Raw genomic sequence first — 57,671 nt, 5'->3', positions numbered from 1 at the left:
GGCCACGGCAAAGCGTTCAATTCCAGCTAAATCAGCGTGAATTTGAATTTTACAATAGCTACCTTGATTTTGCAAAAGTTCTCGCACTGCATCCGCCTGTCCTCCCATCATCTCAATCAACCACACTCCACCCGATCGCAAATAACTGGGAGAAATTTCTATCAAATGGCGAATGCAATCTAAGCCATCAGCGCCACCATCCAGAGCTAGATGTGGTTCATGGTTAACTACTTCTGGTTGCAAGGTAGGTAAGATGCTGGTGGGTATATAAGGGGGGTTCGATACCATACCACTGAACTGACCTTTGAGAAATGCCAGTGGCTCCCACCAAGAACCTTGATAAAATTTAACCCGGTCAGCAAAACCCAAATTATCGGCGTTGGCTTGAGCGATCGCCAGAGCTTCTAAACTGTAATCAACTCCATGAATTGTTGCTTTTGGCAAGACATCTGCTAATCCCACTGCGATCGCTCCACTCCCAGTCCCCAAATCCGCCCAGTGCCCTGAAGTATTGCTAGTATCTGCGGCTAAATCAATTAAGCTCTCTGTCTCTGGTCTGGGAATTAAAACCGCACTCGATACCGCGATTTTAAACTGACGCCAAGGTGTAACTCCCGCAATATACTGCACTGGTAAGCGGTCATTTAATCGCCTCTGCCATAACTGGTCTAATTCTTCCAGAGGCAATTGCATCTGAATTTGCGGCCAGTTTTTAAAAGACTCTAAACGCAGTGCCAAGCGGTCTAACCCAGCAACTTCTAGGAGTAGCCAATCTACCTCTCTTGGTGGAACATCAGTGGCGATCGCTGCTTGGTGAGCTGCATTTCGCCACTGCCAAAGTTGTAAACCAGAAACTATCAGATGTTTCTCTCCCATGCCTCAACCTTGGAGTGCATATCGGTTATTTTTTCGGAGCGGCCACAGGAGCGGACGCAGCAGCTGGTGATTGATTCGGCGCAAGCGATCGAATAAAATTGATCGACTCCCGCGATGGATACAGAATAATTTTATTTATACCAGGATCGCTGCTACTATTGAGAGCCTCCAGAACACCGTACAAATCCACAACCTGAATCTCAGTGTTGTCTGCTTCCTTTGGCACGGCTTTTTTGAATTGGTCTAACAGAGCCACCGCTTGTTCTTTTTCAAAAAAGAATGGGATTAATCGTTCGTTGCCTTTTGGAACCGGAATGGTCAAATAACTATTATCTTTCTTAAATTTGGGTACAAATAAGGGAATACCATTGAATTGCTTTCCTTTTTGACCATTCTGATTCAGCATACTTGTTGCCGAAGCTACCTGTTGTTGCGTAGGCACTAAAGTATAAATTACAGAGTCTGATTTCTTTTTGCTGTCTTGGACTATTTTATAATAGTCTGCCAAGGACAAAGGTCTTACCTGTAGCGTGCTTGCCAACTGGGGATTTTCTTTTTTGAGCCGATTATCAAGGAATTTTTGAGCATCTTGCTTGCTAATAAAAAATCCTACTTGTGAGATAGTCTTGGATTCGTTTTTCCTCGAAAGAACTACGAATTCGCCTTTAGGATTGGTCAGCGTGAATACGGGTACTTCTTGAAGCTTTTTCACTACCTGATCTTGTGGCAAGGCGATCGCCTCTAGATTCCCTATTCCTGGTAGATTGCCTATTCCTGAAAGTCCGGCTAAAAATATACTGCCAGCTATACCCAATGTTGCGCCCAAGCGGATAAATGATTTCATGACTGCTCCTCGCATCAATAATCCAATTAAATTAAACAAATGGTTGGATTTGCACAGCACCAACTAGCTTTAGTTATATAGCAATATATTTCAGTTGTGAAAAATTCATTGCGCGCGTTGAGGTTGAGTGTTAACCGTCAACGGTCAAAATCCAATATTCCGCAACTATTTTGGATTGCTATAGTATCGTTTTCACAAATTGACTGTGCTAACGTTGTGTTTTTCTCGCTTTCACTTCGCTATCCACCGGGAAATACCGTAGATGCCTATTATCTGTCTTCTCAAACAGTGAAAAATCTCTCCATCTCTGGAACCTTGGAGATGATAAACGCCATTTTATCGGCTTTTTCTAATATCGGGTGACGCTATTAGTTAATCAATCGTTCCATCTGCGCTTGCTTTAATATCTTTTTAAATCTATATAAAGCTCAGTGTCACTTAAGTACGAAATTCGCCTGTTAGCCTTCAACAGCCAACCCAACAGCAGAATAGCCTAATTGTTCTTCTCCGTAAAGGTATGCAATTAAGTTGCACATCTTAGCAAAAAAACTCTAGTCAATCTGCTCTAACTGTTAAGTATATTGATTAAATCGGGATGACAGGATTTGAACCTGCGGCATCCTGCTCCCAAAGCAGGCGCGCTACCAAGCTGCGCTACATCCCGGTGAGATTTATCTACTTTTTTGGTTTGGTTTTAACTTACCATCAAAGCGATCGCGCTTTCGCAAAAGCATTAATTCAATTATATCAGATAACACGGCTTCTGGCTAATCTTTTTCATTTTTTGCAAAAACAATATAGATTACAATCTTACACTGATAAAGGTTTTTTGCCGACTTAGTTTTACAAGAGATTATGCTTGTTCGTTCGTCGGCTGAACCTTGTAAAACCACATCAAAATAAGAGATTTTTGCTATTATACCTGATTTTCTTGTGCGAATCGGGTTTTATTTTGATTGAGCGCTAGTGAGGATACCAGAACATGCCTTTGATGCCTTCTGGATCAGCCATAAACCCCATAGTTCGGTAGAAATCTACAACATGGGGGTCGGCAAAGAGAGTGACATTACTAATTTCTTCACTCCTAAGTTTTTTGAGAACATATTTCATCAGTGCCTTGCCCAGTCCTTGACTTTGAAAGTCTGGGTGAACCACCACATCCCAAATAGTGGCATTAAACGCGTGATCTGAGGTAGCGCGGGCAAAACCAATGAGCCGCTTTTGGTTTCCTCTCACCTGCCACATTGAGGCGACAAGAAAACTATGCTCAATAGCTTTTTTCACTTTTCTTAGAGGACGACGCGACCAGCCAACTGCATCACAGAGTTCTTCTAGCTCATATAGGTCAATGTCTCGCTCCGTGCTGAAGACGATGCGAGCCTCCTTTGAAGAAGCTTCGCTAATGCTGCTGGGGTTGGAGTTGCCCGCAGTTTGCGCTGTATGCTCTTCAAACGGGTTTGTCCTAGTTGTCCCTACAGATTCAGGAGTACTAAACCAAGTTTTCCAAAAACCCATGCCAACGTGGTTCGGGTAGTATAACTGAATTGGTTTCCACTCTCAGGAGCGTTGATTCACGTTTAACATAGCTATCTCCATTTACTACCCCTGACACTCAAATTTTTTCGGTTGCTTTCGGGATTTGCAATGGCAACAGCCAGTTAGAGCGTGTTTCACACCAATCATTTTCAACTTTAGCATTTTGTTGTAAAGGCTAGGAGAAATTCACCAAAAGGGTAAGGATATAAGCAATTCAAAATTCCAAATGGAAAAACCTAATCCTGGCAATTACTCGTATAGAGCTTAAATGCACGTTAGCTTAGGAGTAAATTGTATACAAGGGATTATTTGGGAAAATTCTTCCCCAATCCCCAGTCCCCAGTCCCCAACACCCAGCCCCCAGGTGACGAAAGCAAGCGAGTCTTACCCTTAACAATGGCTTCTGGTTTAAAATCTTCAACACTGGAACTCCTAAAGCGCTTTAACCGAGCGTTTCCCCAGTTTTATGAGCAATTCGTCAGCAGTGAGATTCAGCTGCAAAATTTACGGCTAGCCTACCGTCTCTATAAAACTAGACGCGCTGTTATTGAACTGAAACCGGAAGGTAGCAAAAGCGCCTTGCATTTTGCTTACCGCAACCAGTCTTTTCTCCTCAGCGATATTTTTGGTGTACTAGCAGCTTATGGGTTGACCGTCCACGGTCTGAGTCTATACGGTCAAATCCGTCCGCCGATGTTAGTTTTTATCAAGCTGTTGGTGTCTCGTGGTAGTAAAGCCTTGACCGATAAAACCGCAGAAAATGTCTGTCGCGCCATTCGTGAGGCTTTAGGAGGTCGGTTTGAGGTAGAAGAGATGCTGGCAGTAGAATTCAATCTTGACACTGGCTTAGAGCAGGTACAAACTGAGTTCTATGTCGATCCGGTCTTTCATCTCCCTGCCCTAGTGATTGAAGCTGATAATCAACCAGGATTATTCTACAAAGTGATGTACGCCATCTGGCAGGAAGACCTGCTAGTAGTCAATGCCAATTTACTGGTTTGGCGCGGACGTACACGGCTAATTCTTTACTTGTTGGGGCCAAATGAAAGCCTTATTCCTGAATATCTCGGTCACAAAATTGCTGAAGGAGTGGGGCAGAGGTTGCTGGGTAAATGATAAAAGTGAGGGGTTAATCAGTTAGGAATAAGAATTAAATAACATACAATTTATGTCCCTGGCTTACCTCACCCTCAATCCCTCTCATTTTAAAGGAGAGGGAAGCTAGAGATAGGATAAAGTTTTGCATTTTATTTAATCCACGTTCCTCAGGAGTTAGGAATTATGAGTTAAAAATTCACAACTCCTCACTCTTGACTTCTAATTCTTCTTGTTCGGTATTTAGTCGCACCCGCCCTTCGGGGTACGATATAAGTATGGCAACTATCGAAATCTTGGGCGTTCCACACGCATACGAGCTAACGGCTCCCACTTCCTGCCCCGATGCTTTAGTATTTATCCACGGTTGGCTCAATAGCCGTGGATATTGGCAACCTGTGATTTCCCGCCTATCAGATGATTTGCAGTGTCTTTCCTATGATTTGCGGGGTTTTGGTGAATCCCAGTCCCAGGTAAAAACCGATTTTAGTCTGGCACAAATGTCTCTGAGTCTTACGCCCATCTCCAGTAGTGCGTTTGGCTCACCAATCGATTCTCTTTATACTCCTGCTGCCTATGCTCAGGATTTAGCAATTCTCCTGAAACAGCTGAATATTACCAGTGCTTGGCTAATTGGTCACTCTTTGGGTGGGACGATCGCTCTTTGGGGAGCAGATCAAATGCCTGAGTGTGTTAAAGGAGTTATTTGTATCAACGCTGGCGGTGGTATTTACCTCAAAGAAGCCTTTGAGCAGTTTCGCTCGGCGGGTCAGAAATTTTTGCAAGTCCGCCCGCGTTGGCTGTCCCAAGTGCCTTTGATTGATTTGCTGTTTACTAGAGCCAGTGTGGTACGTCCTTTGGAGCGCTATTGGGCACGTCAACGGCTGATTGATTTCGTTGTGGCTGACCCGGAAGCGGCTCTGGGAACTCTGTTAGACTCCACAACTGAGGAAGAAATCAATCGTTTGCCTGAGCTAGTATCCCAATTGAAGCAGCCAGTTTATTTTTTGGCTGGTGCCGAAGATAAGGTTATGGAACCCAAGTATGTACGCCATTTAGCTAGCTTTCACAGACTGTTCCAGTATTGTGGTGACAATGTTTTGGAAATTCCTGATTGCGGACACCTGGCGATGTTGGAACAGCCGGATGCTGTAGCTGATCATATTCGGGCGATAGTTAAAAGTCATTAGTCATTAGTTATTGGGCATTAGTTATTGGGCATTAGTTATTGGGCATTAGTTATTGGGCATTAGTTATTGGGCATTAGTTATTGGGCATTAGTTATTGGGCATTGGGCAAAACAGTTCCTCTTTTCCGAGTAAAGAAGTGAGATTGCCCACTCAGCACTCAGCACTCAAAACTCACCACTGATGAGGGGGATTGCTGGTTACAAATGACAAAGGACAAATGACTACTGAACAGGTTCATACAACTTCATCACCTGGGTAAGCCCTAACCTAGACTCAACGCCCAGTGTGATGGGGGATGTATGACCACGGGATAGATGGTCAGAGGCGGCACAGCCGATCATGGCGGCGTTATCGGTACAGAATTTCAGAGGGGGGAATAGGACGCGTAGTTTATGTTCAATGGCGGCGGCTTGGAGGTTTTTTCTCAATCCGCTATTAGCTGCTACACCACCACCAATCGCAATTGTGTCTAAACCATAGTCTAGGGCACAGGCGATCGCTCTTTTGGTTAGCGATCGCGCTACGGTTTCCTGAAAGCTAGCCGCTACATCTGCCACTGGTACTTGTCCACCATCTTTCTCTAACTGCTGCACTAAACGTAATACAGCCGTTTTTAACCCACTAAAACTCGTATCATAACGATGAAACCCCCCACCAGGTAAAGAAACTTTTCCTTCTGGTAAAGCAAAGGCTTGGGGATTGCCCTGTTGTGCCAACTTGTCAATCATTGGCCCACCCGGATAACCCAGCTTTAACAATCGCGCCACTTTATCAAAGGCTTCACCCGCAGCATCATCACGGGTTTGTCCCAAGGTTTCGTAACTACCACAATCTTTGACATAAATCAAGCTTGTATGTCCGCCTGAAACCAGTAAGCTAAGGAAAGGGGGATTTAAAGTTGATTCGCTCAAGTAAGTTGCGTAAATGTGACCTTCGAGGTGATGAACTCCCAAAAATGGCTTGTTGTGTACCATCGCTAGGGTTTTGGCGGCAGTTAGCCCCACCAACAGCGCTCCTACAAGTCCAGGGGCACAAGTGGCGGCAATTGCGTCAATTTTTCGCCAGTCTAGTTGGGCTTGTTCTAAGGCTTGAGCGATCGCAACATTTATCGTTTCTAAGTGCTGGCGAGACGCTACTTCTGGGACTACCCCACCATACTGCTGATGGACTGGAATTTGCGAGGCTACGATACTGCTGTAAACGTTACGATTGTTAACAATTGCGACGGCAGTTTCATCACAGCTTGTTTCTATTGCTAAAACGGTTGCCATTTCTTGAGTGCTGAGTCTGGAGTCCTGAGTCTGAAGCCCTGAGTAATAGAGACGAAATCTTGCTTCTTTACTACCCTACTACAACAATTCTAGGACTTACGCATTCACAGAACTAAATGAATATGCGTATGGATTTTCAGGCATTCAATCTTGATTATTTGACTATTAAACTGCGATGCCTACGGTGGTAAAAGAGCTTTGTCATTCGCGCAGCGTCTCGTAGAGAAGTGTAGGCGTAGCCCACACTACTGGGCTAAAGGTAGTCGCCAACAGCCTGAAACGACCGAATTTATGTATCACATGAAAGTCGTCTTGTACAGCGTGTAAGTCCTAAATTATTATACTCAGCACTCGTTACTCACCACCCAGCACTAATTTTGGTTGAGAAGCTTTAACTTTTATTGACTTAAACTTTACTCGGTTCCCAGCCAAGAGTATGATGACTTCCTAGTTATGCAAATAAACAACTGTACAAGCCGCTTCGTTTTGTACAAAGAACTTTTTGTTTTGTAATAAAAGGAAACAACTCTATGCGACGATTGTTTGCTTTGATGTTAGCGATTTGTCTTTGGTTCAACTTTGCCCCCCCAGCACAAGCTTTAGGGGCTAATTTGACACCGTGCAAGGACAATCCCGCTTTCCAAGAGCTAGCAGCTAATGCCCGTAATACCACCTCTGACCCCGAATCCGGGAGAAAGCGGTTTGAGCGTTATTCTCAGGCGCTGTGTGGTCCTGAGGGTTATCCCCACTTGATTGTTGATAGTCGTCTAGATCATGCTGGTGACTTTTTGATCCCTAGCATTCTGTTTTTATATATTGCTGGTTGGATTGGTTGGGTAGGTCGTGCCTATCTGCAAGCGATCAAAAAGGAATCTGACACTGAACTAAAAGAAGTCCAAATCGATCTAGGTTTGGCACTACCGCTCATGGCGTCAGGCTTTGCTTGGCCAGCAGCAGCAGTCCAAGAACTTCTCTCTGGAAAATTAGCAGCCAAGGATTCAGAAATCCCTATTTCCCCACGCTAAATCAGCTTAACTAATTCATTTGTTTTGGAGACTAAATTCATGGCAGACAAAGGCGACCAATCAGCTTATTTGATTAAATTTCTTTCCACAGCGCCCGTGGCAGCTACCATCTGGCTGTCCATCACAGCAGTTATCTTGATTGAATTCAACCTGTTTTTCCCCGATCTGCTTTTCCACCCACTGCCATAAGTGTCAAACAATTTTGGATTTTAGATTTGCGATTTTGGATTAACACTACCCACAAGGGATGGGGCATGAAGCAAAAAATTCTTTTAATCCAAAATCCAAGTTGGGCGGAAGCGCACCAAATCTAGAATTGCTGGTCAAATGGGATTTAGCACAGTTGAATATCTTGCTTTTTGCCTAATATTGTGTAGTTGATCTATTCAGCTTAGTTAGGCAAAATTATCACCAGAATAGGCAGCAAAAATAGTTTTTTGAAACTCGTGATTCTGTTTACAGATCGCGAGTTTCACCTCTGAAAACTAGCTAAATTAATTTTTCTAAACTTCCTAGCCAAAAGACATCTTTAGCCACAATTATTATTAATATAAAAATGCCACCATTTTAATTTAGAGGCGAACGTAAAATATGGCACAAGCAGTAGATGCATCAAAGAATCTTCCCAGCGATCCAAGAAATCGGGAAGTTGTTTTTCCCGCATTCGGTGATCCGCAGATTGGCAACCTAGAAACCCCGATTAATGCTTCTCCTTTGAGCAAGTGGTTCATTAATAACTTACCTGCCTATCGCCCAGGTCTGGCTCCTGCTAGACGCGGTTTAGAAGTTGGCATGGCTCATGGTTACTTTCTATTTGGTCCCTTTGCCAAATTGGGTCCACTACGGGACACAGATAACGCTAACTTAGCTGGGTTACTTGGAGCTATCGGTCTGGTTGTAGTTTTCACCGCCGGACTATCGTTGTATGCCAATAGCAATCCGCCCAAAGCACTTCCTAGTGTTACCGTACCCAAGCCTCCGGCAGATGCTTTCAATTCTAAAGAAAGCTGGAACAACTTCGCCAGTTCTTTCTTGATTGGTGGTATTGGTGGTGCAGTAGTTGCTTACTTTTTGACTAGTAATTTGGCACTCATTCAAGGTCTATTTGGTTAACTAGTAGGAGACGCGATTAACAGCGTCTGTACAGGAGTTAGGAGTAGAGACGCGATTAATCGCGTCTGTTAGGAGTTAAAATTCATAACTTCTAATTCTTAACTCTTATAATGGTTCTCACTTCGGTGCAGTACAGTCCTAGCCTCACCCCGTATTTGAGTAAAGCAAAGACTCCCCTCTCCTTAGCAAGGAGAGGGGTTGGGGGTGAGGTTTAAAAATGTACTTCATCCAAAGGAGAACCGCTATAACTTATTTAAACAAAACCGTTTCAATGTCATTTAAAGCAGTTTCAAAATCGTCATTAACGATTTGAATATCAAATTCGTCTGCGGCTTGAATTTCTTCTTGGGCGCGGAGTAGACGACGGGCGATCGCTTCTTCAGAGTCTTGGGCACGAGAGCGTATCCGTTTCTCTAATTCATCAAAGGAAGGCGGTAGAATAAAAATTCTGAGGGCACTGGGGAAGGAAGCACGAATTTGTCTTGCCCCTTCTAGTTCAATTTCCAGCACCACCAACTTACCGGAATTAATTTGGTTAAGCACAGCTTCACGCGGAGTGCCGTAATAGTTACCAGCAAATTCTGCCCATTCCAAAAATTCACCTTCAGCAACTAATTGTTCAAACTTACTACGGCTAATAAAGTAATAATTTTTGCCATCGATTTCACCTCGACGAGGAGAACGAGTCGTCACGGATACGGAATAATATAGTTCCGAATGACGTTGGAGGAGCGATCGCATTAAAGTGCCTTTACCGACCCCACTGGGGCCAGTTAAAACTATTAACCTGCCTAAATGTAAGCATTCTTCGGTAGTAGCACTACTCTGAATAGGTAAAACTGGCATCATCCCTTGAACCTGTGAATCAATCAATAGTTATTATTCATTAGTCTTGTACTCCTGGCCAAGTCCACTAGTGACTAAATAATTTCTAGCAAGTGTGAGAGAAAACTTGTCTAATTCGCATAGTACTGTCGATATGGTGTAAATAGAAGTGGGATTGTTAATCGACTCCTATAGCAGTCCTAAATGATTTATGAACATTTCTGAACATTTCTGTTTCTTTTCTTGGCGCTTTTCTCCAGGAGATGCTTCTCTACGAGACGCTGCACGAACGCCAACGTGATTGCGGCTTTTCTAGGAGACACCGGTTCGATAATTTTCATAACTCAAATAGGATTGCTATAGTCAATTATCTACAGTTTGATGATCGCGGGAAATAACAAAGCGATTCGCTACTGTTTCCGGTTGAATCGCTGACAGAATTACGTGGCTGGAATCGGTGATAATTACAGCTCTAGTCCGACGACCGTAAGTTGCATCAATCAGTTGACCTCTGTCCCGTGCATCGGTAATAATCCGCTTAATCGGGGCAGACTCTGGACTGACAATGGCAACTACTCGGTTGGCAGACACGATGTTACCAAAACCGATGTTGATTAACTGAATGTCCATAAAAAAAACTGATGCCAAACGCGGTTTGAAAAGCTTAAAATAAACTTATCATTATGTTATCGCCAAAAAACGGGAGTTACAACGCTTAAATTCAAGCCAGCATTCGTTTTTAAATAATGTCTGCTTTTTTTAGCTGTTTATCAGCTATTTTTCCTGAAAATCTTCCCAAAGACATAGGCTAAATCATACTGATACAGACTAGTTAGGTAATGTATCTTTTTGAAAAAGAATTCAGAAGTCAGAATTCAGGAGTCAGAATCAATTCATTTGGGGATTCAGACCCGCGACTGATTGAAGGCCACCAAATTTTCTTGTTTTGTGGGGGTGCAAAAACGCCGCTTATTCATCCGCCACTCGGAAAGAATTCATTGCTGAATTCTGACTCCTGACTCCTGAATTCTGTTTGATAAAGCGTTTGAGCTTCTTCATCAAAACTTTTGTTACTTTTTTTCTTACTTGTGCGCCTTATCAATAAATAAATGGTGGTAAATAATCCACATCTAAAATTTGCTCAATGCTATAAGCACAAGTTTGCGGAAAACAATTCAATCCACTTTTCTTTTTTGCTTGTCGTAGGGCATCAATGTAGACTTCTTCAAGCACCGTGAGCAGATAGTTGTAGAGGTTTTTAGATTTGGTTAATTTCCTGAGTTCCACCCGAAAATTATCAATTTCCACTTCCCAATGATTTTTACATTCAGGAAGACTCCAATGTTGATACAAAAGCAGATGTTTGAGAAGTTGCAGTAGATAACTTTCGAGCTTGTGTTTCTGTTCATTACCCAATCTTTCAATCTCCTCAATCAAATGTTCCCAATCAAGATGCTCTAAATCTCGTTCTTGCAGTTGTTTCAACGTAGTTTCTAACCACAAGTGATAATCCTGTTCATAGAGAATTTGAGTGAGTATTTTAGACATTCTTTAATATTTTCCTAATTTACGAAGATTTGGAATTATAGCGGTTCTCGGTTGAGTCAGGTACAAGAACCCCACCCCCAACCCCCTCCCCGCTCTTCGAGAGGGGGCTATGATGTACCTACCTTATATGATTAGGAAACGCTATAGGTTTTATTGACGTATACTTCCCGCTTGACAATCGCGTAACCAAGCGTTAACTCCTTGGGCAACAGTACCGTTACTACTATCGCGTGGCGGGGATAGTGGCTGCTGTGCTGAATGGGAACCAATTTGAGAAAACATCATCACTAAACGCCAACCAGTTGTGGTTTTAGTCAACAACAGCCAGTGGAATTGCTGCAATTCTATCGCTTTCTTTCCTATGTACTGCCGCTCTAAGGTAGTAAAAAAAACTTGCTCGACTCCTGATGCAGAACTTTTAGCCGCATCTGCACTATATTCTTCAAGGTTAAGGGGCAAAGGAGTAAACTCAGGTCTTCCTGCCACTAGCATATAACTGTAAATATCACTACTCCTACTGAGGCGACGGGCGCGTTGAGTGGCGCGATTGGTATAACTAGGCAAATCTTGGAGTAGCTGTATAGTTAATGTTTCTAAATTTTGCTCAGAACACAAAGACTTTGCCCCACTGTTGACATTTTCCCTTTCTGCGATCGCAAAGGGTTTAGGGGTGAGATTTATCGAGAACGCTGGTAAAGCTTGGCTATTTGATCCTAAAACCCAGAAGCCACAAGCTAAAAGCCAACTATAATTTTTCTTGTTGAGCGAAGAGGCAAGATTTTTCTCCCCGACACCCTGCACCTTGTCTCCCAGTTTCTCACTGACTCTTAGCTTCATGCCACTGTGGTTAACTCCTCAGAAATTCTCTTCCAGGCTAACTCCGGCTCAGTAGCAGTAGTAATGGGACGCCCAATAACTAGATAATCTGCACCAGCAATGATTGCTTGGGCAGGGGTCAGCGATCGCTTTTGATCACCAATATCAGCCCAAGTTGGTCTAACCCCCGGACAAACAAGCAAAAAGTCATCTCCACAAGTTTGCCGTAGCTGTGCCACTTCTTGGGGCGAACAAACTGCCCCATCTAATCCCGCCTCTTGAGCCAGCAGTGCCATTTCTAGAGCGTATTCTGGTAATTCTAGGGGAATCTTTAAATCAAACGCCAGTTGTCTAGCAGAAATGCTCGTTAACAAAGTAATAGCAATTAACTTAGGCGGTTTTACACCCGCTTGGGCTGCCGCTTCTTGTGCTGCTTCCGTTGCAGCTTTGAGAGCGTCCGTACCAGATGCAGCATGAATTGTCAATAAATCCACCCCGTAAGTAGCTGCACTACGACAAGCACCGGCGACTGTGTTGGGGATATCGTGAAATTTTAAATCTAGGAAAATGCGCTTTTGTCGGCACTTTAACACTTCCAGAATTTTCGGGCCAGTGCTGGTAAACAACTCTAAGCCGACTTTCCACCAAACCACTTGCGGAAGTTGATCTATAAGAGCGATCGCACTTTCTTCATCTGGCACATCCAAAGGCACTATAACTCGTTGTTCTACGTTCATTTGCGATTCCCCATTCCCCATTCCCTACTCCCCACTCCCCACTCCCCATTTAAACTAAACGCACAAACTTATTTTTCCCAACTTGTAAAACCTTACCTTGTAACTCACAGAGATCAACAAAAGTCGTATCAACATCGGTAATGCGATCGCCATCTAAGCGCACTCCACCTTCTTGAATTTTCCGCTTTCCTTCCCCCGTACTTTTGCACAAGCCAGTGGCATTGAGAATATATGCTAACTTAGCGGGGAACTGCGATACCTCAGCTAGAGAAAATTCTGGAACTGCACCCTCCTTTCCACCGCTTTGCGCTGCAACTTTTGCCTCTTGGGCTGCGGTTTCGCCGTGGTATTGTTTGACAACTTCCGATGCTAAAAGTGTTTGGCGATCGCGGGGATTTTCTGGCAGTTTATCCAAAGGTAAATCCGTCAACAGTTCAAAATACTGTGACAGCAGATCATCGGGAACTCCTTGCAACTTCTGATACTTTTGTGCTGGGTGTTCCGACAACCCGATATAATTACCTAAAGACTTGGACATTTTTTGCACCCCATCCGTGCCAATCAAAATTGGGAGCAGCATCCCAAACTGGGGCTTTTGACCAAAATGGCGCTGCAAATCTCTGCCCACAGCAATGTTAAATTTCTGATCAGTCCCTCCCAATTCCACATCTGCCTGAACGGCAACCGAATCAAAACCTTGCATCAACGGGTAGAGGAACTCATGGATAAAAATCGGGTTCTCTTTTTTATAGCGATCGGCAAATCCTTCCTTCGCCAACATCTGCCCCACCGTCATCGTCGAGAGTAACTCCAAAATTTTCTCTAAGTTTAGCCCAGACAGCCATTCGGAGTTATAACGCACCTCTAACCTTCCAGGTGTGTCAAAATCCAAGATAGGACGTACTTGGTCAAGATAAGTCTGAGCATTTTGAGCGACATCTGCTTCTGTCAGCTGGCGGCGCACCTCAGATTTACCAGTCGGATCACCAATGCGTGCGGTAAAATCGCCAATAATTAGAACTGCTATATGACCTGCATCTTGAAACGCTCGCAGTTTCCGTACTGGTATGCTATGACCGAGATGAATATCAGTACCCGTAGGGTCAATCCCCAATTTGATCCTCAAAGGTTGGTTTGTAGTTACCAAGCGCTTTTCTAGACTTTCACTGTTAACATCAACTGGTTGTGGGAAAACTTCTACTACACCACGACGCAGCCAAGCAAAATCTGGTGTCATACTAGAAAATCCACTGTTAGCTATATTTTGCACACTAGAAGTTAAGTTGGTTATAAACACTTGCAATTTATCCGCTTTCTCATCTGCCAAACTACTATAATTGCAAAAAATTAACCGCCTTGCTTCGCCCAATCAATTACAGTTAAATTTATAAGTGAGGAAGTGTAATAGCCGTGTCGTCGTCTAGGACTTTTGAAGATAAGCAGCCACAACGTCGGGCTTCATCAGGTTTTGAGTTTATGAAAGGAGTCGGTCAGGTAACTGGCGGTACTCTGCTTTCAATCACCATGCTGGCAAGTTCCATTGTAGCCGGAGGACTGGTTGGTTTAGCGATTAGTTTCCGTAATTTGCCAGATGTGAGACAGCTACGTAACTTCTTTCCCTCAGAAACGACTTACATTTATGACGTTAAGGGTAAACTTTTAACGAGTATTCACGGAGAAGCCAACCGGGAAGTCGTACCCTTAGATAGAATTTCCCCGAATTTGAAACGGGCGGTATTGGCAAGTGAAGATAGCCATTTCTACGATCACCACGGTATTAACCCCGTCGGCGTTGGGCGGGCCGTAATAGTTAACGCTGTAGCAGGTGGAGTCAAAGAGGGTGGCTCTACTGTTACTATGCAATTGGTAAAAAACCTGTTTTTGACTCACAAGCGTGCCTTTACCCGGAAGTTAGCGGAGGCGGTGCTAGCAATCCGGTTAGAACAAATTCTCAGTAAAGACCAAATTTTAGAAATGTACCTCAATGAAGTTTATTGGGGTCATAACAATTATGGTGTACAAACGGCGGCACGCAGTTACTTTAATAAGTCAGCAGAATATTTAAGCTTGGGTGAGTCGGCAATGATGGCGGGTTTGATCCAAGCACCCGAGGAATTCAGCCCGTTTGTGAGCATGAAGCTGGCAAAACAAAAAGAAAAAGAAGTGCTGGGACGGATGCTGGAATTGAATTGGATCAGCCAGTCAGAGTACGACGATGCCCTCAAGCAACAAATCAAACTTGGTAGAATCAAATCCTTTCAAGGTAGTGCCCTACCCTATGTAACCAATACCGTAGCGCAGGAGTTAGCTAAGAAATTTGGGCGTGAAACACTACTCAAAGGTGGGATGCGAGTTCAAACTACAGTTGATGCCGACTTCCAAATGATGGCAGAAGAAACTGTCAGTAAGTGGCATAAATCACTACTAGATCAGGGATTATCTAAGAATCAAATGGCGCTGGTGGCAATTGATCCGCGCACACATTTTATCAAAGCACTGGTGGGTGGTATAGATCCTAAGACTAGTGAATTCAATCGTGCAACTCAATCTCAACGCCAGCCCGGATCTTCTTTTAAACCGTTTGTATATTACACTGCTTTTGCTACTGGTAAATATACGGCGGACTCAACGGTAGTAGATGCCCCAGTTAGCTATCGAGATGGTAACGGTTGGTACTCTCCCAGAAATTATGATGCGACTTTTAGGGGAGAGATGTCAATCCGCACAGCTATATCGCAATCGCGCAACATTCCCGTGATCAAGATTGGTAAGGCTGTGGGGATGAATAGAGTTATAGAAACTTGCCGTACCTTGGGAATTATGAGTCCGATGGAACCTGTGTCTTCTTTGCCACTTGGTGCAATTGGTGTGACCCCTCTGGAAATGGCTAGTGCCTATGCTACCTTTGCTAATTATGGCTGGCAATCTCCACCAACTGTAATTGCCCGTGTCACCGACAGTAGTGGTAACCTGTTGCTAGACAATACCCCGAAACCGCAGCTAGTTCTCGATCCTTGGGCATCAGCAGCCATTATCGATGTCATGCGATCGGTAATCTCTGAAGGTACAGGTAAAGGTGCTGCGATCGGTCGCCCAGCCGCAGGGAAGACGGGAACAACATCATCGGAAAAAGATATTTGGTTTGTTGGTACTGTGCCACAGTTAACAACTGCTGTCTGGGTTGGGAGAGACGACAACAGACAATTAGCTGATCATGCCACAGGTGGTGTTTTGGTTGCTCCCATTTGGAAAGATTTTATGCAGAAGGCACTTAAGAACGTACCAGTAGAAAACTTCAAGCCACCTTCCCAGTTTTCTCGTCCCAAGTCACAATAATTTTAGATTTTAGATTTTGGATTAATTGCTAATCCAAAATCCAAAATTCAAAATTGACTAGGGCTGTTTTTCTAGTTCGGCTTTCATCCGTTCTAAAGTGAGGTGCATTTGATCAAACATTTGTTGAGGGGTGACACCGAACTGACCTAATTGTGTTTTAAGTTGTTCTACTGTCATTTGTGCCATGAAATCTTCTGATAGCTCGAAGCGCTTCATAAAGATGCGATACCGATCCATCATGGTTTCCATTTGCTCAATAAACAGCTTTTTGCCATCGCGGTCAAATTTGCCGTAACCGTTGCCAAGCTTGATCAGCGCTTGATAATCCTCAAACAGCTGTTTTGCTTCTTGCTGAACTATCTCAGAATCGAAGAATCCCATATTGCTTATATTAAACTGAGCGCCCAGACTCAGTAGCTTAATAGTTTTACTTCTATTTTTATTTTAGTCTAGGGGAGTAATCTAGTCACGAAGCTTCGGTTTTAGTACGGTTTGTTACCGAAATTTCAACACTTGACTTGAAAAGGTTTCCCCTCGCTAAACCGACTTACTAAAGCCGCAATACTCACAGCTTTAGCCATTGATTTAAGATTAGTGTTTTCACCCGGTTGAATTTTCAGTCCAGGAGTGTATTTCAAAGCTAGTGAATGTTATGGGTTAAGTTTTAATATGCCTTTTGGCTGTCTTATTGTAAGAACTGTGGTAGTAGTAAATTTGTTAGGAATATGTTGACTAAGCGCAAAAGCCGAAGTGTTGCCGCAGTTTTAGCTTTTTCTGGCACACTGACAATTTCAGGATTACATAAATTCTATCTGGGACAGCCGTTGTGGGGTGTTTTGTATGTGTTGCTTTCTTGGACGCCTATCCCCAAGGTAGCTAGTGCCATTGAGGGAGTTTGGTACTTAGCTCAAGATGAAGAAGCTTTCGATCGCAATTTTAATCTCGGCAATTTAGGGCTAAGAAACTCACAACGCGTGAATAATCAGGTAGGAGCGATCGCTGATGCAATGCGAGAATTAGATGCTCTGCGCCAGGATGGACTGATTTCAGAGTATGAATTTGAGCAAAAGCGCCGCCAATTGCTAGACCAGATTTCTTGAGGGAAGGAACAATCATGAATAACTGGCTACCTTTGAACCCCAGGCTGCAAAAACTCCGCACCAAGCTCCTCAACGATCCCTACTATCGCCTACAATCTGGGGAAGAAATTCAGATAGCGGCCAAATTAGGTATTCGCATTGATGCCAATCAAGCGACTGTAGATGATTGGTTACGCCTACCAGGATTGTCAATTCACCAAGCGCGATCGCTTGTGGAACTTTCGCGATCGGGTGTTAAATTTTACTGTATTGAAGATATTGCTGCGGCTTTGAGTATGCCAGCGCCGCGCTTGGAGCCATTAAAGCCTCTGCTGAATTTTATTTACTATGACCACGAATCTTTAGAAAATCCGACCCATTTAGTCAATCCGAACACAGCAACAGTTGAAAAGTTAGCACAAATTCCATTTATAGATTTGTCTCTAGCAGAAGCAGTGGTGCAAAATCGGCAATCAGCTGGGCTTTACCGTAATCTGGCTGATTTCCAACGACGGTTAGAGTTATCTGGTGATGCGATCGCTCAGATGATGTATTATTTAAGGTTTTAACTTAAGGTTCCGAGGGAAAGTAGATGTCTTTCAAGAAAATTCTACCTTGGCTTACCTCACCCTCAATCCCTCTCCGATATATTGGAGAGGGATCGTGAGACAGGATGAAGTTTTGCATTTTATTTAATCGACGTTCCTTAACTGTTACAAACGGTCAGTTGTTTGTTTTTTACAACTGACCACAGACTAATTAAATGAACCCAATACGATTGAGAGGCCAAAAGCGAAATGTTGCCCGACCGATGATATTTTGTCTGGGTAAAAAGCCCCAATAGCGAGAGTCATTACTATCGTTGCGGTTATCTCCCATGACAAAAAATTCGTCTTCTGGGACTTTTACTGGTTGATATGGCTGATTTGGCGGTTCAGCGATGTAGTCTTCTGCCAAGGGTTCACCGTTAAGGTAGACTTTGCCATCAGCAACACTAATTACCTCACCAGACTTGCCAATAACTCGCTTGATGAAGGCTTGGTCTTTGGGATATCCTCGACGTTGTAGTTCTGCGGGTGGCTGAAAAACAATAACATCCCCAGTTATGGGAGGATGAAAATGGTAAGAGATTTTTTCAACTACCAAGCGATCGCCTGTATGTAAGGTGGGTAACATCGAATCAGAAGGTATGTAGCGGGGTTCGGCGATAAAAGTCCTGATCAGGAATGCCAAACATAAGGCGATCGCAATTAAAATCAGATTTTCTTGCCAACTACGCCATACTTTTAACGACGCACGCTCTTCTTTTGCATCACTTTCGTGAGGAATCATAAAAGTTTCTAGCCAGTTTCAGAAGTGGGATAAATATCTTGATTATTTTGACTTAAAAGGTATGTTCATAGGCAAGCTGGTTTCTGTACGAATCAGTATGAGCATCAAATAATACAGTTATTGCTGCATCTATCGAAAATAAGCAAAAGTACTGTAAATCAACTGTGACCTGTCTAAGGCAATATAAGCTGATGATTAGGATTCCTAAATAGATAATTAAAAATCCTAATTTTAATTGTTGTAATTATAAGGCAAGTTATGAGACAATTTTCGGTTTTGCTTACTCCTGCTAAAAAAGCAGTTACCGACTGGTAGAGCGATACAGCCAGTCGGTTTTTTCTTTGAGCAGAAAATTGGTCGTTGAATGGCAAAACAGCTTACCGAATGTCTAACAATATCTGCTTCACTTTACGGAAAAAAGGCAAAGGGCAGTCTTGCTAGAGGCTCAGTTGGAAGAAAATATATTTTGGTATATATAATTAAGTGATATTACGGAAAATAAATCTCAATTTAAAGGTATTTTTAAATACATACATATAGCTTAATCAAGTTCTATTAGTAAAAAATATGACATTTAAATGGTTCAATAGTATAGTTTAGATGCCGTACTATTGTTATTTTAACAACTTGCTTATATATATGCGATTATTTTCCGTAATTACACGGTGACAATGCATATTAAACTGTACTATTTTTAAGATATAAATCTCCTTAATTATTGAGAAAAACATTAACAGACAGAAAGCTACTAGCAATTTAGGTTAAAGTATCAGCATCAAAAATAGAACTAAACTGCCGATAAAATTATTTTTGCTAAATGGCTCAAAAGTATCTAGGTTAACGAATAAGTGCCCCTTGGCAATGAGAAACTATATTGAATCAATTTTCGTCTCTCTATTTCAGAGAAAGTACAAGGCAACATTCTGTCAGTTGAAAATTTAACTTTTTTTTAAAAAAGAAGCAATGGCAGCAGGCAGTAAAATATATCTTATCAACAATAGAACTAATAGTTTATTAGACTCTTTTTTGAAAGATACTCCGCCCCTTGTAAGTAGTTTTGTATGTTAATCAAATAATTCACTAAGCTGTAAGTTATACAACTTTCTTGTCAGAAAGTCTTGCTATAAAAACTTCTGCCCGCGAAAAGCGTGAATTGTAGGCACGACAGTCTAAGTCATCTTATTTGAAAAGCTATAAAACTTGAAAGGATAATGCTGCCTTAGCGGTGAAGCGAAAGACAGTAACTAATTCAAAACTCCTATTAAGAGGATTTTGGGGTGTGGTTAATTATCTGATTGTGTTCCTTCTTAGAGCTAGCGGTAAGAGTGGCAAAGTGCAGATATTGCCTTTTATGAGTGGGTTGACATTAATACAGTACCAAGTATTGTATAAGCGATCGCCCAAATCTAGAGTATCTAGATTTCAGTTAAAGCCGTATAGTCTGTCTTCTCGATTGTGAATTTCCGTTAGTCTCAATTCCAATTTTCGGGATTACCAGAAAGCAACTGTATCTAAATATCTAAAAAATGTGCTATAACGTACCGTCATAACTGTGGTTGATGGTTCGATCTTTGAAGGAGCTATCAGATGGAAAACAATAAGTCGTTTCTCTGGCCAGAAGGAATATTAATTGCGTTGCTTGCTTTATGTGGTGTTTTTAGCCTTGCTTTCATGATGCTTCTAAGGCCAAATGCTTCGGAGGCTCAGAATAGACAAAGTATAAATATCAAGGCTGTAGCTGCAAACGTCGGAACTCAACAGCGCATTGAGAAATTAAAGGCGGCGATGATTACAAGTTGGCAGCAAGAAGCACAAGCAAAGGGACTATCCTACCCTCTACCATCACGTTTTCAAGGGGCAATAATTGAGAGTGCGAAACTCACTCAAAATGAGAAAGTAATTGCTCTCACCTTTGATGATGGACCTTGGCCTCAGACCACAGAGCAAGTGCTAGATATTCTGAAATCAAATAATATCAAAGGGACGTTTTTTATCGTCGGGCAGAACCTGAAAAATTATCCAGAGTTAGGAAAGCAAATTGTCGCTCAAGGTCACGTCATTGCCAACCATACTTGGCATCACTGGTATCACTTCTTGAATCCACAAGCAGCAGCTTATGAAATAGATCGCACAGAAGACCTAATTTATCAAGTTACAGGTGTTAAAACAAATCTCTTTCGACCGCCTGGTGGCTTCCTGCACAATGGATTAGCTGCTTATGCTAAAGGCCAAAAATATGCTGTGGTCATGTGGTCAGCTGACTCCACAGACTACAAGCAGCCAGCTGTACCAAAGTTGATCAATAACGTGATTAAAGATTCAAAACCTGGTGGGATTGTGCTAATGCACGATGGTGGTGGGAACCGTTCTAAAACTATACAAGCTTTACCAGAAATTATTAGCAATTTTAGAAAGCAAGGCTATCGCTTTGTGACTATTCCAGAACTTTTAGAAATAGAAGATGCAGACCAAAAGTTGCTTGCTAACAAAAAGCAATAATTATTAATGATGGTTAATTGGTCAATACTAATTGGCTAAAAACTAAAATTATATTTTTTGGTTATAGATTATAATTCCCAGCCGAGAGAGAATGCTTGAGATAAAAAGACTAATCTCTGTTTGAGTACGACACCTAATGCCAGTTGCTTCTCCCAGAACGAGAAGCAGCGCGAACAAGCCGGGGAACCCGTCCAACACGATCAAAACTTGGATCATTTAATTTTTTGAACTGTTCGGGATAAACAAGTATTTTTTATAGTTTATATTGCTATTTATAAATTTTTATAATCATTTAAGGTGCATCAAATCAGAAAAAAATAAAAAATAAACTTTTATTTTTTTTTGAAAGGAAAAAATAAATGATTTATTTTATATTTATTAAGTGGATTTTAATTAATCCCCAATCCTGATATAGAGTTTCCTAGTCTACTAAAGGAGACTAAAATTTTTGTTCCTGATATAGAGTTTCCTAGTCTACTAAAGGAGACTAAAATTTTTGTTAGCAAGGTTAGTAGCTTTGAAAACGTACCTCACCAGGTTGAAGAAAGCTATTACTAATAATTCGATGAAGCGTTACAAAATTCTCAACAGCGCAGAGATGCCTCACGGGAGATAAGCTTCAACTTGAGTTGTTAAGCTTCAGGTTTGATGGCTAAATATATCATTCACAAGGAGATTGTTTAATATGCGAGATCCAGGTAACGACTTGCAAACTGCATATAATCTTGGTAATGCAAGTGGCAGCTATGACTACGGGTTCACCAATCAAGTTGTTGGTCCTAGTGACACTAATGACTACTATAGCTTTACTTTGTCCAATAGTAGTAACTTTAGTATCAACTTATCAGGGTTGGGGGCAGATGCCGATTTACAATTACTTGATGCTTTTGGAACTGTCATTCAAAGTTCCAGCAGGGCTGGCACTGCTACTGATTCAATTAGTACCAACTTAAGTGCAGGAACCTACTATGCAAGAGTTTATCCTTATAGTAGTACCGACATCAGCTACAATATAAATTTTGCGGGATCAGGTGTAGGTATTGACCCAGGTGATACGTTTGGCACCGCCCTTGACCTTGGTGAGTTTGGTAGCAACGATTCCAGATACCAAAATGATTTTGTTGGCAGTAGCGATCAATATGATTACTACAAATTTAGTGTCAGCGAAGGCGGAAATTATAAAGTGCAAATTGACAATCTAACAGCAGATGCCGATCTCACACTCTATAGTAGCAATCAAGTTTTCCTTGGTTCTTCCGTTAATAGTGGCACCACACCGGATGCGATTACTAGCAACTTAGCTCCAGACACCTACTATGCAAGGGTTTCGTCCTTCCTCGGTACTAACAATACCAATTACACTGTGAGCGTAGCGGCTGTGTAACAGTAGACTCTGTTTTCTGAAATGATGTAACCGTTTACGCTCCTCCCCACCTCTCAACGATAAATCAAGGTTTTTGTCGATTTTGCCGGTGAGAGTGAATAATTGTTTAAGAATATAAACTTTATTCTTAAACAATTATGCTTATACCTCAAGGGTATTTCCCTTGGGGTATTTTGCTAATTAGGGTGTAACATATCATTCGGGATATGAGAACCATTGTCATAGAAAACCGGGTTTAGCGTTATTACATGAATACTACGAAAGTTTTTTGACGCTGAAAACCTTGTTTTATCGAAAGGCAGGCCGGAAAGCCCGCCTCACAAGATTGGATAATTTATTTGTTGGAAGTCTCTTAATGACTAGTCACTAAACTGAACTCAGTTGTTTTTTCAGGATTAGCTTCGGGACTATCAGCTTCAGAAGGTGGAACCAACTGCCAGAATTTCGGCAAAAATTCTTGCCAGTTTTGCAGAATTTTCTTCGCCTTTGGTGAACCAGTGCGTTCGACATGAGTTTGGATTAACTCTTGCAGTTGTTTTGCACCTACTTCTGTAATCACCCTCTGTATTTTGACAATTTCCGGGTTGACTAACTCACGAAATGAGTCGTCTTCATCTAAGAAGTATGCCAGTCCACCAGTCATTCCAGCAGCTACGTTACGTCCTACCTTGCCAAGGAGGACAATTACACCACCTGTCATGTATTCGCAGCAGTGATCCCCAGCGCCTTCAATTACTGCTATGCCTTTGGAATTTCTCACAGCAAAGCGTTCTCCTGCTTGACCGTTGGCAAATAATATGCCACCAGTAGCACCATAGAGGCAGGTATTGCCAACTATCACATTTTGTGATGCCTTATAGGTAGCATCAGATGGAGGTTTGATGATGATTTCACCACCATGCATCCCTTTTCCTACGTAGTCGTTTGCTTCTCCTTGCAGAGTCAAAATTATGCCAGGGAGGTTGAACGCACCAAAGCTTTGCCCAACACTACCTGTGAAATTGAGATTAATTTGTCCTTCAAAACCGCTATCACCATATTGAGAAGCGATCGCACCCGCTAATCTTGTACCTACTGTTCTGTCAGTATTGACAATCGGGTATGTTTTGGTGACAGTAGACTGATCCCTAATAGCAGTCTGAATATCGGCATCCGCAAGGAATTTGTCATCTAGAACCACGCCGTTGCTGTGGACTTCTTCATGCACCAACCAGCTACGATTTTCTCTGCTATCTGGTAACTGAAGTAAACAGTCGAGATTGAGCGATCGCGTTTTGGTGAGTTTTACCTCTGGGCGCAGTTTTAACAAATCTGCACGTCCAATGATTTCTGACAAAGAACGGTAGCCAAGTCGGGCTAGCAGACTACGCACTTCTTCGGCGATGAAGTAGAAGAAGTTGACAACTTGTTCCGGTATTCCTGTGAACCGTTTGCGGAGTTCTTCTTTCTGAGTAGCAACACCTACAGGGCAGGTATTCATGTGGCAAACTCGCGCCATAATACAGCCTTCAGAAATCATGGCAATGGAGCCGAAACCGAATTCTTCACCGCCCATCAATGCACCTATTACGACATCCCAACCACTCTTGAGTCCGCCATCTACGCGCAAAATCACGCGATCGCGCAGGCCATTTTCCATCAAGACGCGATGCACTTCACTTAAACCGAGTTCCCACGGTGAGCCAGCGTGTTTAATCGAACTTAATGGCGATGCACCTGTACCACCATCGTGGCCAGAAATCTGGATAATATCAGCGTTTGCCTTAGCTACACCAGCAGCGATCGTGCCAATGCCAACTTCTGAAACTAGCTTCACCGATACCTTTGCTTTGGGATTAATTTGGTGGAGATCAAAAATCAGTTGCGCTAGGTCTTCAATAGAATAAATATCGTGGTGTGGTGGTGGTGATATCAGCGTCACACCTGGCTTCGAGCGCCTTAACATCGCAATGTATTGGCTCACCTTGGGACCTGGTAGTTGTCCACCTTCCCCAGGCTTGGCACCTTGGGCAATTTTGATTTCAATTTGTTTGGCGTTGACTAGGTACTCTGGCGTAACTCCAAAGCGTCCCGATGCAACTTGCTTAATGGCACTATAAGCCTTATCACCATTCCGCAATCCTTTTAAATGAGGTAGGGTCGGTGAGTGACCAAACTCGTCTACATCATCTAAAACTGTATAGCGCACTGGGTCTTCGCCGCCTTCCCCTGAGTTAGATTTACCGCCAATGCGGTTCATAGCGATCGCTAAAGTTTCATGGGCTTCTCTTGACAAAGCGCCTAAAGACATCCCACCTGTACAGAAGCGTTTGACAATTTCAGCTACAGATTCTACTTCTTCTATAGGAATTGCAGTTTGATCGCCTTGGAAGTCCAGCAAGTCCCGCAAGGCTGTTACTGGTCTGCCTTGGAGATGCTTTTTGTAGACTTCGTAGTGGTCGTAGTTTTTGCCATCTAAAGCCTTATGCAGCACCTTGACCAGTTCTGGGCTATTCATGTGGTATTCTCCGCCAGGACGGTATTGCACAAAGCCCAGGTTTTCTAACTTCTTGGTCGTCAGTTCTGGGAAAGCCTTGCTATGGAAAGAAAGCACTTCATCAGCGAGTTCGCTAACACTCAAACCACCAATGCGGGAAGTCGTACCACGGAATCCCAGTTCGATTAAATCCCCACCGATGCCAATAGCTTCAAAGATTTGGGCTGCTTGATAGCTGGAGAGCAGAGAAATTCCCATCTTGGAGAGAATTTTTAGTAAACCTGATTCTACTGCTTTGCGATAGTTTCCTAAAGCTTGTTCTAGGGTCAGGGCTGGAATTTTCTCCACAGCCATTAACTTTTGAGTTTTGGGATCAGACCACCAATCACGAACCGTATCTAAAGCCATATACGGGCAAACTGCACCAGCACCGTAGCCAATAAGACAACCAAAGTGATGAGTACTCCAGCATTGGGCAGTATTGATAATCAGGGATGTTTTCATTCGCAACCCTTCACGAATCAGGTGATGATGTACGGCACCCACTGCTAACAGGGGAGGAATGTAGGTGGATTCTGTGCTGATACCGTCATTCACCCGATGATCGCTTAATATTAAAATCCTTGCACCTGCCCGGACTGATTCAGCTGCTTGTGCTTGTAAAGATTCTACTGCGGCTTTCAATCCTTCTGGACCAGTGGCGATCGCAAATAGGGTTGACAACTCGGCTGTGGCAAATCCTGAGAGCTTAATCGCCTCCAACTCTACCTCTGTCAACAGTGGCGACTCAAGTTTCAATCTCCGCGCATATTCTGGCTTAGGTTCTAATAAGTTACCCCGTTCACCCAGTTCGACTTTCAGAGACATTACTAGCTTTTCCCGGAGGGGATCGATCGCTGGGTTTGTCACTTGAGCAAAGCGCTGTTTGAAATAGTCATAAAGCAGGTGGGGCTTTTGTGACAACACCGCTAAAGGAATATCATCACCCATGCAGAAAGTCGGCTCTGAACCGGCGATCGCCATTGGGTGAATCACCATTTCTACATCTTCTGTGGTGTAACCAAAGGCTGTTTGAAACTGAAGCAAGCTTTGCTTGTCAACTTTGTCAGGTGTACTATGCCCGTTACCATTTTCAGCAGCCAGATGTCCATTTCCATTCCCATCTGATGACTGACTACTGACAATTTCTTTGAGTTCTTGACGGTATTGTTGCAGCCATTCACCATAAGGGTGCTGCTTGGCAATGCGCTGCTTAATCTCCCAATTCTTCAGCACTTCCTGGTTTACTAAATCCACGGCAATCATTTGCCCTGGTCCGAGTCTACCTTTCTCGACAATATCGGCTTCTGGGAAATCAACTACCCCAGCTTCAGAAGCTACAACAATGTAGTCATCTTTAGTAATCAGATAGCGAGCTGGTCTTAAGCCATTACGATCTAGTGTTGCACCAACTTTTTTGCCATCGCTGAATACTAAAAGTGCTGGCCCGTCCCAGGCTTCTTGTAGTCCACTGTAATATTCGTAGAAATCAACAATTTCTGGAGAGTCACGCAAAGAAGGCTGATTTTGGTAAGCCTCTGGAACCATAATCATTAAAGCTTCCAAGGGGCTGCGTCCAGAACACACCAACAATTCCAGTACGTTGTCTAGGGTAGCTGAGTCGCTGTTATCAATGTGAACTAATGGCTTGAGTTCTTGAATGCGATCGCCCCATACAGGATGATTCAGGCTAGCTTCTCGTGCCATCATCCAGTTAATGTTACCCAACAAGGTATTGATTTCGCCGTTGTGACCCAAAAGCCGCATTGGTTGAGCTAGAGGCCACTTGGGCATCGTATTGGTACTAAAGCGGCGGTGATAAACAGCAAAGCCGCTTTTGTAAACCGGATTTTTTAAATCGTGATAAAAGTTTCCCAAGACGGCGGAACGCACCATGCCTTTGTAGACAATTGTGCGATTTGACAACGAGCAGATATAAAATTCTTCTGAGATTTTGGTTGCAACCTTACTAATGCGGCGGCGGGTAATATACAATTGCCGTTCTAATTCATCGCCGCTTTTGTCAACAGAAGCTAACAAAACTTGTTCAATTTGGGGTTGATTTTCTCTTGCTTGTACCCCCAGTAAATCAGTTTGCACTGGCACTACTCGCCAACCCAGTACAATCAATTTTTCTTCAGCAGCTACTTGCTCAACAGTCGCCCTAGTTTTTTGTGCTGCTTCCTGGTCTTGTGGTAGAAAGATCATCCCCACAGCTATATTATTGGTGGATGGAAATTCCTTCCCCCTTTGGGCAAAATCTTGTTGGAACAACTCCCAAGGTATTGCTGTCAATACTCCAGCACCATCACCAGAGTCTTGATCAGCGCTACAACCTCCCCGATGCTCTAAGCAGGTTAAAGCAGCCAAGGCTTTTTTGACAATTTCGTGGCTGGTATGATTCTGGCGATGAGCAATAAAACCGACACCACAGGCATCTCGTTCCTCTACTAACCACTTTTGCCCCTGATATGTATCTCTTGAGTTGATCTTTGCTGTGATTTTCTGGTCTTGATTCATCGGTTTATTATTCATACCCTGTTCCTGAAGTATTGAGTTACCAATTTTGCCACTTAGATTGTGGGTGGGAAAAAATTTCTAAATTCAGCGATGGAGAAATATATAAGCACCAAAATTTAGGAAAAAAAATTTTAGGTTCTACTTATTAGTTCACCCGCGTTAGAATGTTGCGTATTCTTTATGTATTTATGCGGTGCTAGACAAATTACCTCCGCCAAGACATTATTTTTGCCCTGACAGTTTCTTTTTTATATTGTGAAGCTAAGTATTTTCTCAATCCCCTTTTTCCAGATGCACGCTAGCTACTCCTAGAGCCTATTTCGGCTCATCTGAAACAAAATTAAAACTCAAGGCTATACTATGTTTTAAAGCCAAATTCATCCTGAACCAGCAATAAGATCAGCGTATTACAATATATACCCATTTGACAATTCCCAAATATTTTTGTTGGTGTCTAAAGTTTTGCTGCTTACCAGTTGCCAGACATCTCACTATTTAACTACACCCAACTGAACTAGCAACAATCGCAACCTTCAGTCAGGATTGAATATCTTAATCCAGTTTTGATAACCAAGACCACCGTGTATAGTGTGGTTCTAATTAGTGCCAGTTCAAACACTAGGTTGCAGTGGACTTAGCCCCTAAATGGTTATTTATGTTTAAAAGAGATAACAAGCCAGTATATATAATACCATGTTTTCTCAAAAAGAAAGTCATGTTTTTTTATCAAAACAGAATTCAGTAGTCAGGAGTCAGAATTCAGCATGAATTCTGACCGAAAAAGCGCATGAATAGACGGCGTTTTTACACCCCCACCAAATCTATGATTTGGTGGTCAATAAGACAGTGGCGGGTCTGAATCCCCCACTGATTAATTCTGACTTCTGAATTCTTCTTCAAATTTCCAAATAATTAGTTAGTTTATACCTTGGGTGATACTTTTCAAAAGTACCTAGTAAATTATGGTAAAAATGCCGAATTGTTGCCAATTAGGGAATAGCGATCGCTTTGCCAATGCCAAGGGCGATCGCAGGTTTTTCCGGGCTACTGTGTCACCAATATTTTTGATAGCACTGTGCTTAACTACTACCTGCGCTACCAACGCCCAGGAGTTGCCGAAAACCATCAAATCAATACCCAGGTTAACCTCACAGTCACCTGCATCTCCTTTAACAAGTGTGGCCTCTGGTAATCAAATTTCCCTCAATGGGCGTACCTTACCAGGAACTTGGTTGCAGCGACCTGGAAAATCTGGTCAGGTGACAACTCTCCTCAGTGACGGGACATTCAGGCAATTAATAGGAGTAAATTTCTTAAATAGTAGCAACTGGGCAAGGCAACCAATACAGTGGTTTTCGTCAGTGACAACACCACTGATTTTAGCCACCAAGCTACTGGGAGCATATCGCTATCTGGATATTACTAATTTTGCTCAAACATCTGGATGGCAAATCCAAGTCAGTGGCAACATCTTGGTAATTGCTACCCCAAAGGCGCAAGTGACAAATATTATTCAGAGCCAGCAACCTTCAGACGCGAGTGTTACTCCTTTACAACAGACTCGGATTCTTGTCGATTTAGATCGTCCAACTCCCTGGCAAGTCACAGAAGGGTTAGCGATCGCAAAACCTCAAACTCCATCCTCTGATTCAAACACACTAACTCCCAAATCTACTGTACCGCCAAATCGAGAGTGGACAGTTACCCTGGATGGAATAGCCGATCCTGTTTTGATAGAACGCTATACCCCCCAGCTACCACCAGCACCACCAACATTGCTGCAAAATCTACTCAAACAATTATCACCAGCACCAGCACCAGCCCCAGCCCCTGAACCACTGATTCAACATATAGAGGTGGTGAAAAACCAAACGATTATTAGTCTGAGCGTTCCCTTTGGTTTATCGCCTCAAGTTAATACTGTAGCTAACCCCAATCGCCTGATTATCGATATTCGACCCGATCCTTTAGAAGAACGGGATATTACTTGGGCACCAGGATTGCGCTGGCGACAGCATTATGTCAACTTAGGCACAGAACGCTTTCCTGTGGTTTGGTTAGAAGTTAATCCCGGTAAATTTGGGCTAACGTTGAAACCTATGTGGGCTAGTCCTGATGGGCTTGCGGGTACTGCTCCCTTAATTCAAACAGCACAACGTTACTTAGCAGTAGCTGGGATTAATGGTGGTTATTTTAACCGTAATAACAGATTGCCATTGGGTGCGATTCGTCGGGATAGTCAGTGGTTATCAGGCCCCATTCTTAATCGAGGTGCGATCGCTTGGAATGATTCTGGCCAATTTTACTTCGGTCGTCTCACCTTAGAAGAAACTTTAATCACAGCAAATAACCAGCGCTTACCAATTCTGTTCCTCAACAGTGGTTACATCCAGAGTGGCATTGGTCGTTACACCCCAGCTTGGGGATTAACTTACACGCCCCTGACAGACAACGAAATTATCCTAGTGGTACAGAAAGACCAAATTACTGAACAGTTACCAGGTGGCAAAGGAGGTGGTATAGCGGTTCCCATTCCCCAGGATGGCTACCTGCTAACTTTACGCGCTAACGCTGCTAATGCAGCCTCACAACTACCTATTGGAAGCGCAGTAAGTATTTCCAGCGTCACGGCTCCAGCTGATTTTAGTCGTTATCCCCACATTATTGGAGCGGGTCCGCTATTAGTCCAAAACCGTCAAATTGTCCTTGATGCCAAAGGCGAAAAATTCAGCAATGCCTTTATTGCCGAAAAAGCTATTCGTAGCGGTATTTGCACAACGGCAACAGGCACACTGATGATTACTGCCACACATAATCGTGTCGGCGGTTATGGGCCTAATTTGGCAGAACATGCCCAATTGATGCAACTCATGGGCTGTGTGGATGCCCTCAATTTGGACGGTGGTAGTTCTACCAGCCTTTACTTAGGAGGGCAACTACTGAACCGCTCGCCTAGTACCGCCGCTCGTGTTCATAATGGAATTGGTATTTTCCTGCAACCACGTTAACAATTCAAAATTCAAAAATAATAGGACTTACGCATTAATAATTAGGGAATAGGGAAGTCTCTTAATTACCAATGCCCAATGCCCAATGCCCCATCCTTTTTTAAAGTTTAGAACAAGCTGCCATTTTGCTTGATGAAGACTTGGTATAGACATAGTAGTTTTAGTAGTGATGATTTACACCATAAGGTTTGATTTTGCTATGTTTATGACGGTGCGACAAAATTGCTGATTTTCAAGGTTGCAAGATAGCGCCAAAATTTTTATTAATAGTAAAACAGTACCAACGGTTTGTTATGGCTCCAAATGAGGTAACTATGGCTCGATATCAAGAAACTACACAGACTGAGACTCTACACCTACCTCCAGCTATCACTTCCAGAGGCGTTGCTGCAACAGAGTTACGTCCTTGGGGTGCTTTTACAGTTTTGGAAGAAGGGCGCGGATACAAAATCAAGCGCATCGAAGTTAAGCCCGGACACCGCCTCAGTCTACAAATGCACCACCACCGCAGCGAACATTGGATCGTTGTCTCTGGTACAGCTAGGGTAACTTGTGGTGAGCGAGAAGTACTACTGAGCAATAATGAGTCAACCTATGTACCTCAATGTACATCTCATCGTTTAGAGAATCCTGGCGTGATCCCCTTGGTGTTGATTGAAGTGCAAAATGGCGAATACTTAGGAGAAGATGATATTATTCGCTACCAAGATGATTATGCTCGTACCAAGGATTAAAACTATCTAAAGGCTTTAATCCCAAAACTGAATACATATATTTTTTTGTGCAAACCCTCTTTGGTAAACACTGCACACCAGAAGTCCCTACCTTAAGGTGGGGACTGAAGCATATTAGTGCTATAAATGTAGTAATAGCGATCGCGCTCATGGGTTCGATGATTTGGTACAGGGAGATAGCAAGGGTCAACCCATCTGTAAAATGAAGATCGGGTATTCAATTGCAAAAAAACGAGTTCCATGATTCATCTGAGTCCAGCAGCCGCGAGTGAGATTGGGCGAATAAAGTCCAAGCAGCAACCAAATGTCTTGTTTAGATTGGCAGTAAAACCAGGTGGTTGTTCCGGGTTCTTTTATGATATGTCCTTCGATAAAGCAATAAAAGTTGGCGATCAGGTTTTCGACTTGGATGAGATTCAAGTAGTCATAGATAAAGCAAGCTTAAATTACCTCAACGGTTTGAGGGTTGATTATTCAGAAGACTTAATGGGTGGTGGTTTTCGCTTCCACAACCCCCAGGCGATCGCTACCTGTGGCTGTGGCAATTCCTTCTCCTTGAGTCATTAGTCATTGGTCAAACAAATGAAAAATAACAATTGACATAAAGCAGTAAAAAACGATATAATCAGGATTTGTTAAAACTTAGACCATAAGCAGCTTTACGCGCTGTAACTCATGCCAACAATACAGCAGCTAATACGTAATGAACGCGAACAAGCGCGTCAGAAAACCAAGTCCCCGGCTCTGAAACAATGTCCCCAACGTCGGGGAGTTTGTACCAGAGTTTACACGACCACACCAAAAAAGCCTAACTCAGCTCTACGCAAAGTAGCAAGAGTCAGACTTACCTCTGGATTTGAAGTCACAGCTTACATTCCAGGCATTGGTCACAACTTACAAGAACACTCGGTTGTGATGATTCGTGGCGGTCGGGTTAAGGATCTACCAGGCGTGAGATACCACATTATCCGTGGCACCTTAGATACAGCCGGAGTCAAAGACCGCAAGCAAGGCCGTTCCAAGTATGGAACCAAGCGGCCTAAAGAAGCGAAAAAATAGGATTAGACGATTAATCGCATCCAACACGATTAATCGTCTGCCTTAAAAGCGCTCAAGGACAAAAAATGATCGCCGCCTGTGTTCTAACAGCAGTTATGAAGGCTACTAAAGTCTGTTTCAAAAAAGCAAGCTATACCTACACTAAGCGAGCAAGTGTAGAAGTTCTGAGGAGAACGCTGTAACCCACAGCAAAATTCTCATCTGGACATTAAAGTTTATAATCTTGTCGCCTTAAGTATTTAGTTGCAGGTAGCAAGTCAAACAATTTTAGATTTGCGATTTGCGATTTTGGATTTACCCGACCCAAAAGGGAATAGGGCTTAAAGATTCTCGATTTTTGATTTGTTCCAACCGCAAGGGTAGGGGCATATAACGAAAACTCTTAATCCAAAATTCAAAAATCAAAAATTGGCAGTCAATAGATCAGCCTCGCTGCAACAGTCGAAGAAAATTCAGGAAGTCTGAGGGTTGGGTTGCACCGTTTTTAGTTTCCGGTGTCTGATAGCATATAATTTCGTTGCCAATTCCGAATTAAAGGTGAAGTATGTCTCGTCGTGGTGTTATTCAAAGGCGCCCAGTTCCGTCTGATTCCGTATATAACAGTCGCCTTGTGAGCATGATTATCAGGCGGATCATGCGTCATGGCAAGAAATCGCTTGCCGCACGGATTGTTTATGATGCATTGAAAACTATTGAGGAACGCACTGGTAGCGCTGCCTTAGAAACCTTTGAAAGAGCGGTGCGAAATGCCACGCCTTTAGTAGAAGTAAAAGCTCGGCGAGTTGGCGGAGCAACCTACCAAGTACCAATGGAAGTCCGTACAGAACGTGGCACTACCCTAGCACTGCGTTGGTTAGTGCAATATTCCCGGTCTAGACCAGGCCGCACAATGGCAAGCAAATTGGCAAATGAGTTAATGGATGCTGCCAACGAAACTGGAAATGCCATTCGCAAACGGGAAGAAACGCACCGGATGGCGGAAGCTAACAAAGCATTTGCACACTATCGTTACTAAGTAGAAAAGCGATATATCGCCCTCCCGAAGCGGTATATCGTAGATTTACAAAAAAAAGGCGGTTTTCCGCAAAAGTATAGAATCTTAACAAAGAGTAATATACAAGATATCATGAGGCAAAAACTATAGGAGGTAATTGTGGCACGCACGATCCCGCTAGCGAAAGTACGCAACATCGGTATTGCGGCGCATATAGATGCGGGCAAAACAACAACAACAGAGAGAATATTGTTTTACTCTGGAATAATTCATAAAATTGGCGAAGTTCACGAAGGAACTGCCGTCACAGACTGGATGGAGCAGGAGCGGGAGCGAGGAATTACTATTACTGCGGCTGCTATCAGTACCAGTTGGAAAGATCATCAAATTAACATTATCGATACTCCGGGTCACGTAGACTTCACAATTGAAGTTGAGCGTTCCATGCGCGTGTTAGATGGTGTAATCGCAGTATTTTGTTCTGTGGGCGGCGTGCAACCGCAGTCTGAGACAGTGTGGCGGCAAGCAGACCGCTACAAAGTTCCTCGGATCGCCTTTATCAACAAAATGGATCGCACTGGAGCGAACTTTTATAAAGTTCACGAGCAGATGCGCGATCGATTGCGGGCGAATGCGATCGCTATTCAACTACCAATTGGTAGTGAAACCGAATTCAAAGGTATCATCGACTTGGTACGTCAACGTGCGTATATTTACGCAAACGACCAAGGAACCGATATCCAGGAAACGGATATCCCCGAGGAATTGCAAGCGCAGGTAGATGAATACCGCGTCAAGCTAGTGGAAGCAGTTGCAGAAACTGATGACACTCTGATGGCTAAGTACTTCGAGGGCGAAGAACTGACAGACGACGAAATCGCTCTTGGCCTGCGTAAAGGCACAGTTGCTGGCACAATCGTACCAGTACTTTGTGGCTCGGCATTCAAAAACAAAGGCGTGCAATTGATGCTGGATGCCGTTGTCGATTACCTGCCATCGCCAAGTGAAGTGCCGCCAATTCAAGGCTTACTGCCGAATGGCGATAGCGTTGAACGGCGGGCTGATGACAACGAACCCCTAGCGGCTCTGGCATTCAAGATTATGGCTGACCCTTATGGTCGCCTGACATTTGTTCGCGTTTATTCTGGTGTGTTGAAAAAGGGTAGCTACGTCCTCAACGCTAGTAAGAATAAAAAAGAACGGATTTCCCGCTTAGTTCTGATGAAAGCAGATGACCGACAAGATGTCGATGAACTGCGAGCGGGTGATTTGGGAGCAGCCCTGGGATTGAAAGACACCTTGACAGGTGACACGATCTGTGATGAAGGATCGCCAGTAATTCTGGAATCCCTATTCATTCCTGAGCCTGTAATTTCGGTGGCGGTTGAACCCAAAACCAAGAATGACATGGATAAACTATCCAAGGCTCTGCAATCTCTTTCCGAAGAAGACCCCACCTTCCGTGTCCGCGTCGATCCGGAAACAAACCAAACCGTGATCGCGGGGATGGGAGAGCTACACCTAGAAATTCTAGTAGACCGGATGTTACGAGAATTCAAGGTGGAAGCGAATGTTGGTGCGCCGCAAGTAGCTTACCGGGAAACAATTCGGAAAGCTGTGAACAAAGTTGAGGGCAAATTCATCCGCCAAAGTGGTGGTAAAGGTCAATACGGTCACGTTGTGATCAATTTGGAGCCTGGAGAACCCGGTAGTGGTTTTGAATTCGTCTCCAAAATTGTCGGCGGTACAGTACCTAAAGAGTACATCAACCCAGCCGAACAAGGAATGAAAGAAAGCTGCGAATCCGGTGTTGTCGCGGGATATCCGTTGATTGACGTCAAAGCGACGCTAATTGATGGGTCATATCACGATGTAGACTCTTCGGAAATGGCTTTCAAAATCGCTGGATCAATGGCGATGAAAGAGGCTGTGCTGAAAGCTTCACCCGTCCTCTTAGAGCCTATGATGAAAGTTGAGGTTGAAGTTCCCGAAGACTATATCGGGAATGTCATTGGTGACCTGATCGCCCGACGGGGGCAGATTGAAAGCCAAAGCACTGAACAAGGACTCGCTAAGGTGACATCCAAAGTCCCACTGGCGACCATGTTTGGCTACGCTACTGATATCCGGTCGAAAACCCAAGGTCGGGGCATCTTCTCAATGGAGTTTAGTCGCTACGAAGAAGTACCTCGCAACGTGGCTGAGGCAATCATTGCTAAAGGCAAAGGGAACGCTTAGTTAAAATAAGGAAATGAGCATTCATGGCACGCGCAAAGTTTGAAAGGAATAAACCCCACATCAATATCGGTACCATTGGCCACGTTGACCACGGTAAAACCACGTTAACAGCAGCCATCACCATGACCTTGGCAGCTATGGGTCAAGCTATAGCTAAGGGTTACGACCAAATCGATAACGCGCCAGAAGAAAAGGCGCGGGGTATTACCATCAATACCGCTCACGTTGAGTATGAAACTGCTAGTCGGCACTATGCTCACGTAGACTGTCCTGGACACGCTGACTATGTGAAGAACATGATCACCGGCGCTGCCCAGATGGATGGTGGCATCCTCGTAGTAGCTGCTACCGATGGACCGATGCCCCAAACCCGCGAACACATCCTGTTGGCAAAACAGGTCGGTGTTCCCAGTCTGGTTGTCTTCTTGAACAAGGAAGACTTGATGGATGACCCAGAACTCCTAGAACTAGTGGAACTAGAACTGAGAGAATTGCTTACCAGCTACGATTTTCCTGGCGACGATATCCCCATTGTCAAAGGATCTGGTCTGCAAGCTCTGGAAGTAATGGCTAAGAATCCCAAGACCCAACGGGGTGAAAATCCTTGGGTAGACAAAATCTACGAGTTGATGGACGCTGTAGATTCTTTCATCCCCACCCCTGAGCGGGATGTTGATAAGCCCTTCCTGATGGCTGTAGAAGACGTATTCTCAATCACAGGTCGTGGTACTGTCGCCACCGGTCGGATTGAACGGGGTATTGTCAAAGTTGGCGATAACGTTGAACTAGTGGGTATCAGAGATACTCGCGCCACTACCGTAACTGGTATTGAAATGTTCAAGAAAAGTCTTGACCAAGGTATGGCTGGGGACAACGCTGGCGTACTCCTCCGGGGTATTCAGAAGGCTGATATTGAACGGGGTATGGTAATCGCCAAACCAGGTTCAATTAAACCTCACATTCAATTTGAAGGTGAAGTTTACGTTTTAACAGAAAAAGAAGGTGGTCGCAAGACTCCATTTTTCTCCGGCTACCGTCCCCAGTTCTACGTGCGGACAACCGACGTAACTGGTACGATCAAAGCCTTCACCTCTGATGATGGCAGCGAAGCCGAAATGGTCATGCCAGGCGATCGCATTAAAATGACAGTAGAATTGATCAACGCGATCGCTATTGAACAAGGAATGCGCTTCGCTATCCGCGAAGGTGGCCGCACTATCGGTGCTGGTGTCGTCTCCAAAATTTTGAAGTAGCACCTTTTTGCTCATAACGAAGGAGCAGAGATGGTATTTATTGTGCCTCTCTGCTCCTTTCTCTTCCCTCAAACAATTTTAGATTTTGGATTTTGGATTTTGGATTGAATCTAAAATCTAAAATCTAAAATCTAAAATCTCTAGAACCTGGAAAATTAAAGATGGCAACTCTACAGCAGCAGAAAATTAGAATTCGCTTACAAGCCTTTGACCGCCGCCTATTAGATACATCTTGCGAGAAGATTGTAGACACAGCTAACCGCACCAACGCTACAGCTATAGGCCCAATTCCTTTACCAACAAAACGCCGGATCTATTGTGTGCTGCGATCGCCTCACGTAGATAAAGATTCACGGGAACACTTTGAAACCCGTACTCATCGCCGGATTATTGACATTTATCAGCCCTCTTCTAAGACTATCGATGCCCTGATGAAATTGGATCTACCATCGGGTGTAGATATCGAAGTCAAACTTTAATTAGTCATTGGTCATTGGTCATTGGTCAATAAACAAAGGACAAATGACAAATGTGATTAGTATGAATATTTACATTGCCCTGAAGAAATATATCTCAGGGCTTTTATTTAGCTGGGAAACAAATGATAGAATGTAAACAAAGTACGGGAAAAGCAGAGAAAAATTATTTTTTAAGATTAAGTTTATACCAAGGTAAGAATGACATCATCTTCTAAAATTGCAGTTCGTGAACTACCTCTGTTCCCGTTACCCGAAGTAGTTCTATTTCCTACAAGGCCATTGCCCCTGCACATCTTTGAATTTCGCTACCGAATCATGATGAACACGATTTTGGAGAGCGATCGCAGGTTCGGTGTTTTGATGTTCGATCCTGTTAAAGGTACAATTGCAAACACTGGTTGTTGTGCGGAAATCGTTCATCATCAGCGACTCCCAGATGATCGGATCAAGATGTTGACTTTAGGGCAGCAAAGATTTCGTGTATTAGAGTATGTTCGTGAAAAGCCATACCGCGTTGGCTTAGTGGAGTGGATTGAAGACCAAGCGCCGACTAAAGATTTGCGACCTTTGTCTTCTGAAGTAGAACAACTACTTCGAGATGTTGTGCGTTTGTCAGCCAAATTAACCGAACAAAATATCGAGTTGCCAGAAGATTTGCCTGATCTACCAACAGAGCTATCTTATTGGGTAGCCAGTAATCTTTACGGTGTCGCCGCAGAGCAGCAGTTATTGCTAGAAATGCAAGATACTTCAACTCGTCTAGAGCGGGAAGCAGAAATTTTAACTTCTACTCGGAATCACTTGGCAGCTCGCGCTGTTCTCAAAGATACATTTAATGAAAAGTGAGGAGAGACGCGATTAATCGCGTCTGTACAGGAGTTAGGAAAAAATAACAAAAAATAAAAAATTGATAACTTATAATTTATAGTCCCTAACTGATAACTGATAACTCTTAATTCCTAACTGATAACTCCTAATTTATCAAGTAACAGCACTGATCGGCAAAACATTGTAAACGCCAAGAATTTTTAAAATTTCTGTGTGGATGGTTAATTCTGCTAAAGCAGATTGCATTTGTGCTTCCTTGGCATCCGCTTCTAAATCCATGAAAAACAAGTATTCGCCTAGCGATCGCTTCGTCGGACGAGATTCGATCCGGCTAAGATTAATCCCTAACTGGGCAAATATTTGCAAAGGTTTGACTAATGCTCCGGGTGCATTGGCAGGCATACTAAAAGCTAGCGATGTATGGCTGGCTGGCACTTTTGATATCTGGTATCCGGCGTCCGCTTCACCCTGACTTACTACCCAAAAACGAGTAAAGTTTTCTGGAGAGTCGTTAATGTTAGTAGCAAGTATGGGCAATTTGTAGAGTTGAGCAGCTCTACTAGAAGCGATCGCTGCTGTTGTTATGTCTTGCTCTAATCGCTCTAGTGCTTCGGTTGTAGAATTGCTGGGAATAATCTGTACAGTCGGCAGAAACCGCTCTAACCATCGCTGACATTGTGCCAAAGCTTGCGGGTGAGAGTAAACAGTTTTTATATTATCTAAGCTAGACGCGCAGGAAATTAAAGTATGAGCAATGGGTAATACCAAAGCCAACTGAATTCGCAAACTGTCCAACTGCCAAAGTGTATCCAGTGTTGTACTCACACTCCCTTCAATAGAATTTTCCACTGGCACAACAGCCAAGCGGGCTTGGCCATCAGCAACGGCGTGCAGTGATTGAGAGATGGTGGGATAAGGGCTTAACATAGCTTCAACTACCGTACTTTTAGTCAACCAGTTGACATAAAAAACAGCTGCTTGTTCTGTGTAAGTGCCGGGAGGCCCTAAATGTGCGATCGATAAAGTCATGGTGTTTATTAGTTATCTGTTCAATTTATAGACTATATCGTGGCTAAACCCAGCCTTTCTTTATTGATCGAGAATATTTGGTTGAACTTGATTCATTTGATTGCGTACCGCTCTTTTAGGTAGCGTAATTATACAGTTTGTCACTGTTCAATGGTGTGGGGGCTTGACTGAGTAGAGCAAATGTACTAATTTGATTTCAGTGGTTGTTTAAGTGAGAAGTAAATATTATGAAGTTCTCCTACACAATTCTCTATGTAAAGGATGTTGCCCAGTCGGTCGCTTTTTACGAAAAGGCGTTCGGACTAAAACAGCAATTTATTCACCAGAGCAAACAATACGTCGAGATGGAAACGGGTGGAACAACTCTCGCTTTTGCCTCAAATGAACTTGCAAAATCTAACCTTCCCCAAGGATTCCAAGAAAACAGTCTGTCAAATCTACCTGCTGGTATTGAGGTTGGTTTTTTAACAGACGATATAGCAGCAGCTTTATCGCGTGCCATAGAAGCTGGTGCTGTGGTTGTTGTAGATGCCAAAGTTAAGCCTTGGGGACAAACAGTGGCTTATGTCCGTGATTTAGATGGAATTCTTATTGAAATTGGTAGCCCAATGTAAACTAAATTAAAAAAATAAACACAAGAAATTAATCAATAATAGAAGTATCAAACAATTACTTCCTTCAATTCATGGCTACCAAGTTTACTGCCTCACAATCAGTGGAAATTGCTGTTCCAGAGCAGCCTATTCCCATTCAGCACTACTTGCGTCAGCCTCAGCGTTTGGTTAAGGCTTTAGTTGACAATAGCCGGATTCAGCAGCTTTCTGAGGAAGTATTTCGCTTGAAAATGCGTCCGCTAACTTTTATGTCACTAAGTATTCAACCTACTGTAGACATGAGAGTGTGGGCGGAATCAAATGGAGTTATTTATTTGCGATCGCTAGGCTGTGAAATCCTCGGTTTCGAGTATATTAACCAGCGCTTTGCTCTCAATTTAAAAGGGTATTTGTCTCCTCAAGAGTTTAGCACTGGCACTCGCCTCCAAGGAATGGCTGATTTAGAAGTGCTGGTGGATTTCCCACCGCCATTTTCCTTCACTCCTAAGCCGATTTTAGAAGCTACTGGCAATGGTTTGCTCAAAAGCGTGCTGTTGTCGGTCAAGCAACGGTTATTAAATCAACTTTTGGCGGATTACCGCTACTGGGTGGTATCACAAACCAAAGATAGAGGACTTGACGGTGATAGTACTGAATTACCAATCCTGAATGCTGAGTAATTATTTCATCACTCAACACTCAGACATTTGATTTGGCAAGGACGAAAAGACTGACGATGCAGGGGCGAAGGCCCGTATTGTTGCAAAGCCAGCAAATGTCGCTGGCTACCATAACCCTTGTTACACTCCAGGTTGTACATCGGGTATTTTAATGCTAAACGTAGCATCAGTTCGTCACGCCAAACCTTAGCGACAATACTAGCAGAGGCAATAGCGAGCGATCGCTCATCCCCTTTGACTATTGTTTGTTGCGGCAGTAGTAAGTCTTTGATTGACTGATTACCGTCAATCAAGCAAAGTGCAGGCTGTACCTTTAACTTCAGCACAGCCCGCTTCATTGCTAACAGCGTCGCTTGCAAAATATTTATCTTGTCAATTTCGGCAGTAGAAGCAAACCCAATTTTCCAATCTATAGCCAGCCCACAAATTTGTTGCGCTAGCTGAGTTCTACGAGAACTAGACAACTTTTTACTGTCTTTAATTTTAGCTGCCATCAATATTGGCAAAGCATGATCTGGTAGAATCACTGCTGCCGCCACCACGGGGCCAAATAGAGCGCCTCGCCCTACTTCATCCACACCTGCAACCAACCCTGGAATCCCTGACAAGGTAGAAAACTCCAGCCAACTGGATTGTTTTAAGGGTGCTGGCGACGTTTCTACCATAAAACAAATTAATTATCCTCGATCGCGGAGGAACGGCGGCGACGACGACGGTTGGCAGTAGCGCTACTATTGGCTTCAGCTTCAGTTTCATCTGCGATCGCGTTGGCGGCAAAGGTGCTGTTCAAATCGCTTTCATCTGCTTTCGCGTTGGCGGAGGCTTTCGCAGACAAGCGTCCCGAAGGGTTTGCAGTCAGATCCGATGCTTGGGTTATCTCTTCTATCAAAGATTTTTGTTCTGGTTCAATAACTTTAGGTATTGGTAACTTGGTTGCAATTACTTCAGGTGTTGCTTTTTGGACAACAGTTGATTCTGAGGTTGATTCAGTTGGGGTTGTTGGCTGTTGACCGGGCTGAATCACATTAATAATCACAGACTTGGTATTTTTAACCTCTTGCTCTAACTTCACCAAGGGAGATATTCCCATCAAGGCAAACATATCCTGTTCCTGGAGGCTCATTTCTACAGTCCTAATCTCCGGTGGTTCTACCACAGGTTTGATAGGCTCTGCCTTGATAACTTTAATGCGCTCTACTCTTTCACTCCAACCTGGTTTACCAAGGGTGGGTGAGGGGATCTCTGGTGTAACTCCTAGTTCTGGTTCCACATCAAGGTCTAAGTCTGGCTCGTTGACAAAAGCCAGGGGATTGGCAACAGGGCGAGCTTCATCTTTCCCATTTAACCCATTAATGCCAATTCGACTGCGGCGAGTGCGGGTACGACGTTTATTATCAAGTTCTTGATAACTAGGATGATTGATCAGATTTAGGTTACTCAATTCCGAGTCGCCGTCAAATGCTTCCCCAAATCCATCATAGGTTTCTCGTGGTTCCGGGATGCGGGCAGATGGCTGACGTGGTTCTCGGTGAGGCAGGGAGACAAAACGCTCACGATCTGGTGTATCTGATAGTATTGGCAATCGGTTTTCGATTTCTCCAGGGAGACGCACAGTATGTCCTAAACCGCCACAGGTGGGACAAGCTTCACCAAATAATTCGTAAATGTTTTGACCCTGACGCTTGCGGGTCAGTTCTACTAAACCCAGTTCGGTGAGTTGGGCAATCTGGGGACGGGCTTTGTCTGCTTTGAGTCCTTTATTAAAGTGTTCGAGAACTTGTAGTTGGTCACGTCGTAATTCCATATCAATAAAATCAACGACGATTACCCCGGCGATATTCCGCAGACGCAACTGACGAGCAATTTCTGTTGCAGCTTCGCAGTTTGTCCACAAAACTGTTTCTCTAGCTGTTGCCGATCGCGTAAAGGAACCTGAGTTAACATCGATTACGGTTAATGCTTCAGTCGGCTCAATAATCACGTAGCCTCCAGAAGGTAGGTCTACTCTTGGTTTTAGGGCTTCTCGAATGGCGGCAGTAATGCGGAAGTACTCTAAAATTGGGGAGCGATCGCGGTGATGGTCAATCAACAATCCCTGCGGTGTTTGACCTCCACTCCAATTCTGCAAGTACTGCTTTACGCGCTTCAAACCAGTACTAGAATCCACGACAATCCGATTCACATCCGCGCCATACATATCCCGCAATACGCGTTGAATGAAGTCATCATCGCGGTTGAGCAGTGCTGGGGCCCGAGTGGACTGCGCTTCTAGCTGGATGGTCTCCCATTGCTTTTGCAGCACCTCCAAATCTTCCATAATCGCTTCTTCAGGTTTGCCTTCGGCTTCTGTACGCACGAGCAAACCCATTCCCGCCGGTTTGACCAAAATCGCCAGCGCCCGCAAGCGGTTGCGCTCACTTTCACTTTTAATCCGTCGGGATAAATTTACGCCCCTACCATAGGGCATCAATACTACGTAGCGTCCGGGTAAGGTGATATTACCCGTGAGCCTGGGACCTTTTGTCCCCGTTGGCTCTTTCATTACTTGCACCAAAACTTTCTGCTGTGGTACTAGTAGTTCTGTAATTGCTGCTGCGGTACGCTTTAGCTTCAATGGCCCTAAGTCGGTGACGTGAATAAAACCGTTACGCTCTGGGTCGCCAATATTCACAAAAGCCGCATCTATCCCAGGCAATACGTTTTCTACTACTCCTAAGTAGATATCACCTATTTGATGATGACCCGTAGCAACAACGAGTTCCTGTATTTGATCTTCAGAAAAAACCGCAGCAATTTGGTGCTGCTCCGCGATGATAATTTGTTTTGGCATTCAATTTCCTCAAAAACTGGCAGCACCAATAGGTATGGAGGTTTGTTATACCTTTGTTGTCCCTACAACCCTCTAAAGGCGCTACTGGTAATAAAAATCGCAAATCTGAGCTTCTAAATTAAATAGCTATTGGCGCTCTTAAGAGCGTTTACCCGGCTGCGTATTGTTTCAGCAATTAAATCAACAGTCCGTGATTGATTCGTGATCCAATACGCTCAATCAAGAGAGTTCTGAGTTGAAAGTTCTAAATCCTGAGTTAGCTTTTAACCCAGGACGCTTGATTTGAGAGTAACCTACTGAAGTCGTTAAGAAAAAGAAACTATTTCTATTTTCCATTCCCCGGATTTATCCTTAGGGTTATACTCAGCAACGCCAGCTGCGACCCTGCCTTCAGCTGCCCTAGCCTGGGGCAAGCCGCCCTTTGCGCGTCTGTCAACGTCTACAAGTCGGCATAACCGACGGCAGTCGCTTCAACTCTAGAAAAGTAATGCACTAGCTCTTGGGCACTACTGTAGATTAGACATTCAGCAATTGTTTAAAAAGCATGGATTTAGAGAAGCTAACCGAGCCTGCTGTTAGTTACTGATTCACAAGGTAGCTATAGAGAGTGTTCTTTAATCTGCTTTTTGTTTATCTGGGATAAAATCCTAGATGTTGCACTCTAATATGTATGCTTTCGCCCCCTGAATACCAGGGTAGTGAACCAGCTAATTTCAATGCAGCGCCAGAAAATTTCTCTTCACACCATTCTAACGCAACCTTGCTAAAAATCAATTCCGACGATATGCGATGTGATGACAACTACTAGCAAGCTGCCCTACACGGATTATACCCCTAAAATTAGCCGATTGCGGTGGATGTGCAGGAGTTGAAATTCTACACTAGCCACTGTCTCTAGCATAAACAGGATTTGTTCGGGACGCAACAGCAAACCGTCCTGGCGATAGCTACCTAGATAACGGATCATCACAGATGAGATAGATTCTGCAATGCTTTTATGGGTTTCTACTAATTCCAGTTCAAATAAGCGATCGCGCAGATTTATTAACTGGCTCTTGCCTGACTTTGTTATTTGCTCGTACCAAAGCTCCTCTTTGGCTTTGATTAGATCAATCCAGTTTTGCCATTGTATAGGTGTTGTTTCTTCCAGTACCGCTACAGTAATCAAATACTCTGCGGCCTCCAGCAGTTGGGTAGCGGCACTAGCTTTTAAATCTATCTGCTCTACATGATATATAGGTATGTCTGTGGGCATTTCACGAGCCAACTGTTCTCGAAAAGTATCAACTTCTACTGGCACAGTTAACTCAAAATCTACTATTTCACCACTACTAGTAGCCCCTAAAGCCAAAGCAGTTGCTACAGAAATTCGCGGCATGGGATGAAACCCACCAGTGAAAGCGATTGGCAAGCTTGCTCGTCGCACAACTCGGTCAAACAGACGGATTAAATCTAGGTGGCTGATCAAAGCCATATTACCCTGTTTCCCAAACCAAACTCGCATTCGTTGTGCCTTAGTTGGATTGGGCACAAACTCGCCAGCGAATTTGGGAATAGTGGGTGATTCAATCACAACGTTATGGCCAAAGTCGGTGCCACAGACGCCACAGTGAGAACAACCTTCAAAAGAGCAGTCGGGTACAATTGCAGCTTCTAAGGCGCGTTGCAAGTCTTCTTGGAGCCACTTTTTGTCAATTCCGGTATCAATATGATCCCAAGGTAGGGGAGTATCGAGGGAGTGGGGAGTGGGGAGTGGGGAGTGGGGGGTGGGGAGAGACGCGATTAATCGCGTCTGTACAATTAGGAGTGGGATATTTTCTGCATCTGGCGATCTCTTGTGATCTTGGGCGTGAAACAAATTCCATTCGCCATTTTCTACTTGGCGGTATTTCCAATCTAGACCGGCTTGGGCGATCGCAGCTCCCCAAGCACTAAAAGCCTGATCTAAATTTTCATACCAGGAATCCATACCTGCACCCAATTTCCAGGCACGGCGGACTACCTTGCCCAAATTGCGATCGCCTCTTCCCACAAAATCTTCCATTGCCGAAATGCGGACATCTGTGAAATTTACCTTCACGGAGTTTATCCGGCGGAATTCTTGCCGCAACAGGTTTTGTTTGCGCTTAAATTCAGTGGTAGAGACTGAGTGCCACTGGAATGGTGTATGCGGTTTGGGTGTAAAGTTAGAAATTGTCAGGTTAAAGTTTAGGAGTTTTCTGCCTTTACCTCGACATTCGCGCTGTAACCAGCTTACAGTTTCCGCAATGCCTAAAACGTCAGTATCCGTCTCACCCGGCAAGCCAATCATAAAATATAACTTTATTTTATCCCAGCCTTGCTCCCAAGCCGTTTTCACCCCCCGCAACAATTCTTCATTCGTCAAACCCTTATTCACGATGTCTCGCATTCGCTGAGTTCCAGCTTCCGGAGCAAAAGTCAGTCCACCTTGGCGCGTACCTCCAAGGATGTTGGCAATATTCTCATCAAATCTGTCTACTCGTTGGCTTGGTAGAGTCAGAGAAATGTTTTCATTTTTTAAGCGATTTTTGATTTCCATCCCCACTGCTGGTAGGGACAAATAATCAGAACAACTCAAAGATAGGAGAGAAAACTCATTGTAACCAGTTGCCCGCATCCCCTGTTCAATTGCTTCTACAACCTGATCGGGTTCTACATCCCGTGCTGGCCGAGTCAGCATTCCTGGTTGACAGAAGCGACAGCCACGAGTGCAACCACGCCGAATCTCAATGGTTAAGCGGTCATGCACCGTTTCTACGTAGGGAACTAACCCAATGGAATATGCTGGTATGGGAGTTGCAACCCGTCGCAAAATTCGTTTTGGCACGTCTGGGCGACGCGGATGAACCGAGCCATCCTCTGCCATGTCGTAAAATTGGGGGACATATACGCCTGGTATCTGTGCCAAATCTAGTAACAGATTTTCCCGACTCAATTCTGCTTGTTTGCCTTCTTCCAATACCAAACCAATTTCTGGCAGTAGTTCCTCTCCATCTCCAAGGGCGAAAAAGTCGAAGAAGTCCGCATAAGGCTCAGGGTTCGATGTCGCTGTTTGCCCACCAGCAAAAATCAAGGGAAACTGGGACTGGGAACTAGTAGATTCTTCTCCTGCTTTTTGGCGTTCTCGCCAGGTCAAGGGAATCCCCGCCAAATCCAACATTTCGAGGATATTAGTTGCACCCAGTTCGTAACTGAGGCTAAAACCTAAAATGTCGAATTCTCTGAGCGATCGCTTTGACTCTACCGCAAACAATGGCGTATTAGTTTCGCGTAGTTTGGCTGCCAGGTCTTGTCCTGGGAGGTAGGCGCGATCGCACAATTGACGCGGTTGGGCATTCAAAATGTTATAGAGGATGATATGCCCTAAATTGGATGCACCGACTTCATATACTTCTGGGTAGGTTAAGACCCAGCGTATTGCTGCCGTATCCCAAGGTTTGTGTATAGCTAAACGCTCATTACCCAGGTAACGCGCTGGTTTTAAAATATCCGATGTTATTAATCTTTCAACTGCAACAGCCACTCTGCTATCTTCTAGCTACCTTAATTACAGCTACTCAAACCCAACTTTAGCATTGAATTAGGTCTTTTAACATAGTTTATCGTTGCAGCTTACAACTCCTTTACATAAAGTCTACTTTCTACCGGAACCTTTCTGCTTTTACATAAAGTTATGTTGCATCAAATTCAAGTTCACCATCCAATATTTCAAACACCCTGTCGAGTTGGGTTAGTTCAAAAATAATTCTAATTGACGGACTAACAGCGCAAAGTCGGAAACCCCGTCCTAAACCGAGAGCTAGCTTGTGTGTAGATAACAATGCCATCAACCCCGCGCTGTCTAAGGATTCTACTGCTACTAGGTCTACTACCAAGATAGAAATATCATTTTGTGCCAACGCCGTAGTCATATCTCGTTCAAACTCCAAGGCGTTTGCAGCATTCAAACAGCCTTGGGGGCGAATAACTGCAATTTTGGGATAGTTAAGCACTGCCTGCATAGTTACATCCTATTAAGAATTGTTGAAGCGTCAAGCTAAGGATTATTTGAACATAAACTCTATTTTGTTGCATCGGCCATATGTCTTAGCTCTCTTTGCTAAATCTTTATTACTTTAGTATCTCTGTTTAAAGATTGTTATAATTCCATATCAAAATGTGCTTATATATACTTTTTTTTTATGGCAGTTCCAAAACAATCAACTATAGACAGCCTAATTAGCAGACAACTCATCAGTAACTATGCTGAGAAAACTTGCTTAGTGTATAACTAAAGCTAATTTACCTAAGTCTTAATGGGAAGTTAAATCTCCCACTTTAGCGTTGCTGATGGCATACCACAGAGTTATGGGGCATTATCTATTAACTAATTAAGATGTGATTTAGATCACCAGAAGTTAGTATTTGGGTCACTGTTTATACTTAGAAAAATCTGGGATAATTAGAATCATATACAATTGGGTTATTACTTATGAGAACTCAGTACGCTATTCGTAAATTGGTAGAAAAAGCTCTTGACATTAAAAAACTAACTCCTGAGATAGAAAATGAAATCAATTCAGAACTAACGGAACTGGGTTACATTTCTGATATTGATTACGAAGCCTTAGAGTTATTAATGGCAGAGATGGATGCTGGTCGAATTCAGTTAGTTTCTAGCTGGGGATATTCCTAATTGCTTAGACATAGAGGCTTTTTGGCTATATCCGGTGAATTTGATTAAGGCTGGAGCAATCAAAATTTCAAATAGGTAAAACAAGTTTTAGTAAAGGTAGGGGGAATAACAAGGGCGATATGATTGTTTGTATTTTTCTATGAGGTTGATTATTTAAATACCTCAAGTGGCGTAAACTGTGCTAAGGACTCTCTACATTGTGCATTCGTAGTAAATCGCCATGCAGTTGGCTAAACGCCTAGAAAAAATTCCTCCCTATCTGTTTGCTGAAATTGTCCACAAGCGGAATGAACTCGTTGCCAAGGGAGTTGATATCATCAATATGGCGATTGCCGATCCAGATAAACCTACTCCCAGTCATATCCTCTAGGTAATGCATGAGGCGATTGACGACGCTGCTAACCACAATTATCCACCTTACCAAGGTACGAAAGAATTCCGGGAGACTGCGGCGAAGTGGATGGAACGTCGGTTTGGGGTCACTGGGTTGAACCCGAATACAGAGGTTGTTTCTTCAATTGGTTCCAAGGAAGCAATTCATAATACTTTCTTAGCGTTTGTGGAAGCAGGAGACTATACACTAATACCAGATCCTGGTTATCCGGTGTACCGGACTTCGACAATCTTCGCTGGTGGTGAGTCTTTTCTTATGCCCCTGAAGGCAGAAAACGGTTTTTTGCCTGATTTGAGTGCGATACCTGAAGAAGTCGCCCAAAAAGCAAAGCTGTTATGGATTAATTATCCCAATAATCCGACTGGGGCGTTGGCAACATTAGAGTTTTTTGAGGAATTGGTAGCTTTCTGCAAGCAGTACGATATTTTATTGTGTCATGACAACGCCTACTCACAAATGGCATATGATGGCTATAAACCGCCTAGTGTGCTGCAAATTCCGGGCGCGAAAGATGTAGCGATCGAATTTCACAGTTTGTCTAAGTCGTATAATATGACGGGGTGGCGGGTTGGTTTTGTTGTTGGTAATGCTGTGGGTATTAAAGGCTTGACACAGGTAAAAAGTAATGTTGATTCTGGGGTGTTTAAGGCAATTCAAGCATGTGCGATCGCAGCTTATTCTACTACCACTGAAGCAGAACTCCAAGCCATCATGTCGGTTTACCAAAATCGCCGCGACATTATCATCAAGGGGCTGCAATCTCTAGGTTGGCCGATTCAGGCTCCGAAAGCTACCCTTTACGTCTGGACACCTGTCCCCCCAGGATATTCCTCAGCAGAATTTGTAACGTTGCTACTTGACAAATGTGGCATTCTTGTGCCACCGGGTAGTGGTTATGGTGCATCTGGAGAAGGCTTTTTCCGAATTGCTTTAACTATATCTGATGAACGCTTGCAAGAAGGAATTCAACGCATGAAAGATGCTGGTATACGCTACAGACCGAATTTACGATGTTTAAATTTGGGATAATGGAATTGAAGATTCAAAAGCGTTCCACTGAGCGCTCACGCCGAAGTCAAAATCCAAAATTGTGTGACTCAGCACTATCTTGGTATGCTTGCCAAAGTTGGTGAATAAACTGATTGAGTTCCTGTTTGGCAGCCGAGTCAGGTTCAGTTTTTGGTTCTTTTGCTAAAACTTGGCTCAAGAAGGTAATTACTTCTGTGTCTAAAGCTGGCCGAAATAAATTGGCAGGCCAAAGCAAGTCAGACGCATCTCGCAAATCGGTAATCAAGGGCGATTCTTGAATCAAAGTAACCATTAATAAAGGACGTACCCAGCATAACTGGCGGGAAACCACAAATTGAATAACTTCTGCATACAGATTCCTGTCGCCATGCTCTAAACACACAATTTGTCCTGGTTGAAGAAAATCTTGGCTAATGTCCATCATTATGCAGTTTGGGCAGGGGCAAGGATTATTTAGCAACTTCCTTAATCTTCAAAGTGAAAATGCGCTAGGTTTAAGGAAGCTTCTGTATGATTAGGGTAGCACTCTCACGGCAGCGATGCCTAAAACATCTGCCTCACCAGTGTGGCTACGCAAAACTAAGTAGAGCCGTTTTTCTAGGATAGTATCTGGACAGAAATACTATAGAATAGGTAAATAACTGTTAAGCGATCGCTACACAGACACTTTTTGTAGTGAATCAACAAGAAAAGAGCAAAGAGCCGTGTCAGTTGAAACTATTCAAAAGCCTTCCACAACCCGTAAGCTCGCGCCTCGGTATCGCGTTTTGCTCCATAACGACGACCACAACTCTATGGAGCATGTTGTGCAGTCATTAATAGCCAGTGTGCCAAGCCTTACCCAACCCCAAGCTGTGAGCATCATGATGGAAGCCCATACTAACGGGCTAGCTTTAGTCATTGCTTGCGCTCTGGAACACGCTGAGTTCTATTGCGAAACATTGATAAGTCATGGTTTAAGTAGCACGATTGAACCTGATGAATAGTCATTTGTCATTGGTCATTGGTCATTTGTCTAAATTTAGAGTATTGACTGGTGATTGGTGACTTATTTAGTATGAAAAAAAACTTTGTCCGTTTAGCTGAACGCCCTGCCCCTATTAGGCTGGGTGCTTTTATTTTGACTTTAGGGCTGCTATGGTTGCCATTGGCTACACCAATATACTTACTAGTGCATGATTCAAACTTAGAAAGTATCTTGACATTGGTGTTATTATATGGAGCGTTTATTTTTCTCCTGAGATTATGGGGTAAAAATGTCTATCAGCAGCCCCAAATTCTGCGGCATTATGGCTTAGAATTCACGCGACATAACGGTGTGGATTTATTGCGTGGCTTGGCTATAGGGATAATTAATATTCTGATCCTTTTTGGGGTAGAAAGTTTGTTGGGTTGGTTGGTGTGGCAACAACCGAAAGTTTTTTTGCTGAAAGTAATTGTAGAGGGTTTACTTGTTGGCTTGGGCATCGGATTTGCTGAGGAATTGTTATTTCGAGGCTGGTTGCTAGATGAGTTACAACGAGATTACAGCCCGCGTGTAGCACTGTGGACAGATGCAACTGCGTTTGCTACATTGCACTTTATTAAACCCTTGGAGGCAATTATTCATACACTGCCGCAATTTCCAGCTTTAGTACTGCTGGGATTAACGCAAGTATGGGGAAAGCGTTGGCGACGGGGACGCTTGGGTTTACCAATTGGTTTGCATGGTGGTTTAGTAGGGGGCTACTACATTATTAATGTTGGGGAATTAGTGAAATATTCTGGTGAAGTTCCTGATTGGGTAACTGGTGTGAATAATAATCCCCTCCAAGGAGTGATGGGAGTGTTGTTAATGAGTGTACTAGCTTTGTGGATACGGGGGCGAACTGAGCGATCGCCTCATATATGAAAATCAAGATAATGAATTATGTTAAGCCCACTATGCTATGAGCTTTAGTTTAGCTAACTTTCAAATCGGCGATCTCATCACTGGAAAAATCATTAAGCTGGAGCCTAGAGGTGTTCTAGTTGATTTTTATACCGATCAACTAGCTTTTGTGCCATTAGTAGAGCTATCATTCGCTGAGATTCAGACCCCAGAAGAAGCCGTGCAACTAAATGAAATCCGAGAATTTCTGGTTGTGGGAAATTACGATGGTAAACACGATATTTTCTTCTCGCATTGTTCACCGGAGACACTGAAAGATAGCGATCGCTTGTACGAAACTACATTGTATCTGGCTTCTGAAAAATGTGGTCATCCTATCAATAGAGAAGACCTGCTCGTACACACTAAAGTCCTTGATGTTCATAGACATGGTTTATCAGTAAGGATTTACTGGTTCTTATGTTCTCAAGACCATCCTCCAACGGTTTCTTTTTCAATTCGCAAACTAGAAATGCGAAAAGCATGGGAACGGCTACGCCAATTACAGGCTGAAGACGTAACAGTATATGGAAAAATCCTTAAAAAAACTTGGAGCGGTGCATTAGTAAAAATTGAGGGTTTGCATTGGGGGAATTCATACTTATGTTAATAAGCATAAGGAGCAATTGGTAGTAGGAGAGGAACTTCCACTCAAGATTACAAAGGTGAGAGAGGAGTATAATCAGCTACGACTCAGTTATTTCGACAGTACAGGATAAAACTTGACATGATATTGTGAAGTAACACACTGCGACGAAATAATTATAACTTTAAGGAGATTGCTTGATGGCAAACTCATGCCACGTTTACCTCTTACGGGATGGGCAACATCAAGTCCTAAACATTCCTGATGAATTTGCTCTATCCACCACAGAAGTTTTGTTACGCAAAGAAGGTAATCGATTAATCATCGAACCCATTTCTTCCGGTTCTCTACTTTCACTGCTTGCCAGTTTGGAAGACATTACAGAAAACTTTCCTGACGTAGATGAAGGGTTACTGCCACTCGATGATATTGTGCTTTAATCCTGTCCAATGACTTATCAATACTTGCTAGACACCAACATCATTTGAGATTTGGTAAGACATCCTCAAGGTTTGGTGTTTCAGCGACTCGCAGCCATAGAGGAAAACTGCATTTGTACCAGCATTATTGTGGTGTGCGAGCTACGATTTGGTGCAGCTAAAAGCGGCTCTCTTCGTCTTCTTCAGCAACTAGAAAGCATCCTTGAACTGTTACCTATTTTGTCGCTGTCGCCTCCTGTGGATCAGCAGTATGCGGTAATTCGTACACATTTGGAGCAAACAGGAAGACCCATCGGCCCTAATGACTTACTGATTGCTGCCCATGCCCTAGCCCTTAACCTGACGCTTGTTACAGCAAATGTTCGTGAATTTGGGCGCGTACCTGGTCTAAGCGTAGAAAATTGGCTACTTTGAGATGGTCTAGTATTTAGCAGATAGCATCAGTTGTCTATTATTCATCGCAGTTTGTATAAATTAACTCCTATTCAAAACGCGCCTCCACAACTGTACCCACCAAACACGCCTTATCCAAATTAACGCCACTCAAATTTGCACCTTCTAACTCTGCACAGAGTAAATTCGCCCCTGTCAAATTCGCCCCCGCCAAATTCGCCCCCCGCAAGTCAGCTTCTTCAAGATTTGCCTCACTCAACAACGTCCCTTGCAAGTCAGCGCGACTCAAATCTGCACCTTTGAGATTTGCCCCAGTCAGGTTTGCACCCCGTAAGTCAGCACCCCGCAAATCAACGCCTTGCAAGTTCACGTTCATTAAATTGGCACCACTCAAGAAAGCACCCACCAATGACACATCACTGAGTCTTGCTCCCATCAAGTTAGCGCCACGCAAATTGCTACCCCGCAAGTCAGCGCCTGTTAAATCTGCTTGCATCAGGTTTGCTCCCATCAAACTCGCTCGCAAGTCAGTTCCTTGGAGATTCGCCCCCATCAAATTCGCCCCCTCCAAATGCCCGCCTTCGAGCTTGGAACCAGCGAAATTTGTGCCTACAAGGGTAGCGCCAGCAAGATTAATCCGGCTTAAATCCAGTCGGGGGAGTTCCTCGTCTTCTAAATTTGCCCCTGGAAGTTGTTTGAGTTTTCCTAATCTAATGGCTTCAATATTCATGTAAAGTAACTACCAATCTCCTCACTTATCTTGCTGTGGCTATCCCATTGGGAATCAAGTATCCAGATGCCGGCGCTGAATTTGGGTGTCATCAAGGGTAAGTCGAGTCCCTGTTGTAAACCCATAACTAACAAAGCTAGGGTATCTACAAGTTTAGGGTCAAAGCGGGTAGATTGTTGCTCTTTGCACTCATCTAAAGCTTGAGTAAATATCTGTTCCCGGCTTTGATTTGACGACTTTCGCTCATTGATTCGCCACTGAAAGTCTGCCAATAAAGCCAAAATTCTCGACTCTAGGGGAATTTCATCTCCAGCTAAAGCTGCTGGTTCCCCTGAACCATTCCACCACTCGCTTTGGTGAGTAATAATTTGGGCAACTGCTCGCAGTCGTGGCATAGTTCGCAATACTTGCGCCCCCGGTACTAAGGGACAAGTTAAGGGAGAACTGGGGGCATCTTCTTGGTAGCGTGTGGCTATACCGCCAGTGAGAACGCTTTCGGCTTTCTGTAATGGATCTATGCGATGCAACAAACTCGCCAGCCGCAATCTCTTAATCTGCCATGCGGGAAGATCCAAAAGCTGGGCGATCGCTTCAGCAAGAACTACTACTTCCGCAGCTGCCATTGGATTGTTGACATCTGCCATATCCATCAGCTGCGCCATTCGCAAAAAGGCTTGGATTTCGTTAGAAATCAAGTTACGATCTAGGGTTTGTTTCTGAAGCGCTGTTGGGATGGATAAATTATCTTGTCTTTGGAGGTAATCTACTACACGGGAGACAACTGCACCTAAATTTTCTGATCTGGCTATTGACGGTACAATTTGTTCTTTATCGGCTGTGAGTTTTTGGGCTAATTCTGAGTTGTATTTTTTGATGTGAGCGATCGCTATTTCTGCTGTCTCTTGCACTAACTCTGGCTCAAATGTCCACAAGCCATAGAATTTACGCTCTAAGTCTGATGTCGGTATCCCAGTGCTGCCATAATCAGCATCTGATAATTCTTGACAAATTACCATTGCTGTGTATTTAGGCGATAAAATAATTAAATGCCACTCTTGAGCTACAGGATCGACTGAATCTAATGCAACTAAGTCTACATTCGGTAAAAGGCTTGTGGGATGTTCAGCAAAGCCAGATTCAGAGGCAGCCATAATCGCAATTTGGCGGCTGCGCTGGGCGATATCTGCATATCGTTCAGCTTCTTGTAGATACCATTTACCCCGTTGGAAGGCTGTGATAACTAGGGGTGTACCGTCGTCGGTTAAAATATGGTCTTCTAGAGCGTGGCACAGGGCAACTAAGGTATTTTTGTAGTAAACACCGAATCGAATTGGCCTGGTAGTATGGCGATGGGCTGTTTCTAGCTGTTGTAGGATTGAACCTTCTAACATGGGATTGGGTGAAAATAACCGCAGAGGGGGAGTAAGTAGGGCAGAGGGGCAGACGAGAGACAAGGAGATGAAATTTACTCTTGTCTAATTCTGAGAATTTTATCAAACAGCTGCTAACTGTTTGTCTTTTGTCTCTATTGGTGCAGAAAGTGCTGCTTCTAAGTCGGCACAACCCAGTTTTTCTTCTAAAATTTTCATAACTTCGCGTCCGAAATCGTTGGGGTTTTGTTGCCAAGCTTGCAAGCAGACTTCGCCGAAGAATGAACCAAGGGGTTCAGGATTCCAAAGGAGTTTTTTGGCTGTCCACGGCATCAAACTCATTGGATCATACCCTGGTTTGAGGATGCCTTCTTTAAAAGCGTATTCTTCTAGATGAGTATGGGGTTGTAGTCCAATAAAGAAAATAGCAGGTTCGACTTTATCTGCACCAAAAATCCGTTCTAGTTCGCGGTGGTAGGCGATGGTTTGGCGGATGGTTTCGGGACGTTCGTCAATGACGTTAAAGGAGTAGTTGACGGAAACTAAGTCGTTGAAACCAGCTGCTTTTAAATCGCGGCAGTTTTGCAAGACGGTTCGCAGGTTATACCCCATCCGCATTTTCCGCACGAGTTCTTGAGAACCACTGGTAATCCCAATTTCAAAGTAGTTCATCCCGGTTTTCGCCATCAAGTCGCACAACTGGGGTGTCAAATTGTCGGCTCTGATATAGGCTGCCCAGTGGATATCTGTCATACCAGAATCGACGATTTTTTGCAATAGTTCTATGGCATCGTCGATAAATTTTTTCGCTGGGATAAATTGGGCATCGGTAAACCAGAAATTGCGAATGCCGCGATCGTATAATTGGCGCATCTCAGCAACTACTTCATCTGCTGGGTTGATGCGTACTTGTTTGCCTTCGACAACAGTGTAGACGCAATAACAACAGTTGTGAGGACAACCGCGCTTAGTTTGTACACCTATATAAAAGTCTTGCTCTTGCAGGTAATAGTTAAATTCTGGCCAGATGCTTTCGATATAGTCGTAGTTACAAGCTGTTTTTTCTAGTGGGGTGGGTTGTTCGTGAATTAGCCGTTTCCGTGGTTGAGTTTCTCCGACAACATAACAGCGTTCATCTCGAAAATCTCTGCCACTTAAAAGTTTTTCTAGCAGGGTTTCGCCTTCACCCACAGAAATAATTGCCCCTTGAGGTAAGCTTTTACCTAACTGTTCATAAAATACACTAACTGCACCACCACCTACAACTACACGAGCATCAGAATTATATTTTTGGGCACCCTTTAAACCGCGTTTGATTAAGCCCTGGTTTTGCCACAATTCTACATAGTAAGCGATGAAGATTCGTAAACCGCCGAATCCACCGCGTAGTTTTAATAGAGGATTCTTCGCGTAGTAAAATTCAAAGGCGTTTTGTAGTGGATTACCACCACGCCCGCCAACTGGGGCATAAATTTGAATATCCCGCCAAGAAAATACTAGCAGTGTCGGTTTAAATTCATCGATACAGAGATCCAAGGCGGTAGCGTAATCTAAAGGTGGCACTGTTCCCAAATCAAAGATACGCTGTTCGGCATTCGGAAACTGTTTGTGGACATGATCGCTCAGGTAGACAACCCCAATGGGAAAGATAGGGTTACAAGGAAGGCGAACGTAAAGAATTCGATTTTCCATCATGGGTATTTTGACTTCCATCTTGCCAATCTGGGAGAAAATGAAATAAATTCCAGTTTTAAGGGGTATTTTTGCTTTGTTTGCTCTTAATCTCTGACAATCTTGCTTGACATTGAAGCCGATTATTGATAAGCGCGAAATTTTTGTTCACAGATGTAGGTATCAATAAAATTGCTTTGCATCCCAAATGCAGGGTATCAAGAGAGGCTTTATGAAGAAATTTTTCATATAGCTTTACGATAACATTGAGTTTATTCATTAAGCGATGATCCCAGGTTTTTAATCGTGGGATAGATGAAACACAAAAATACACTCCTGAACTAGGCTCAAGCTAAGGGGATCTTCATCATACCTACTCTGTAATTATCTGCCCTCAAGAAGTTAAAGGTTTTTTGCCAGAGATTAAAAACTCAAAGATATTTACATAGTGTAAAATTTTAGAAAAATCATAAATATTTACAAAATTTTTATAACCTCCGATATATCTTTAGGTAGAAAAAATCTAGAAAGACTTGAGTTGGTATTCGCAGTTACAACAAGTCGGGATCAGTGGGTGTTAGGCTTGGCTAGTGTAATGTAAAATTGTGGCGTAAAGCTCCTCAGCAGTTATGGCTCAAATATTAGATCCTCTACCACCTGAGCAATCGGGGAAAATTCTCTGCTGCTACATTAATGCCACGAGCAAAATACAGGTAGCTCGTATCTGCAATATTCCCAACTGGTACTTTGAAAGGGTTGTTTTTCCAGGACAACGTTTAGTCTTTGAAGCTCCGCGAAAAGGTCAAATGGAGATTCATACAGGGATGATGGCAAGTTCAATTTTATCTGATAAAATACCGTGCGATCGCCTGATGCTCAATGAACCCAGCGCTTATGAGTTTGATACCGACTCATCAGATGGAAAAGACCCTATTAATACCAAACCAATGGTGCAGCAAATTAATACAAAAATCGGAGATACTACAAAACCTTTACAAATCCTTGGTTTAGCATCGGTTGATTAAAAAAAACAATTTTACTAAATTTGAGGGTTGCTAATTCAGCAGCCCTTTTTGTTTATTATTTATTAGGCATTGGGCATTGGGCATTGGGCATTGGGCATTGGGCATTGGGCATTGGGCATTGGGCATTGGGCATTGGGCATTGGGCATTGGGCATTGGGCATT

50 protein-coding genes, 1 tRNA gene and 1 pseudogene (1 of these 52 running past the window's edge) are annotated in these 57,671 nt (G+C 43.4%); 29 read left to right on the top strand and 23 right to left on the bottom strand.

Translation table 11 applies throughout. The annotated features are described in order from the left end of the window. From prmC to V7K31_RS11950, 4 genes are all read right to left on the bottom strand, one after another. Positions 1–876, bottom strand: partial view of a peptide chain release factor N(5)-glutamine methyltransferase gene (gene prmC, locus V7K31_RS11965; RefSeq protein WP_335094548.1) — the 5' portion only. The gene continues 12 nt to the left of window position 1, outside the view; 876 of the gene's 888 nt are visible here — the first part of the coding sequence; its start codon is at positions 874–876; the stop codon falls past the left edge of the window. Positions 877–901: 25 nt separating this feature from the next. After that, positions 902–1,720 carry a Tic22 family protein gene (locus V7K31_RS11960; RefSeq protein WP_335094547.1) on the bottom strand — a complete coding sequence of 273 codons (819 nt, stop codon included), beginning with the start codon at positions 1,718–1,720 and terminating at the stop codon, positions 902–904. Between the two features lie 590 nt (positions 1,721–2,310). After that, positions 2,311–2,384, bottom strand: a tRNA-Pro gene (locus tag V7K31_RS11955). Positions 2,385–2,683: 299 nt separating this feature from the next. Next, positions 2,684–3,235, bottom strand: coding sequence for a GNAT family N-acetyltransferase (locus V7K31_RS11950; RefSeq protein WP_334946596.1), 552 nt, complete (start codon positions 3,233–3,235; stop codon positions 2,684–2,686). Positions 3,236–3,652: 417 nt separating this feature from the next. Between V7K31_RS11950 and V7K31_RS11945 the strand changes: the two genes are divergently transcribed. Then, entirely contained in the window at positions 3,653–4,372 is a 720-nt protein-coding gene (locus tag V7K31_RS11945; protein ID WP_335094613.1) for a hypothetical protein, read from the top strand. Positions 4,373–4,629: 257 nt separating this feature from the next. Continuing rightward, positions 4,630–5,541 carry an alpha/beta fold hydrolase gene (locus V7K31_RS11940; RefSeq protein WP_335094545.1) on the top strand — a complete coding sequence of 304 codons (912 nt, stop codon included), beginning with the start codon at positions 4,630–4,632 and terminating at the stop codon, positions 5,539–5,541. A 221-nt stretch (positions 5,542–5,762) separates the two neighbouring features. Here V7K31_RS11940 and tsaD read toward each other — a convergent pair whose 3' ends face one another. Continuing rightward, entirely contained in the window at positions 5,763–6,812 is a 1,050-nt protein-coding gene (gene tsaD / locus V7K31_RS11935) for a tRNA (adenosine(37)-N6)-threonylcarbamoyltransferase complex transferase subunit TsaD (RefSeq protein ID WP_335094543.1), read from the bottom strand. 530 nt (positions 6,813–7,342) lie between these two features. Between tsaD and V7K31_RS11930 the strand changes: the two genes are divergently transcribed. The 3 genes from V7K31_RS11930 to V7K31_RS11920 all read left to right on the top strand — a co-directional run bounded on the left by V7K31_RS11930 (position 7,343) and on the right by V7K31_RS11920 (position 8,950). Continuing rightward, positions 7,343–7,837, top strand: a complete 495-nt coding sequence (locus V7K31_RS11930; RefSeq protein WP_335094541.1) for a Photosystem I reaction center subunit III — start codon at positions 7,343–7,345, stop codon at positions 7,835–7,837. 39 nt (positions 7,838–7,876) lie between these two features. Continuing rightward, positions 7,877–8,026 (top strand): photosystem I reaction center subunit IX, encoded by a 150-nt coding sequence (gene psaJ / locus V7K31_RS11925; protein ID WP_334998892.1) that lies wholly within the window; start codon positions 7,877–7,879, stop codon positions 8,024–8,026. A 402-nt stretch (positions 8,027–8,428) separates the two neighbouring features. Next, positions 8,429–8,950 (top strand): photosystem I reaction center protein subunit XI, encoded by a 522-nt coding sequence (locus V7K31_RS11920; RefSeq protein WP_335094539.1) that lies wholly within the window; start codon positions 8,429–8,431, stop codon positions 8,948–8,950. Positions 8,951–9,199: 249 nt separating this feature from the next. On the opposite strand, the gene gmk is transcribed toward V7K31_RS11920, so the two are convergent. From gmk to tyrS, 6 genes are all read right to left on the bottom strand, one after another. Next, a complete protein-coding gene (gene gmk / locus V7K31_RS11915) occupies positions 9,200–9,799 on the bottom strand; it encodes a guanylate kinase (protein WP_335094612.1) in 600 nt (199 codons plus the stop codon). A gap of 339 nt (positions 9,800–10,138) precedes the next feature. After that, positions 10,139–10,405 (bottom strand): extracellular matrix/biofilm regulator RemA, encoded by a 267-nt coding sequence (gene remA, locus V7K31_RS11910; protein ID WP_073639751.1) that lies wholly within the window; start codon positions 10,403–10,405, stop codon positions 10,139–10,141. Positions 10,406–10,873: 468 nt separating this feature from the next. Beyond that, complete coding sequence (locus tag V7K31_RS11905) at positions 10,874–11,323, bottom strand: DUF29 domain-containing protein (RefSeq protein ID WP_335094537.1); 450 nt, start codon at positions 11,321–11,323, stop codon at positions 10,874–10,876. Between the two features lie 150 nt (positions 11,324–11,473). Beyond that, the gene (locus tag V7K31_RS11900; protein WP_335094535.1) at positions 11,474–12,160 is read right to left on the bottom strand and encodes a hypothetical protein; all 687 of its coding nucleotides are present in this window, start codon (positions 12,158–12,160) and stop codon (positions 11,474–11,476) included. After that, complete coding sequence (gene pyrF / locus V7K31_RS11895) at positions 12,157–12,876, bottom strand: orotidine-5'-phosphate decarboxylase (protein WP_335094534.1); 720 nt, start codon at positions 12,874–12,876, stop codon at positions 12,157–12,159. Before pyrF ends, V7K31_RS11900 begins: the two co-directional genes overlap by 4 nt. Positions 12,877–12,925: 49 nt before the next feature. Further along, positions 12,926–14,113 (bottom strand): tyrosine--tRNA ligase, encoded by a 1,188-nt coding sequence (tyrS, locus tag V7K31_RS11890; protein ID WP_335094611.1) that lies wholly within the window; start codon positions 14,111–14,113, stop codon positions 12,926–12,928. Between the two features lie 173 nt (positions 14,114–14,286). Here tyrS and V7K31_RS11885 point away from each other — a divergent pair, with 173 nt between their 5' ends. Then, positions 14,287–16,212 carry a transglycosylase domain-containing protein gene (locus V7K31_RS11885; RefSeq protein WP_335094533.1) on the top strand — a complete coding sequence of 642 codons (1,926 nt, stop codon included), beginning with the start codon at positions 14,287–14,289 and terminating at the stop codon, positions 16,210–16,212. 57 nt (positions 16,213–16,269) lie between these two features. On the opposite strand, the gene V7K31_RS11880 is transcribed toward V7K31_RS11885, so the two are convergent. Beyond that, positions 16,270–16,593 (bottom strand): DUF1825 family protein, encoded by a 324-nt coding sequence (locus V7K31_RS11880; protein ID WP_292762021.1) that lies wholly within the window; start codon positions 16,591–16,593, stop codon positions 16,270–16,272. Positions 16,594–16,937: 344 nt separating this feature from the next. Here V7K31_RS11880 and V7K31_RS11875 point away from each other — a divergent pair, with 344 nt between their 5' ends. Both V7K31_RS11875 and V7K31_RS11870 read left to right on the top strand, forming a co-directional pair. Continuing rightward, positions 16,938–17,312 (top strand): NINE protein, encoded by a 375-nt coding sequence (locus V7K31_RS11875; protein ID WP_335094531.1) that lies wholly within the window; start codon positions 16,938–16,940, stop codon positions 17,310–17,312. Positions 17,313–17,326: 14 nt separating this feature from the next. Next, complete coding sequence (locus V7K31_RS11870; protein ID WP_335094529.1) at positions 17,327–17,860, top strand: ComEA family DNA-binding protein; 534 nt, start codon at positions 17,327–17,329, stop codon at positions 17,858–17,860. Positions 17,861–18,050: 190 nt separating this feature from the next. Here the strand turns inward: V7K31_RS11870 and lepB are convergent, their stop codons facing one another. Next, positions 18,051–18,623, bottom strand: a complete 573-nt coding sequence (gene lepB / locus V7K31_RS11865) for a signal peptidase I (RefSeq protein ID WP_335094527.1) — start codon at positions 18,621–18,623, stop codon at positions 18,051–18,053. A gap of 1,587 nt (positions 18,624–20,210) precedes the next feature. Between lepB and V7K31_RS11860 the strand changes: the two genes are divergently transcribed. Both V7K31_RS11860 and V7K31_RS11855 read left to right on the top strand, forming a co-directional pair. Further along, complete coding sequence (locus tag V7K31_RS11860) at positions 20,211–21,122, top strand: polysaccharide deacetylase family protein (RefSeq protein ID WP_335094526.1); 912 nt, start codon at positions 20,211–20,213, stop codon at positions 21,120–21,122. 685 nt (positions 21,123–21,807) lie between these two features. Next, complete coding sequence (locus V7K31_RS11855; protein WP_335094524.1) at positions 21,808–22,506, top strand: PPC domain-containing protein; 699 nt, start codon at positions 21,808–21,810, stop codon at positions 22,504–22,506. Between the two features lie 352 nt (positions 22,507–22,858). Here the strand turns inward: V7K31_RS11855 and V7K31_RS11850 are convergent, their stop codons facing one another. After that, the gene (locus V7K31_RS11850) at positions 22,859–27,556 is read right to left on the bottom strand and encodes a glutamate synthase-related protein (RefSeq protein ID WP_335094523.1); all 4,698 of its coding nucleotides are present in this window, start codon (positions 27,554–27,556) and stop codon (positions 22,859–22,861) included. Between the two features lie 947 nt (positions 27,557–28,503). On the opposite strand from V7K31_RS11850, the gene V7K31_RS11845 reads away from it, so the two are divergent. The 9 genes from V7K31_RS11845 (at position 28,504) to V7K31_RS11805 (ending at position 38,152) form a co-directional block, all read left to right on the top strand. After that, a complete protein-coding gene (locus V7K31_RS11845; protein ID WP_442941263.1) occupies positions 28,504–30,549 on the top strand; it encodes a phosphodiester glycosidase family protein in 2,046 nt (681 codons plus the stop codon). Between the two features lie 314 nt (positions 30,550–30,863). Beyond that, the gene (locus tag V7K31_RS11840; RefSeq protein ID WP_335094522.1) at positions 30,864–31,283 is read left to right on the top strand and encodes a cupin domain-containing protein; all 420 of its coding nucleotides are present in this window, start codon (positions 30,864–30,866) and stop codon (positions 31,281–31,283) included. Positions 31,284–31,523: 240 nt separating this feature from the next. Next, positions 31,524–31,850, top strand: coding sequence for a HesB/IscA family protein (locus V7K31_RS11835; RefSeq protein WP_335094521.1), 327 nt, complete (start codon positions 31,524–31,526; stop codon positions 31,848–31,850). A 108-nt stretch (positions 31,851–31,958) separates the two neighbouring features. Next, positions 31,959–32,342 (top strand): 30S ribosomal protein S12, encoded by a 384-nt coding sequence (gene rpsL, locus V7K31_RS11830; RefSeq protein WP_012410236.1) that lies wholly within the window; start codon positions 31,959–31,961, stop codon positions 32,340–32,342. A gap of 544 nt (positions 32,343–32,886) precedes the next feature. Further along, entirely contained in the window at positions 32,887–33,357 is a 471-nt protein-coding gene (rpsG, locus tag V7K31_RS11825) for a 30S ribosomal protein S7 (RefSeq protein WP_292831101.1), read from the top strand. Positions 33,358–33,495: 138 nt separating this feature from the next. Next, the gene (gene fusA / locus V7K31_RS11820; RefSeq protein ID WP_335094519.1) at positions 33,496–35,574 is read left to right on the top strand and encodes an elongation factor G; all 2,079 of its coding nucleotides are present in this window, start codon (positions 33,496–33,498) and stop codon (positions 35,572–35,574) included. Between the two features lie 23 nt (positions 35,575–35,597). Next, on the top strand, positions 35,598–36,827 hold the full coding sequence (tuf, locus tag V7K31_RS11815; RefSeq protein WP_335094517.1) for an elongation factor Tu: 1,230 nt from the start codon (positions 35,598–35,600) through the stop codon (positions 36,825–36,827). 161 nt (positions 36,828–36,988) lie between these two features. Beyond that, positions 36,989–37,306 (top strand): 30S ribosomal protein S10, encoded by a 318-nt coding sequence (rpsJ, locus tag V7K31_RS11810; RefSeq protein ID WP_008232935.1) that lies wholly within the window; start codon positions 36,989–36,991, stop codon positions 37,304–37,306. Positions 37,307–37,504: 198 nt separating this feature from the next. Further along, positions 37,505–38,152: an LON peptidase substrate-binding domain-containing protein gene (locus tag V7K31_RS11805; RefSeq protein ID WP_335094515.1), complete on the top strand. Its 648-nt coding sequence runs from the start codon at positions 37,505–37,507 to the stop codon at positions 38,150–38,152. Between the two features lie 135 nt (positions 38,153–38,287). Here the strand turns inward: V7K31_RS11805 and pheA are convergent, their stop codons facing one another. Continuing rightward, entirely contained in the window at positions 38,288–39,163 is an 876-nt protein-coding gene (gene pheA / locus V7K31_RS11800; RefSeq protein ID WP_335094513.1) for a prephenate dehydratase, read from the bottom strand. Between the two features lie 227 nt (positions 39,164–39,390). On the opposite strand from pheA, the gene V7K31_RS11795 reads away from it, so the two are divergent. Further along, complete coding sequence (locus V7K31_RS11795; RefSeq protein ID WP_335094512.1) at positions 39,391–39,777, top strand: VOC family protein; 387 nt, start codon at positions 39,391–39,393, stop codon at positions 39,775–39,777. Positions 39,778–39,848: 71 nt separating this feature from the next. Next, positions 39,849–40,436 carry a DUF1997 domain-containing protein gene (locus V7K31_RS11790; protein WP_335094511.1) on the top strand — a complete coding sequence of 196 codons (588 nt, stop codon included), beginning with the start codon at positions 39,849–39,851 and terminating at the stop codon, positions 40,434–40,436. A gap of 8 nt (positions 40,437–40,444) precedes the next feature. On the opposite strand, the gene V7K31_RS11785 is transcribed toward V7K31_RS11790, so the two are convergent. The 4 genes from V7K31_RS11785 to V7K31_RS11770 form a co-directional block, all read right to left on the bottom strand. Continuing rightward, positions 40,445–41,101, bottom strand: a complete 657-nt coding sequence (locus V7K31_RS11785; protein WP_335094510.1) for a ribonuclease HII — start codon at positions 41,099–41,101, stop codon at positions 40,445–40,447. 8 nt (positions 41,102–41,109) lie between these two features. Then, positions 41,110–43,266, bottom strand: coding sequence for an Rne/Rng family ribonuclease (locus V7K31_RS11780; protein ID WP_335094509.1), 2,157 nt, complete (start codon positions 43,264–43,266; stop codon positions 41,110–41,112). A gap of 826 nt (positions 43,267–44,092) precedes the next feature. After that, positions 44,093–46,810 (bottom strand): TIGR03960 family B12-binding radical SAM protein, encoded by a 2,718-nt coding sequence (locus V7K31_RS11775; protein WP_335094508.1) that lies wholly within the window; start codon positions 46,808–46,810, stop codon positions 44,093–44,095. A 148-nt stretch (positions 46,811–46,958) separates the two neighbouring features. After that, positions 46,959–47,288 (bottom strand): STAS domain-containing protein, encoded by a 330-nt coding sequence (locus V7K31_RS11770; RefSeq protein WP_335094506.1) that lies wholly within the window; start codon positions 47,286–47,288, stop codon positions 46,959–46,961. Positions 47,289–47,758: 470 nt separating this feature from the next. Between V7K31_RS11770 and V7K31_RS11765 the strand changes: the two genes are divergently transcribed. Both V7K31_RS11765 and V7K31_RS11760 read left to right on the top strand, forming a co-directional pair. Continuing rightward, positions 47,759–47,962, top strand: a complete 204-nt coding sequence (locus V7K31_RS11765) for a hypothetical protein (protein WP_334824631.1) — start codon at positions 47,759–47,761, stop codon at positions 47,960–47,962. Positions 47,963–48,182: 220 nt separating this feature from the next. Beyond that, positions 48,183–49,385 (top strand): annotated as a pseudogene (locus tag V7K31_RS11760) (pyridoxal phosphate-dependent aminotransferase). Between the two features lie 46 nt (positions 49,386–49,431). Here the strand turns inward: V7K31_RS11760 and V7K31_RS11755 are convergent. After that, on the bottom strand, positions 49,432–49,806 hold the full coding sequence (locus V7K31_RS11755; protein ID WP_335094609.1) for a hypothetical protein: 375 nt from the start codon (positions 49,804–49,806) through the stop codon (positions 49,432–49,434). Positions 49,807–50,089: 283 nt separating this feature from the next. Here V7K31_RS11755 and clpS point away from each other — a divergent pair, with 283 nt between their 5' ends. The 5 genes from clpS to V7K31_RS11730 all read left to right on the top strand — a co-directional run bounded on the left by clpS (position 50,090) and on the right by V7K31_RS11730 (position 52,734). Further along, positions 50,090–50,371, top strand: coding sequence for an ATP-dependent Clp protease adapter ClpS (gene clpS, locus V7K31_RS11750; RefSeq protein WP_335094504.1), 282 nt, complete (start codon positions 50,090–50,092; stop codon positions 50,369–50,371). Between the two features lie 71 nt (positions 50,372–50,442). Further along, positions 50,443–51,276: a CPBP family intramembrane glutamic endopeptidase gene (locus tag V7K31_RS11745; RefSeq protein ID WP_335094503.1), complete on the top strand. Its 834-nt coding sequence runs from the start codon at positions 50,443–50,445 to the stop codon at positions 51,274–51,276. 37 nt (positions 51,277–51,313) lie between these two features. Next, positions 51,314–51,904 (top strand): hypothetical protein, encoded by a 591-nt coding sequence (locus tag V7K31_RS11740; RefSeq protein ID WP_335094501.1) that lies wholly within the window; start codon positions 51,314–51,316, stop codon positions 51,902–51,904. A 176-nt stretch (positions 51,905–52,080) separates the two neighbouring features. After that, positions 52,081–52,320 (top strand): antitoxin, encoded by a 240-nt coding sequence (locus tag V7K31_RS11735; protein WP_335094499.1) that lies wholly within the window; start codon positions 52,081–52,083, stop codon positions 52,318–52,320. Positions 52,321–52,371: 51 nt separating this feature from the next. Then, positions 52,372–52,734 carry a PIN domain-containing protein gene (locus V7K31_RS11730; RefSeq protein WP_335094498.1) on the top strand — a complete coding sequence of 121 codons (363 nt, stop codon included), beginning with the start codon at positions 52,372–52,374 and terminating at the stop codon, positions 52,732–52,734. Between the two features lie 67 nt (positions 52,735–52,801). Here the strand turns inward: V7K31_RS11730 and V7K31_RS11725 are convergent, their stop codons facing one another. The 3 genes from V7K31_RS11725 to V7K31_RS11715 form a co-directional block, all read right to left on the bottom strand. Next, positions 52,802–53,443: a pentapeptide repeat-containing protein gene (locus tag V7K31_RS11725; protein ID WP_335094497.1), complete on the bottom strand. Its 642-nt coding sequence runs from the start codon at positions 53,441–53,443 to the stop codon at positions 52,802–52,804. Next, positions 53,440–54,834: a DICT sensory domain-containing protein gene (locus V7K31_RS11720; RefSeq protein WP_335094495.1), complete on the bottom strand. Its 1,395-nt coding sequence runs from the start codon at positions 54,832–54,834 to the stop codon at positions 53,440–53,442. The genes V7K31_RS11725 and V7K31_RS11720 overlap by 4 nt, the downstream gene beginning before the upstream one ends. Positions 54,835–54,936: 102 nt before the next feature. Then, complete coding sequence (locus tag V7K31_RS11715; protein WP_335094493.1) at positions 54,937–56,526, bottom strand: photosystem II high light acclimation radical SAM protein; 1,590 nt, start codon at positions 56,524–56,526, stop codon at positions 54,937–54,939. A gap of 587 nt (positions 56,527–57,113) precedes the next feature. Between V7K31_RS11715 and V7K31_RS11710 the strand changes: the two genes are divergently transcribed. Beyond that, a complete protein-coding gene (locus tag V7K31_RS11710) occupies positions 57,114–57,509 on the top strand; it encodes a DUF1830 domain-containing protein (RefSeq protein WP_334998926.1) in 396 nt (131 codons plus the stop codon). Positions 57,510–57,671: the final 162 nt, after the last annotated feature.

Source organism: Nostoc sp., assembly GCF_036917675.1.
In the GTDB taxonomy this organism is placed as follows: Bacteria; Cyanobacteriota; Cyanobacteriia; order Cyanobacteriales; family Nostocaceae; genus Nostoc.
Note: the sequence above shows the minus strand (reverse complement) of the source record. Positions and strands in the feature narration are given on the sequence as shown.

Coding starts and splice junctions, on each gene's coding strand:
- V7K31_RS11850 (WP_335094523.1), bottom strand. CDS start 27,556: ATGAATAATAAACCGATGAATCAAGACCAGAAAATCACAGCAAAGATC.
- V7K31_RS11740 (WP_335094501.1), top strand. CDS start 51,314: ATGAGCTTTAGTTTAGCTAACTTTCAAATCGGCGATCTCATCACTGGA.
- rpsL (WP_012410236.1), top strand. CDS start 31,959: ATGCCAACAATACAGCAGCTAATACGTAATGAACGCGAACAAGCGCGT.
- gmk (WP_335094612.1), bottom strand. CDS start 9,799: ATGATGCCAGTTTTACCTATTCAGAGTAGTGCTACTACCGAAGAATGC.
- V7K31_RS11745 (WP_335094503.1), top strand. CDS start 50,443: ATGAAAAAAAACTTTGTCCGTTTAGCTGAACGCCCTGCCCCTATTAGG.
- V7K31_RS11795 (WP_335094512.1), top strand. CDS start 39,391: ATGAAGTTCTCCTACACAATTCTCTATGTAAAGGATGTTGCCCAGTCG.
- rpsG (WP_292831101.1), top strand. CDS start 32,887: ATGTCTCGTCGTGGTGTTATTCAAAGGCGCCCAGTTCCGTCTGATTCC.
- V7K31_RS11940 (WP_335094545.1), top strand. CDS start 4,630: ATGGCAACTATCGAAATCTTGGGCGTTCCACACGCATACGAGCTAACG.
- V7K31_RS11905 (WP_335094537.1), bottom strand. CDS start 11,323: ATGTCTAAAATACTCACTCAAATTCTCTATGAACAGGATTATCACTTG.
- V7K31_RS11720 (WP_335094495.1), bottom strand. CDS start 54,834: ATGTTAGAAGGTTCAATCCTACAACAGCTAGAAACAGCCCATCGCCAT.
- tsaD (WP_335094543.1), bottom strand. CDS start 6,812: ATGGCAACCGTTTTAGCAATAGAAACAAGCTGTGATGAAACTGCCGTC.
- V7K31_RS11770 (WP_335094506.1), bottom strand. CDS start 47,288: ATGCAGGCAGTGCTTAACTATCCCAAAATTGCAGTTATTCGCCCCCAA.
- lepB (WP_335094527.1), bottom strand. CDS start 18,623: ATGATTCCTCACGAAAGTGATGCAAAAGAAGAGCGTGCGTCGTTAAAA.
- V7K31_RS11715 (WP_335094493.1), bottom strand. CDS start 56,526: ATGGAAGTCAAAATACCCATGATGGAAAATCGAATTCTTTACGTTCGC.
- V7K31_RS11840 (WP_335094522.1), top strand. CDS start 30,864: ATGGCTCGATATCAAGAAACTACACAGACTGAGACTCTACACCTACCT.
- pyrF (WP_335094534.1), bottom strand. CDS start 12,876: ATGAACGTAGAACAACGAGTTATAGTGCCTTTGGATGTGCCAGATGAA.
- V7K31_RS11805 (WP_335094515.1), top strand. CDS start 37,505: ATGACATCATCTTCTAAAATTGCAGTTCGTGAACTACCTCTGTTCCCG.
- V7K31_RS11855 (WP_335094524.1), top strand. CDS start 21,808: ATGCGAGATCCAGGTAACGACTTGCAAACTGCATATAATCTTGGTAAT.
- tyrS (WP_335094611.1), bottom strand. CDS start 14,113: ATGACACCAGATTTTGCTTGGCTGCGTCGTGGTGTAGTAGAAGTTTTC.
- V7K31_RS11845 (WP_442941263.1), top strand. CDS start 28,504: ATGGTAAAAATGCCGAATTGTTGCCAATTAGGGAATAGCGATCGCTTT.
- V7K31_RS11950 (WP_334946596.1), bottom strand. CDS start 3,235: ATGGGTTTTTGGAAAACTTGGTTTAGTACTCCTGAATCTGTAGGGACA.
- V7K31_RS11960 (WP_335094547.1), bottom strand. CDS start 1,720: ATGAAATCATTTATCCGCTTGGGCGCAACATTGGGTATAGCTGGCAGT.
- pheA (WP_335094513.1), bottom strand. CDS start 39,163: ATGACTTTATCGATCGCACATTTAGGGCCTCCCGGCACTTACACAGAA.
- remA (WP_073639751.1), bottom strand. CDS start 10,405: ATGGACATTCAGTTAATCAACATCGGTTTTGGTAACATCGTGTCTGCC.
- V7K31_RS11765 (WP_334824631.1), top strand. CDS start 47,759: ATGAGAACTCAGTACGCTATTCGTAAATTGGTAGAAAAAGCTCTTGAC.
- V7K31_RS11790 (WP_335094511.1), top strand. CDS start 39,849: ATGGCTACCAAGTTTACTGCCTCACAATCAGTGGAAATTGCTGTTCCA.
- V7K31_RS11875 (WP_335094531.1), top strand. CDS start 16,938: ATGTTGACTAAGCGCAAAAGCCGAAGTGTTGCCGCAGTTTTAGCTTTT.
- V7K31_RS11735 (WP_335094499.1), top strand. CDS start 52,081: ATGGCAAACTCATGCCACGTTTACCTCTTACGGGATGGGCAACATCAA.
- V7K31_RS11780 (WP_335094509.1), bottom strand. CDS start 43,266: ATGCCAAAACAAATTATCATCGCGGAGCAGCACCAAATTGCTGCGGTT.
- V7K31_RS11920 (WP_335094539.1), top strand. CDS start 8,429: ATGGCACAAGCAGTAGATGCATCAAAGAATCTTCCCAGCGATCCAAGA.
- V7K31_RS11870 (WP_335094529.1), top strand. CDS start 17,327: ATGAATAACTGGCTACCTTTGAACCCCAGGCTGCAAAAACTCCGCACC.
- tuf (WP_335094517.1), top strand. CDS start 35,598: ATGGCACGCGCAAAGTTTGAAAGGAATAAACCCCACATCAATATCGGT.
- V7K31_RS11725 (WP_335094497.1), bottom strand. CDS start 53,443: ATGAATATTGAAGCCATTAGATTAGGAAAACTCAAACAACTTCCAGGG.
- V7K31_RS11880 (WP_292762021.1), bottom strand. CDS start 16,593: ATGGGATTCTTCGATTCTGAGATAGTTCAGCAAGAAGCAAAACAGCTG.
- V7K31_RS11930 (WP_335094541.1), top strand. CDS start 7,343: ATGCGACGATTGTTTGCTTTGATGTTAGCGATTTGTCTTTGGTTCAAC.
- V7K31_RS11785 (WP_335094510.1), bottom strand. CDS start 41,101: ATGGTAGAAACGTCGCCAGCACCCTTAAAACAATCCAGTTGGCTGGAG.
- V7K31_RS11945 (WP_335094613.1), top strand. CDS start 3,653: ATGGCTTCTGGTTTAAAATCTTCAACACTGGAACTCCTAAAGCGCTTT.
- psaJ (WP_334998892.1), top strand. CDS start 7,877: ATGGCAGACAAAGGCGACCAATCAGCTTATTTGATTAAATTTCTTTCC.
- V7K31_RS11755 (WP_335094609.1), bottom strand. CDS start 49,806: ATGGACATTAGCCAAGATTTTCTTCAACCAGGACAAATTGTGTGTTTA.
- V7K31_RS11835 (WP_335094521.1), top strand. CDS start 31,524: ATGATTCATCTGAGTCCAGCAGCCGCGAGTGAGATTGGGCGAATAAAG.
- V7K31_RS11710 (WP_334998926.1), top strand. CDS start 57,114: ATGGCTCAAATATTAGATCCTCTACCACCTGAGCAATCGGGGAAAATT.
- V7K31_RS11860 (WP_335094526.1), top strand. CDS start 20,211: ATGGAAAACAATAAGTCGTTTCTCTGGCCAGAAGGAATATTAATTGCG.
- V7K31_RS11900 (WP_335094535.1), bottom strand. CDS start 12,160: ATGAAGCTAAGAGTCAGTGAGAAACTGGGAGACAAGGTGCAGGGTGTC.
- rpsJ (WP_008232935.1), top strand. CDS start 36,989: ATGGCAACTCTACAGCAGCAGAAAATTAGAATTCGCTTACAAGCCTTT.